This window comes from Kitasatospora albolonga (genome assembly GCA_002082585.1).
Taxonomy (GTDB): Bacteria; Actinomycetota; Actinomycetes; order Streptomycetales; family Streptomycetaceae; genus Streptomyces; species Streptomyces stephensoniae.
In genome coordinates, this window is sequence record CP020563.1 from 2,987,969 (window position 1) to 3,043,453 (window position 55,485).

Here is a 55,485-nt window from a genome sequence, read left to right on the forward strand (position 1 = left end):
TCGCGGGGTCCTGCTGCTGGGCAACAAGGGGGCGGGCAAGACCAGTGTGACCCTGGCCCTCGGCGAGCGCGGCTTCACTCACGCGGGTGATGACCTGAGCGTCCTGGCCGAGGACGGCTCGGGCGAACTGCTCCTTCTGCCGGGCAAGGCGACGGCCACTGTCCGTCCGAAGGACGCCCGGCGGTGGCAGGACCCCAAGCCCGTCATCGGCCTGGCCCCCTTCCTCCGCCGCCCCGTCTCCCTGGCGGCGGTTGTCCGGCTCACCGTCCACCCCGACGTTCCGTCCGCGGTGCTGGTCCCCGCCACACCGTTCTCGGCGAACGAGCAACTGCGCCTCCACGAAGCTCTCGCCCGGTGCATCAGCGGCATCCCCACCCCGCTGACCGGCCCCGGCGGAGCCCCCTACGGACCAGTGTGGCCGCTGGACACGCCCCGCCTCGCCCGCTGGCGGACCCACCTGGTCGCCCGACTCGAACAGCGCCCCTACACGTACGCGTACGCGCCCGACGCGGGCAGTGCCGCCGACCTCATCACCAGGGAGTACGCGTGACCCTGCCGTTCACCGCCGCGATCCTGCCCAGCCGCAACGAGCCGACCACCATCGCCGCAGTCACCACCGCGGCGGACCAGGCGATGGGGGAACAGTCGATCATCGTGCACGCCGACTCCTCCGACGCCCCCGACACCGCCGCCCGCTTCGCCTCCACCCCCACCCGGGCGAGGAAGGTCGCGCTGACCGGGCTGCGACGGGGCAAGGGTGCCCAGATCCTCGCCGCGCTCCGACACCCGGAACTGGCAGGCACCGAGGCGGTGCTGATCGCCGACACCGACACCCGCACCCCCGACCCGGCCCTCTACCGCGCGCTGCTGGACCAGGTACGCGGCCAGGCGGCGTTCGCCATCGCCGACTACCCACGCCACTGGGACGAAGCCAACCTCACCAACCACCTCGCCCGCCCCCTGATCGCCGCGACCACCGGCCATGACGTGCCCCAGCCCCTGGCCGGAGACCTCGCCCTCACCCGCCGAGCCCGGGACACGGTCACGCGCACCGCCGCCGCGCTGCCACCCGATCTGGCGCCATGCGTCGACGGGTACGGCATCGACGCCTTCCTGCTGCTGACCGCGGCCGGTCTGGGCCCCGTCGCCTCCGTACGGACCGACGAGCCGAAACGGCACGCCGCTTCCTTCCCGCACCTTGCGGTGATCTTCCGCCAGGCCGTCCCCGTCCTGCTGCACCTCACCGCCCGCCGAACCCCGACGCCCGCACCCACCCCCGACAGCCTCAGCGCGTACCGGACGGACGACCGCGTCCTCGCCCCGGACCGCCTCACCGGCATGCTCACCACGCTGGAGAACCTCACCCCCGGGCGTCACCGCTACGATGACGAGCGGCCCTGGCCGCTACCCGTCGTGGACGCCTGGCGTGCCGTCAACTCCGGTACACCGCCGACCGAAGCGGCCGCCGGGTTGTGGCCGCACTATCTGCGCCGCGTCCACGACTGGCTCACCTGCGCCCAGCACGCGACCGCCCAGCACCGGGCCGTTCAGCTCGCCGCCGCGCACGTCGGCCTGCACACCGATCTCACCTCAGCAGGAGCCTCGAAATGACCCCGCCGACCTCCGCCTTCTCCGCCTTCGCCCTGGAACCGTTTCCCACCCTCCAGCCCGGCGACGACCTCGCGGGCACCATCACCCAGGTCCTGGACCGGACCGGAACCACCCTTCAGGACCGGGACATCGTGGTGGTGGCCAGTAAAGCGGTGAGCATTGCGGAAAAGCGCTATGTGGACCTGACGACAGTCACCCCCTCCCGGGAGGCCGAACGCCTGTCCGACCGTACGGGCAAACCCGCCACGATCGTCCAACTCGTGCTGGACCACTCCACCGAGCACTTCCTGGCCACCGACCGCGGGCCGATCATCGCCCGTCATACCCTCGGCCTCCAGCTCACTTCCGCCGGGATCGACCGAGCCGGGACCAAGGGCGCATGGCTGCTGCCGGTGGACCCTGATGCCTCGGCCCGCGTACTGCGCGATGCACTCATCTCTTACACCGGCGCGAACGTCGCGGTCGTCATCGCCGATTCGGACGGACGTGCCGACCGGCGCGGTGCAGCCTGCATCTCCATCGGCGCCGCCGGAGTGGCGCCGCTGCGGATCACGGAGCATGACGGAAAGCGGCAGGAGGAGACCCTCACCGACATGATCACCGGCGCCGCCGGCATCATCCTCGGACAGCGAGGCCGAGGTGCCCCTGTCGTCGTGCTCCGGGGCATCGCTTACGAGCAAAGCGACGCCGGAGTCGCCACAGTGCTGCACCACGCTCCCCGCCCATGAACGGGCCGCTCCTGATCACCGGGTCCAGCGGCACCATCGGCACCCGCCTCGTCACCGACCTGGCTGCCCATGGCATACCGCTACGGCTCCTCGACCGACGACCACCCATCCGCCTCCCACCCACCGACGCCGAATTCGTCCAGGCAGACCTCCGGGAGGCGAGTGCCGTCGAGAGGGGCGTAGCAGGAGCGGGGGCGGTGATCCACCTCGCGGGCATCGCCGAAGAGGCCCCCTTCGCCGAGGTGGTCGAGCACAACATCACCGCCACCCACCTTCTCCTCGAAGCCGCCCGCCGCCACAACATCCCCCGCATCGTGCTCGCCAGCAGCCACCACGTCATCGGTATGAACCCCATCGGCGCGACGGCGGCTCCCATGGCCCCGGACAGCTTCTACGCCGTCAGCAAGATCGCCCTCGAAGCCCTCGGCCACCTCTACGCCCACAAGACCGGTATGGAGGTCGTCGCCGTACGAATCGGCAGCCACCGCACCCATCCCACCGAGCCCCGCCACCGCGCAACCTGGCTCAGCCCCCGCGACACCACCGCCCTGCTCTACGCCGCCGCCACCAGACCCCTGCCGACCCGCTTCCTCACCCTGTACGGCACCTCGGACAACTCCGAGAACTGGTGGCCACGCACCGGCTGGGACGCCCTCGGCTACCGACCCGCCGACAACGCCGCCCGCCACCCCCGAACCGGGCCGCTCACCGACCGCTGGACCGGCGGGGCCTTCGCCGACCAGGACCTCCCTACCTAACGCTTCGCCTTGTGCTCCCCCGGTACACCATGCATTCCCAGCCAGTCCGCCGTCACACAGCGGAGAGCGCTTTCCGGCCGAGCGTTCCGGTCCGGTAACAACGCCCTCACTGTTCACGGCAATCCCTTAGGGTTCCTCACAGTTGCCCCCTGAACGTGTTCAGGGGGCGCTCTTGGGGAGGGGGACTGCACAGATGCGCAGTGGAGCGAAGGTCGCCGTGGTCGGCGGAGTGTTCGTCCTCGTGGCCGGCGGAGTCGGCTACGGGGCGTACGGCATGCTCGGCGGCGACGGGGGTGGCGGGGGCGGCATCGCCTCACAGAACGCGACGCCCGAGGTGAGGACGGGGCCGCCGAGCGCGGAGGAGACGGCCGAGACGGCGCAGGGGTTCTTCGACGCCTGGGCGGCCGGGGACGCGGCGGGCGCGGCCCTGCTGACCAACAACGAGGCCGAGGCGGAGCCCGTACTCACCTCGTACGGCGAGGCCGCCCACATCGGCAAGGTGAAGATCACGCCGGGACCGGCGGTCGGTACGAAGGTGCCGTACACCGTCAGCGCCACCGTCGCGTTCGGGGGGAAGTCGAAGCCCCTGACGTACGCCTCGGAGCTCACCGTGGTGCGCGGGCTGACGACCGGGAAGGCGCTGGTGGACTGGGAACCCACCGTCGTACACCCGAAGTTGACCAAGGGCGCCACGCTGAGGACGGGTGAGTCGTCGGCCCCGCAGATCGAGGCGGTCGACCACAACGGCGCCGTGCTCACCAAGGAGAAGTACCCCTCGCTCGGGCCGATCCTGGAGACCCTGCGCCAGAAGTACGGTGCGGTGTCCGGCGGTTCGCCCGGTATCGAGACCTGGATCGAGGCTGCCGAGGACGGGCAGCCGGACACCACTCTGCTGACCCTCGCCAAGGGCACGCCCGGCAAGCTTCAGACGACGCTCGACGCGGGCGCCCAGGCGGCGGCCGAGCGGGCGGTGAAGAAGTACGCGCAGTCGTCGGTGGTCGCGGTGAAGCCGTCCACCGGGGCGATCCGCGCGGTGGCCAACAACCCGGTGACCGAGTTCAACGTGGCGTTGCAGGGCAAGCAGGCGCCCGGCTCGACGCTGAAGATCGTGACGGCGGCGCTGCTGCTGGAGAAGGGGCTCGTCACGGCGGACGGGGTGACGGAGTGTCCCAAGGAGGCGATGTACCAAGGGCGTTCGTTCCACAACCTGAAGCACTTCGCGCTGCCGGAAGGCTCCACGTTCACCCAGAGCTTCGCCCGGTCCTGCAACACCGCCCTCATCAAGCTCATCGACGACACGAAGGACGACGCCGCGCTCGCCAAGGAGGCCCGGGACGTCTTCGGGATCGGCCTGGACTGGAAGACCGGTGTCGTCACCACCGACGGCAGCGTCCCCGAGGAGGTGGGCGGCGAGGCAGCCGCCCAGTACATCGGGCAGGGCACCGTCCAGATGAACGTCCTCAACATGGCGTCCATCACCGCCACTGCCCGCACCGGCACCTTCCGGCAGCCGGTCATCGTCCCGCAGTCGCTGGACGACCGGCCGCTGGCCACGGCCGCGCGCTCGCTGTCGCCCGCCGTCACCCAGCAGCTGAACACCATGATGCGGGCCACGGCGGCCTGGGGCACCGGCGCCAGGTCCATGGCCACGGTGGGCGGCGACAAGGGCGCCAAGACCGGCTCGGCCGAGGTGGACGGACAGGAGACCTCGAACAGCTGGTTCACCGGCTTCAGCAACGACCTCGCCGCGGCGGCGGTCGTCCAGACCGGCGGCCACGGCGGCGACGCGGCGGGGCCGGTGGTGGCCGAGGTGCTGCGGGCGGGCGGCTGAGCGGTCCGCAGCCGGGGGTGTACGGGGCACGGCCCCGCGCCCCTGGGGCGGGGGTGGAAGTGCCCCCGCCCCAGATCGCAGGCCGCAGGCCGTAGGTCGCAGGCCGCAGGTTAAGGCGCGAGCCTGATCGAGTTGATCGGGGTCAGGTTCACGTCCCAGTACGTCCAGGTGGGCATCTTCTCGCCGCAGCCCACCCCGTCGTACCCCGTGCACAGCTGCACGGTCGCCCCGCCGGTCTGGTTGTTGAACACCCGGTGGGTGCCGATCTGGTTGTTGAGGTTGTAGACGCCGTACCGGTAGTACGTCGCCTCGGGGCGGTTGCCGTTCCAGGACGCGCCCGGGTAGATGCAGACGTACCCGGACCGGCATCCCGCGTAGGTGTCCTGGGCGTCCCGGGCGTCGGGGGCACCGGCCTGCGCCCCCGCCCCCGTCGCCAGCACGGCCCCCGCCGTGAACATGAGCGCCACTGCCGCTCGTACGAAACTGCGCATGTCGTTCCTCCCTGCCGCCGGGCCCCTGGACCCGGCGCTCCCCTGTGGGACAGGTGATCGCGGTCGTCCGTCCGGCCGCCCCACGGCGTTCCCTCCGCGGGACCGGCCGGCCGGATGGCAGAAGCGTGGCAGCGGGCAGGCCGCTCGCGCCGCACCCTTTCACCGTGCTGAAACCGTCGCGGGTTCAGCCGCCGCCCCCACTCCGGTCGGCCAGTACCCACCCGCCCCCGCCGTCTCCAGCAGCCGCCGCCCGAGCGGCGTCGGGAGGTGCAGCACGCACCGGCCCTCCTTGCGGCAGGCGGTGAGGCCCGCCTCGCGCAGGATCGCCAGCTGCTGGCTGATGTTGGGCAGCGAGCAGCCCACCGCGAGGGCCAGTTCGGACGTCGTGGCGCAGCCGCGCGAGGCGACCTCGTACAGGAGCGCGGCGCGCGTCGGCCCCAGCAGCCGGGCGAGCGGGGCACCGGAGACGACGGGCAGCCCGGGACCGGCAGGGGCGAGGGCAGACTCCACCGGCTTCTCCACCGGATAGACCAGCACCGGCAGCAGCGCCGCGTCGAACAACGTGATCGGCCTGCGCCAGCAGAAGTACGAGGGCACCAGGAGCAGTCCGCGCCCCGCCAGATGCAGATCGCGCTCGACCGGGTACGTCACCTCCAGCACGGGCGGGCTCCACCGGGCCATCGGGCGGAAGGTCTCCAGCAGGGCCCGCACCCCTCCCACGGCGAGTTCGCGGGAGCGCCAGGCGACGTCCGAGGCCACCGCCGCGTCGATCCAGGGCCGGTACGGGGCGACGAACCCCGCGTCGTACGCCGTGAGCAGCCCGCCCAGCGCCCGGAGCGCCCCCGCGTCGCCCCGCGCCAACGGCTCCCCCGCGAACGGCCGCACCCGCGCCCCCGGCACCGTCGCCCCCGGCCCCCGTACCCCCGTCCGTACCGACTCCGTCAGCAGGGTCAGCTCCCGGCGCAGGCGGCTCCGGGGCGTGGACAGCACCCGGTCCACGCCCTGCCGCAGATCGACGGTGCCGCCGTCCACGGCCGGGGTCAGGAAGTCGGGGATGTACGGCCCGCACGGCACCAGGCTCCGCAACGCGAGCGCGACCGCACGATCCGTCCCACCACCGCCACCACCTCCTCCTGCTCCCCCGGGGCCCCGCAGCCGGGCCGCCACCGCCCGCCGCCACGGCCCGAACGCGAGCGGGCCCTCATCGGTCTGGAGCCGGCAGAGGCTGCACACGATCTCCCAGAGCGGGTCGGGGCTCCGGGCGAGACGGACGTACGCCAGATCCTGGGCGGTGAAATGGATGCGCAACACTATTTCCCCCTTGTCGCACTTTCCTGTATATATCGCCCTATCACTGTGGCGTGGCCGACCGAAGTCACGGTCACCACCGACGACTTCCGGCCAAGCGCGAGGCAGGGATTGACCGGATGACCTGGCGAAAGGGCGCGAGGGCGCACACGGCGAACCGGCCGACCCGCCCCCCGTAACCCCCTCGCGTGCCCCCTACAACGACCGCTAGCGTGCGGCCATGAACACACCCGAGCCCACCGCGGCCACCCCCTCCGCACCCGTCTCCCCCGCCCACCCCCGTTTCGCCGAAGCCCTGGCCCGACTGGGCCTCCAGGTGGAGGTGCGCCGCTTCCCCGACGCGACCCGCACGGCGGCCGAGGCGGCGGCGGCGATCGGCTGCGAGCTGAGCGAGATCGTCAAGTCCTTGGTCTTCGCGGCGGACGGCGTCCCGGTGCTGGTCCTGATGGACGGTTCGTCCCGGGTGGATGTCGAGCTGGTACGCCGCGAACTCGGCGCGCAGAAGGTCGAGCGGGCGGACGCGGCCCTGGTCCGGGAGACGACCGGCTACGCGATCGGCGGCGTACCCCCCTTCGGCCACGCCACGAAGACCCGCGTCCTGGCGGACCGCCGCCTCCTGGACCACGCCGTGGTGTGGGCGGCGGCGGGCACCCCGCACACGGTGTTCCCGCTCGACCCGAAGACGCTGATCGCCCACGCGGGCGCGACGGTGGTGGATGTGCGCGAGCCCGCGAAGTGACCCCGCTGGTCGTGCTGGCGGTCCTCATAGCCGCCGTCACGCACGCCGCCTGGAACGCCATCGCCCACGCCATCAAGGACCAGCTGCTCTCCTTCACCCTGATCTCCGGCGGCGGCCTGCTCATCGGCGCGGCGATGGCCCTCTTCGTCCCGCTCCCGGCGGCCGGGGCATGGCCGTACCTCCTCGTCTCGGCCGCGCTGCACGTGGCGTACATGCTGCTGCTGATGCGGTCGTTCACGCTCGGCGACTTCGGCCAGATGTACCCGATCGCCCGGGGTACGGCCCCGCTGGTGGTGACGGTCCTCGCGGCGGTCTTCGTCGGCGAGCGCCCGGACGCCTGGGCGACGACGGGCGTCGCGGTCGCCTCGGCCGGACTGGTCGGGCTGGCGCTCTGGGGCATCCGAGGCTCCGGCACCCGCCCGCACTGGCCCGCGATCGCGGCGGCCCTCGGCACGGGCCTGGCCATCGCGGGATACACGACGGTGGACGGCGTCGGCGTACGGGCCTCCGGCACACCGCTCGGTTACGTGGCCTGGCTGATGATCCTGGAGGGCCTGGCGATCCCGGCGTACGCGTACTACCGCCGCCGCTCCGCACTGGCCGCCCAGCTCAAGCCGTTCGCGGTACGGGGCCTGCTCGGCGCGGCCCTCTCGGTGGTCGCGTACGGACTGGTCCTCTGGGCCCAGACGAGGGCCCCGCTCGCCCCGATCGCGGCGCTGCGGGAGTCGTCGATCATCGTGGGCGCGGCGATCGGCACGCTGTTCTTCAAGGAGCGCTTCGGGGGGCCGAGGATCGCGGCGGCGGGGCTGATGGTGGTGGGCATCGGCCTGATGCTGCATACGAGTTGACCCCGCCGCCTCACCCTGGGCCGGGTCAGGTCAGGCCACGTTCGGATTGACCGGCCGCTCATTGCCCGGGGCCACGCGCCTGCCCTGCCCGCGACTGCTGAGGACGACGGTCTTCATGGTGACGTGGGGGTAGTTCCGGCTGTAGTAGCCGTCCGTCCAGGTGTCGTGGAAACTCTCCGCCGTACTGATGGTGTACGTCCCCGAGTCCGGGGTCGTCTGGTTGCTGCCGGCGAAGGCTTCCAGGGTGATGGTGTCGGTTCCGTCGAGCCCGACGACCGCCGCCGCGTGGTACTGCGACATGACGGTGTCGCCGGGGTTCAGGGCCACCATCACGTACGCCTGCCCGACGGCGGGAGCGGCGTCCCTGTTCGCGTTCCCCTGGAAGGCGGCGGCCCGCTCGCGGTTCGACTCGTCCGAGACGCCGAACGCCTTGGTCCCGGTGTTGGTACGGATGCTGCTGTTCGCGCCGTCGCCCAGTTCGCCCACGGCGTTGTGCATGATCTCCTCGGCCGTGTGGAGGCAGTCGTCCAGGATCTGCCGGGCGAGCTCGTACTCCTGGTAGTCCCCGGTGCCGAAGAGGTTCTGCGGCGCGGTGGTGGTCGGCCGCAGGGCCGGGGAGAAACTGGCGTTCGGGGTGCCCACCCTGATCCAGACCGAGGTACCGCCATGGACGGTCGCGAACACCCCGCCGGCCGAGACCCGCATGCCCTGGCCGAGGGAGCTGGCCTGGTCCGCCCAGCGCTGCACGGCCGGTTCCCCGGACGGTCCGGCCTCCGACCGCTCGCCCTCCCGGTCCTTCGGCGCGGCCCCGCTCATGGCGCGGCGCGCGTTGCTCTCCGCCTCCCGTTCGAAGCGGTCGGAAGGGTCGGACACCCTCAGCCCCGCGCCGTTGTCGGTGCCCGCGACGGGTCCCTGGCGCTGCTGGATGACATGGGTGAGCTCGTGGGCGAGGGTGTGCCGGTCCGCCCCGCCCTCACCGATGACGACATGGTGCCCGGCGGTGTAGGCGCGGGCGCCCACTTCGGCGGCGGACGCCCTCGCCGTACTGTCGTCGTGGATGCGGACGTCGGAGAAGTCGGCACCGAGGCGGCTCTCCATGTCCGCCCGCGTACTCCCGTCCAGGGGCCTGCCGTTGGTCCGCAGGACGTCATGGACGGTGGACCGCTGGACCGGCACCTCATCGGCCGGATGACCGCACCCGGCCCCGTGCCGGTGCTCCTCCCGCGCCCGGAGCATCCGCTGCACGACGACGGCGTTGCCCACGGCGGGCTGGAGGGCGAGAAGTCCCGGGAGTGGTCCGCGTGTTGCGGTCGGAGGGACGGTGGCGGACCTGCGGGCCGCCGGACCGGAGTCGGCCTTGACGTTCGATCCGGCATGCGCGTGGTCCGGCACGGAGGCTTCTTTCGTCGCGGTGGGCACCCTCGTTCCTGCTTACGCGGACGGCGCGCGGAACACCAGGACCGCGAGGGCAGAGATACGGAACCCCGGGGGCAGCCGTCGGCCGTCCCCGGGGCATCGCCGTACATCTCCTACGACAACGGGCCTGCCTCTCCCCCGCCGGACCTCAACTTCGCTACCAGCAAGGCCCATTCGGCCTCGGCACGGTCGATCTCCCCCATCGCCTCCATGGGTTTCGGTACCGGCCCGCCGTCAGCTCCGATACGCCGCGAGGCGGCCCGGTAGAGCTCGTACCAGCACCCGTCGAGGGCATCGAGCGCGCGCCCGATCCGGCGGCGCGCGTACGCCTGGAGCTCATCCATGCCGCGCCTCCACGACGGGCTTCCGCCCCGGTTCGTCCACGGCCGGGCGCGGCGCGAGTTCCGCCCACACGTACTTCCCGGGGCCGTTCCGGTCGCCGCACCCCCAGTCGTCCGCGACGGCCGCCACGACGAGGAGCCCCCGACCGCCTTCGGCCTCCCACCGGGGCGCACCCGGCCGGGGCAGGCGGGACGACGCGTCGTGCACCTCCACCCGGAGTCCACCGTCCCGGAGCAGGAATCGCGTCTCGACCTCCCGCCAGGACGAACCCCCGGCATGGCGAACGGAGTTGGTGAGCAGCTCCGAGAGAACGAGCAGCGCGTCCCCCTCGATCGCCCCGAGACCCCAGCCCGCCAGGGCCGTACGCAGCCCGGCGCGCGCCAGGCGTACGACCTGCGGGTGCCGCTTCCAGCGCCGTACGACTTCGTCGCCCTGCGCGCCCTGTCCGCTCTGGTCTCCCTGCTCGACGTGAGCCATCAGCGGGTCACCTCCGGTCGCACGGAGCGGAGTTCACCGTCGACACCGTGCAGCGAAGGCCACCCTTCGCGCCGCCGCCCTCCCCGCAGACGCTGCTCGGCGCGCTCCCAACGGGCGTACGCGGCAGAGGAATACGGGCCATAAGGACGGCAGGGTGTCACCGCGCTCAGCAGGGCGGTGCAGCACACGACAAGCACCCGGACGCGCCGCACGGGCGGGGCGGAGTGCGGCTTCCCGGCCAGGCAAGGCGGTTGAGGCGAGTGCCTCAGGCTTAAGCGGCGGAAGAATGCCTCGAAGAGGCGGGCGATAAACTGGCGCATGTCAGCGCTCCTGTCAGCGTTGACCACACCCCGGGACGGCCACCACCGTTGCCGGGGTTCTCTCTGCGCGCTCCTCGAATGCGGGCGCACGTGTACCAAGACCCACGACTCAGCGTGATTCTTGCCACTCCAAGTGTGACGCCGCGCCAGACGAACGGCAAGCTTGACGAAGTAATTGGCAATTTTGCCACTCACAAGGGGCGTGCGCCCGAACGCGCGCTCGAGAACTGGAAGTTCACCAAGCGGGTGGGGGAAACTGATCAGCAGTAGATCTAGGGGGTAGTACGGCATGACCGCACCTACCGTGCGCCGTCGTCGGCTCGGCTCGGGCCTGCGACGCCTCCGCGAGGACGCCAAGCTCACACTCGAAGAGGTCGAGTCCAGGACGGGGTTGAGCGCTTCCAAGGTCTCGCGTCTCGAAAGCGCCACACGAGGGGCACGCCCGGTAGACGTCGAGGTGCTGATGAATGCCTACGGGCTCGTTGACTCCGAAGTCAGAGCGTTCCTGCTCACTCTGGCCCGCGATGGAGGAAAGCGCGGCTGGTGGCAGTCGTACGACCTGGTTCCGGTGTACGCCGATCTGATCGGCCTGGAATCAGACGCCTCGTCAGTCAACTCGTACGAGCCCCTGCTCATCCCCGGCCTGCTTCAGACAGCCGCCTACGCCCGCGCGGTCATCGGTGCCATCAGCATGACGGCACCGCCCGAGGAGATTGCACCACTCGTCGAAGTACGCATGGCCCGCCAGTCCGTACTCACCCGTCCGAAGCCTCTGAGGCTCCGGGCCATCATCCATGAGGCGGCCCTGACCGCCAGGGCGCCCGGGCACGGAGTCATGCGTGATCAGCTGCAACGCCTCCTGGACGTGGCGGAATATCCCCACGTGACCATCCAGGTGCTGCCCGCCGACGCGGAGCTGCATCCTGGCACGGCAGGCGGATTCACCATACTGAGCTTCGGCCAACCGGGCTTGGATGTCACTCTGCTCGAACACCTGGACAGCAGCCTCTATATCGAGGAGCCGGCAGACGTGGCACGGTATTCGGAGGCGTACGAACGACTCACCGCCACCGCGCTGCCGTTCGAAAAGTCGCTGTCCCTGATCGCCAGCAAGAAGGAAGCACATCAGTGAGCACGTTCAGCCCCGCTTCTCACAACGCCCCTGTCGACTGGTTCACGTCCAGCTACAGCGGCGCGAACAGCAATTGTGTGGAAGCCGGGTATCTCGGCGTTGCGATCGCCGTACGCGACACCAAGGACCGTGAAGCCGGAACCCAGTTCTTCGGCCCGGCCGCCTGGGGTCCTTTCGTCACAGCCGTGAAGAACTACGACCTCACCTGATTCCGGCACACCCGGTGTGGGACCCGCCCTGCGGGGCGGGCGGCCCTCAGTGGGCGATGCCGTCGATCAGTTCCCTGGCCCCCTGACGCAGCAGGCTGACCGCGACGGAGGTGCCCAGGGTGGCCGGGTCGAGCGCTCCGGCCCATTCATGGGCGTTGAGAACGGTCTTGCCGTCGGGGGTGAAGACCTTGGCCCGGAGCGACAGGTCGCCGTTCCGTTCGACCTGGGCGTATCCGGCGATGGGGCTGTTGCAGTGCCCTTGGAGCACGTGCAGGAACATCCGCTCGGCGGTCGTCTCGCGGTGTGCCGCCGGGTCACCGAGACCGCTGACGGCATCGATGAGTTCAGTGTCACCCTCACGGCACTGCAGGGCGAGGACGCCCGCACCGATCGGCGGGCACATCACCTCGGGCGACAGGATCTCGGTGATGACGTCGGGGCGGCCGATGCGCTCAAGCCCGGAAGCGGCCAGGAGCAGCGCATCGGCCTCGCCTGCGGCGAGCTTCTCCAGCCGCCGGTTGGCGTTGCCGCGCATCGGTACGCAGAGAAGGTGCGGGTGCGACGCGGCGAGCTGGGCGCTGCGGCGGACGGACGACGTTCCGATGCGCGTCCCGGCGGGAAGCTCGTCGAGGCGCAGGCCGCCGGGGTGGATCAGCGCGTCACGGATGTCGTCGCGCCGGAGGAAGGCGGCGAAGGCCGTGCCTGCGGGCAGGGGCCTGTCCGCCGGGATGTCCTTGACGCAGTGCACCGCGAGGTCGGCTTCCCCGGCCAGGAGAGCGGCGTCCACCTCCTTGGTGAACGCGCCCTTGCCCTCCACCGCGCTGAGGTCGCCCATCCACTTGTCGCCCGTCGTCCTGACCGGGACGACCTCCGTACGGGTGCCGGGGTGGAGCACGGCCAGTTCGGCGCGGACGCGCTCCACCTGGGCGAGCGCCATGGGCGAGTCGCGGGACACGATGCGGATCAGTTCAGCGGACATGCCGCTCACGATAGACCGTCAGATACGGGTTCCGACGAGAAGCCCCGATGCCCATGTTGCCAACGTTCCAAGCAAGTTGGACTGCTCGGGCAGGTGTGCGAGAAATCTGTCGACACGTGCTTGGTGGTCGCCGGGCCAGGTGGGCTGCGGCAGCAGATCATCGACAACGTAGAGGCCGCCCGGCTCCAGCAACCCGATCAGATCGTCCAGGCGGTGGAACTTTCCTGGTCTGCAGTCGACGTAAGCCAGGGCAAGAGGTGGCCCGGCGTAGTTGTCGAGCCAGGTATCGGCATCAGCCGTCACGAAGGACACCCGGGTGTCGTGGGCCAGGTGACGGGCGGCGACGGCCTGGTGCTCGGGATTCATCTCGACGCTGGTCAGGTGGGCGTCGGAGCGCATGCCGTGAAGCAGCCAGGATGCCCCGGCGCCGACCCCCGTCCCCAGTTCAACCATGCGCCCACCGGGCTTGGACGCGGCGAGCGTGGCGAGAAGGGAGCCGGTCCGGTCCTCGCACGACATGGCGAATCCGTGGCGGGTCGCGTCAGCGAGGACGGCGTCGAGGGCGGCCGGGCGCACGTACGGGCGGTCATCCACGGGTCTGCTCCAGGTACACGGCCACCTGTTCGGCGGCGAACGTCAGCACGTGGTCCGCGCCCGCGCGCCTGAGCATGGCGATGTACTCGGTCATGCCCTCGGGACCGAGCTCCCTCAGGGCGGGCCACTCACCGGAAGTGGAGTACGCGACGAGCGGTGCCTCATGGTCGGCTCGGAGTCGTACGAGGACATCGACTGCGGTCATCACCGGCTGAAGGGTGAGTGAGTCCGCCCCCTCGGCGATCCAGCGGCGGGCCTGGACCACGGTGTCGCGTTCGGCCCGGCCGGGTTCGAGCTGGAGGCCACGCCGGTGGCCCACAACCGGATCGGTGGCCATCAAGGCTTTGAAAGGCCCGTACAGCGTCGTGTGGATGGCCAGGTTGGGGTTCACCCCCACATCGCGGAGCCCCGCACCGTCCAGAGCCGCACGAACGGCACGCACTGATCCGTCGAGCATCGCGGTGGGCGATACGACGTCGGCCCCTGCCTCGGCGTGCTGAACCGCCATGGCGCCCATCAGCCGGTAGGTCGCGTCGAGGTCGATGTCCCCGGCAGAGGTCCGCAGTACGCACTCCCCGCCGCTGGTCCAGGAGCAGCCGCACACCTCTGTGGTCACGGCCAGGTCCGGTGCGGCGGCCTTGGCCGCTGAGACCGCCAGGACCATGAGGTTGCCTGCGGATACGGCAGCCGACCCGGCGCTGTCGCGATCGTGGCCGAGGGCGAATGCCTTGATGCCGCGGATGCCGAGTTCGTTCCAGCGGGTCGCGGTCCGCCGAACGTCCGAAAGCGCCACTGCCCCGGGAAGGCTCCCGACCCCGGGGTGCCCGTCGGGGAGGGCGAGGAGCGGAGCGCTGAGGTCTCCGGCGGTGAGCGCGGGGCGTGCGTAGAGGGCTCGCACGGCGGGCCGGGCGCGTGACGGGTTGACGCCATCGGGGCCGGCGGCCGGTAAAGGCCCTTCGGTGAGTGTGGTCATACGCCCAGTAGATACCGACACCACGTCGGCAACGTAGAGCGCACGGAATCAGAACAGGGAGCGCGCGCGGTGCGCGAGCACTCCCCGCGGGGCAGCCGAGCGGCCGGATGCCCAGAGCCCTCCGGCCGGGCCGTACTCATCCCGTCGGAAGCTCGGAAACTTCGAAGTAGCGGTCCGCCAGCGGGTGACCATGGCGGGCGGGCATCACCAGGTGGACGGGGACGTCGGGGGCGTTCTTGAGGCGGAGGCGGCGCAGGCCGGGGTGGTGGTGGCGGAGCATGACGGGTTCCGGGGCGATGCCCACGCCGTGTCCGGCCGCGACCGCCTCCAGCCATTCGTCGAAGTTGTCGGCGGTGCAGGCGAGTTCGGGACGCCGGTCGCGGGGCCACAGGTCGGGGCGGGTGGTCCCGGTGACCGTGTTCACCACCAGGGGTACGTCGGCGAGTTCGGCCCAGTCCACGACCCGGCGGCCGGGGAACAGCGCGCTGTCGCGGGCCACGACGGCCGTGCGCGGCTCATGCAGCAGCACCCGGCTGTGTACGGACGCCTCGGCGGGTATCTCACCGCGCACCACCGCGATGTCACAGGCGCCCGTGTCCAGCCCGGCCAGCGGGGCGTCCTTGCGCACCAGGCGGACGCCCGCCCCGGTGGACCGCTCGAAGGCCGTCGTCAGGGCGGCGCAGGCAGCCGGAAGCTGAGAGGTGAACCCGAGCCTCAGCAGGGCGTCCCGGCCCGTGCCGCACAGGGCGGACTCCAGCCGGGCGAGGAGCGGGGCGAGGTCGTCGTACAACTTCCTTCCGGCCACCGTCAGTTCCACGGTCCGGGTGGTCCGGGCCAGCAGCGGGGCGCCGAGGGTCTCCTCCAGGGTGCGCACCGTGCGGGTGAGCGCGGGCTGGCCGATCCGCAGACGGGCGGCGGCATGGGTGAAGTTCAGCTCTTCGGCGACGGCGAGGAAACCGCGCAGGTGGCGGAGTTCTACACGGGACAGATCCATGCCGCCCCAGCATAAATGCGCTGCCCACGGCATTTCCCCGGAAGAACGGAGCCTGCCTACGTTTCCTGCGTCCGCCCCTCCGGAGGGGCGGCAACCGGAAGACGTTCGCATCAAGGTCGCATCACGTTCGATCAAGGGAGTTGGCGCGCGTGCGCAGAATCTGGTTGCTGATGCTGGGGGCCTTCACCCTCGGGCTCGACGCCTATGTGATGGCCGGGCTGCTGCCCGCCGTGGCCGACGACCTCGCCACGACGGTGTCGCTCGCCGGGCAGATGGTCACCGTCTTCACCCTCGCGTACGCGGTGAGCGCGCCGCTCGTCGCGGGGCTGCTGTCCGGGGTCTCCCCGCGCCTCCTGCTCATCGCCTCGCTCGCCGTGTTCACCCTCGGCAACGCCCTGACCGCGCTCAGCCCCTCGATCGCCGTCCTGCTCGGCTCCCGGGCCGTGGCCGGCGTCGGTGCGGGCGTCTACTCCGCCCTGGCCACCGCCGCCGCGTCCGCCCTGGCACCCCAGGGGCGGCAGGGCCGGGCCCTCGCCCTGGTCATGGGCGGTATGAGCGCCGGAACGGCCCTCGGGGTCCCCCTCGGTGTGCTGGCGGCCGGGCACGCGGGGTGGCGGGCCACCATGTGGCTGGTGACCGGTCTCGGCGTGGTCGCCCTGGCGGGCCTCGCCGTACGGCTGCCGGGGATTCCGGCGGAGCCCCAGGTACCGCTGCGCGCCAGGTTCGGCGCGCTGACCGACCGCCGGGTGGCCCCGGTCGTCGGCGTCTCGTTCCTGGCGGCGGTGGCGAGCCTCGGGCTCTACACCTACCTCGCCCCCGTCCTGGCCGCCACGGGCGGTGTGCACGAGAACGCGACCGCCCCCTACCTCTGGGCCTGGGGCATCGGCGGTGTCCTGGGCAGCGTCGTCGCGGGGCCGCTGCTGGACCGTACAGGAAAGGCCGTGGCCCTCGTGACCGCCGTCCTGGCGGGCCTGGTCCTCGCCGAGGGGGCGCTGCCCCTGCTCGGCGCGGCGGCCTTCCCCGCCCTCGTCCTCTGGGGCGCCTCCGGCTGGGCCCTGCAAGTCCCCCAGCAGCAACGGCTCCTGGCCCTGGGCGACGGGACCGGTACCGGGACGGTCGCCCTGGCCCAGAACAACTCGGCCCTCTACCTGGGCAGCGCGGTCGGCTCGGCCCTCGGCGGCCTCGCCCTCGCCGGGGCCTTTCGGCCCGGACCCTGCCCTGGGCGGCGACGGGAGTGGCCGCGCTCGGGCTCGGGCTGCATCTGCTCACGGGGGGCCGTACGCGACGGACGGGGGCGGCCGATGCCCCTCAGAGCCGTACAGCCCGCTGCGGGGCGGAGAAGTGACCCCGGCCCGCACCCCGGCCTACAGCCTCCCCTCCCCGTCCCACTCCGCCACCACTTCCCCGTCCTCCTCCACCCCCGTCGGGCGGAAGCCGAGCGCGGTGTACAGGTGGGCGGCGGCCTCGTTGGCCGGGGCGTAGGAGAGGCGGACCGCCGTGCAGCCGGGGCGGGCCGACAGCCAGGTCGCCAGGGTGCGTACGGCGGCTCCGCCGATGCCCCGGCCCTGGTGGGCGGCGTCGATCAGCATGCCGCCGATCCAGTACGAACCGTCCTCGTCCCGCGCCCACATGATGTGGCCGGTCACCTCGTCGCCCGCGAGCACCGCCAGGGAGTTCCAGGTGTCCTCGCGGGCCGTCAGGACGAGGTAGCGGGCGGCCAGGGCCGGGACCCAGTCGCGCTGGTCGTCGCGCGGGGCGCTGTCCGCGACCGCCCGCCAGTTGTCCGCGTCGATGGCGTGGAGGGTGACGGGGCGGCCCGAGCGGTCCGTGTGGTCGTGCGTGATGATCATGCGGGGAGGGTAAGGGCGCGTTCCGGTTCCGGGCCAGGCAATTACTCCCCGGCCGCCATCGCCTGCCGGAAGCCCGTGTTCACCGCCAGGATGCCGCCGTCCACCCGCAGCGTCGTCCCCGTGATCCAGGACGCGTCGGAGGAGGCGAGGAAGGCGACGGCGGACGCGATGTCCTCGGGGGTGCCGACCCGGCCGAGCGGGTAGAGCGCGGCTGCTCGCTCCAACTCCGCGTCGCGGCCCGACCAGGCCGCCGTGCGGATCGTGCCGGGCGCCACCAGGTTGACCCGTACGCCGCGCGGCCCCGCGTGGCCCGCCAGCGTACGGGTCAGGCTCGCCAGGCCCGCCTTGGCCGCGCTGTACGCGTGGCCGCCGAAGTCCTGCTCGCCGTTGACCGAGCCGATGGTGACGATCGCGCCCCGGCCCGAGGCCACCAGGTGCGGCAGGGCGGCGCGGGCGCAGCGGAAGGGGCCGGAGAGGGTGATGTCCAGGTCGTGTTCCCAGGTCTCGTCCGGCTGGTCCTCGAAGAGCTCGGCGTCGTCGGTCGCCGCGTACGCGTTGTTGACCAGCACGTCCAGGCCGCCGAAGGTCCCGACCGCGTACGCCACGGCCGCCTCCACCGCCGTACGGTCCGCCACATCGCAGGCCAGGGAGTCGGCGGTGCCGCCCGCCTCGCGTATCGCCGCCGCCGTGCCGGAGGCGCGCCCGGCGTCCAGGTCGGTGACGAGGACCTTGGCGCCTTCCGCCGCCAGGCGGTGGGCCGTTGCCGCGCCGATGCCCTGGCCGGCGGCGGTGATCAGGACGCTGTAACCGTCGAAACGCGTGGATGTCATAGCGCCGACCGTACTGCCCTGACCAGTGCCTGGGCACGGGGGTCGGCGGTGACTCCCTTCTGGAGGCCGTTGGTCACATAGCCCAGGGCGATGCCCGACTCGGGGTCGGCGAAGCCGAGCGAGCCGCCCCGGCCCGGGTGGCCGAACGAGCCGGGGCCGAGCAGCGGGGCCGCCGGGCCGTGCAGCATGTAGCCGAGGCCGAAGCGGGTGTTGACGACCAGGACCCGGTCGGGCCCGGCCGACTCCTCCGTGCGGGCGAGGGTGAGCGTGGCGGGGGCGAACAGGCGGCGGTGGCCGTCGACCGGGCCGAGCATCGCGGCGTAGCAGCGGGCCAGGCCCCGGGCCGTCGCGATGCCGTTGGAGGCGGGGAGTTCGGCCGTACGGTAGGCGGCGTCGTTCTCGTCGGGGAGCGGGTCGATCGCGCCGAACGCCCGCCGGGTGAGCGACTCCGGGTCGCGGTACGCCTCGACCACCGAGCGCTTGGGGCGTACGCGCAGGGCGCCGGAGACCTCCCCCGGCGCCGGGGGCTCCACGGGGCCGATACGGCCGATGCGGTGGGCCTCGTCCGCCGGGAGCCCGAACCAGAAGTCCAGGCCCAGCGGGCGCGCGATCTCCTCCGCGATCCAGCGGCCGATGGTGCGGCCGGTGGCGCGGCGGACCAGTTCGCCGATGACCCAGCTGTACGTCTGGGCGTGGTAGCCGTGGTCCGTGCCCGGCTCCCACTCCGGGCGCTGCGCGGCGACGGCGGCGGGCCCGGACACACCGTCGGCGGCCTCGGCGGGGGTGAGGGGGCGGTCCAGGGCGGGAATCCCGGCGCGGTGGGCCAGGAGGTCGCGGACCAGGACGCGTTCCTTGCCGTTCGCCGTGAACTCCGGCCAGTACGTGGAGACCGGGGCGTCCAGGTCCACCTGGCCGCGCTGGTGGAGCAGGAGGGGGACGGCGGCGGCGATGCCCTTGCCCGCCGAGCGCACGATCTGGACGGTGTCGACGGCCCACGGTTCGGTGCCGTCCACGTCTCTCGTACCGGCCCAGAGGTCCACGACCTTGCGCCCGTCGCGGTAGACGGCGACGGCCGCGCCGCGCTCGCCCCGCTGCTCGAAGTTGCGGACGAAGGCGTCCGCGACCGGTTCGAACCCCGGCGCCACCGTGCCCCGTACGTCCACGCCCACGGCCGTGTCCGCTCCGGTGTCCGCTCCCGTACCCGCCGTGCTCACTCCCGCGCTCCCGCTCATCACCCCATGGTGCACGGCCGGGCGGGTCGGGCGGGGAGCGGGTCGGCGTCACCACCGCACTGTCACGATCTGTTTACGGGGACGGAACGGTGACCGAGCCCGGGTCGAAGCCGAACGGCAGCTCCAGCCGGTGCGCGCGCATCAACTCCTCGTCGCAGAGCAGCCCCTGCGTACGTCCGTCGGCGGCGATCACCCCCTCGCTGAGGATCACCGCGCGCGGGCAGAGCTCCAGCGCGTACGGCAGGTCGTGCGTGACCATCAGCACCGTGACGTCCAACGAGCGCAGGATGTCGGCCAGTTCGCGGCGGGAGGCCGGGTCCAGGTTGGAGGAGGGCTCGTCCAGGACGAGGATCTCCGGCTCCATCGCGAGGACCGTGGCCACGGCGACGCGGCGGCGCTGCCCGAAGGAGAGGTGGTGCGGCGGGCGGGCCGCGTACTCCGCCATGCCGACCTGTTCCAGCGCGCGCACCACCCGCTCCTCCAGCTCGGGGCCGCGCAGCCCCGACGCGGCCGGGCCGAAGGCGACGTCCTCGCGGACCGTGGGCATGAACAGCTGGTCGTCCGGGTCCTGGAAGACGATGCCCACCCGGCGCCGGATCTCCGGCAGGTTCCGCTTCGCCACCGGGAGCCCGGCGACGCGGACCGTGCCCGAGCCCGCCGCCAGGATGCCGTTGAGGTGCAGGACGAGCGTGGTCTTGCCCGCTCCGTTGGGGCCCAGCACCGCCACGCGTTCGCCGCGCCCCACGGTCAGGTTCACCCCGAAGAGGGCCTGGTGGCCGTCGGGGTAGGCGTAGGCGAGGCCGCTGACGTCGAGCGACGGGACGGGGGCCTGGGGCACGGCGTCCTTCGGGGAGAGGGTCACAGGGTCCATCCCAGCAGACAGACCGTGAGCGCGAGTACGGGAAGGGCCGCCGCGTACGCCCACTGGGCCCGGGTCGCCGTCACCTCGTCGATGACCGGCATCGTGCCCGCGTACCCCCGGCTGACCATGGCGAGATGGACGCGCTCGCCCCGTTCGTACGAGCGGATGAACAGGGCGCCCATCGAGGTGGCCAGGACGCGCCACTGCCGTACGCCGCGCGCCTCGAACCCCCGGGAGCGGCGGGCGATGGACATGCGCCGCATCTCGTCCGTGATGACGTCCCCGTACCGGATCATGAACGAGGCGATCTGCACCAGCAGCGGCGGCAGTCTCAGCCGCTGGAGGCCGAGGAGGACGGCCCGCAGTTCGGTGGTGGAGGCCAGGAGTACGGAGGCGGCGACGCCCAGGGTGGCCTTGGCCAGCACGTTCCAGGCGCCCCAGAGGCCGGGGACGCTGACGGAGACGCCGAGGACCTCCGTCTGCTCGCCCGGCACCACGAACGGCATGAGCAGCGCGAACGCCACGAACGGCACCTCGATGACCAGGCGTTTCAGCAGGAAGCCGGGCGGGATGCGGGCCACCGCCGCGACGGCGGCGAGGAGGGCCGCGTACAGCCCGAAGGCCCACATCGCCTCGCGCGGGGTGGAGACGACCACGAGCACGAAGCAGAAGACGGCGGCCAGCTTGCAGTGCGGGGGCAGCCGGTGGACCGGGCTGTGCCCGTGCCGGTAGAGCTTGTGGGCGTGGCCCGTCGCTCCCATGGGTCAGCCCCCTTTCCGGCTCCTCAGGCGTTCTCGTGGTCGGACCGCGCGGGACCGCCCCGGTCGTCCTCCCTGCGGCGGCGCACCACCCAGAAGACGCCCGTGCCCACGACCACCGTGGCGCTGACGCCGATCACCCCGGCGAGACCGCCGGAGAGCCGGGCGTTCGCGATGTCGCCCACGCCGTAGTCCGCGAGCGGGGAGTCGGCCGCGCCGTGCTCCTCCACCTTCTCGTCGATGCCCTGGTCGGCGGCGACCCGCTCCAGGCCGTCCGGGTTGGCGGAGGCGTAGAAGGAGACGACCCCGGCGAGGAGGAAGGCCGAGGCCAGGCCGGTGATCAGGAACCCCCTGTCGGAGCGGTGCGCGGTGACGGGCTCGGGCTCGCGGGCGGGGGCCGGGGCGTCGACCAGTTCGCCGTCGACCCGGAGCTTGAGGGGCGCTGCCAGGGTGCCCTGGACACCGTGGACGAGGTCGGGGCGTACGGCGAGGACCGCGCCCACCGTCAGCGCGGTGATGACCGCCTCACCGATGCCGATCAGGACGTGGACGCCGACCATGGCCGTGAAGACCTTGCCGATCGGGATGTCGGTGGTGCCGCCGATCCAGTAGAGCAGCGTGAACGCGGCGGCCGACGCCGGTACGGAGACGAGCGCGGCGACGAACGCCGACGCGGTCGCGGACCGGCGCGTGCGCGGCAGGAGGCCGGTGAGCAGCCGGAACACCCCGTACGCCACCACGACGGTGACCACGCCCATGACGGTGATGTTCACGCCGAGCGCGGTGAGTCCGCCGTCCGCGAAGAAGATGCCCTGCATCAGCAGCACCACGGAGAGACAGAGCACCGCCGTGTAGGGCCCGACCAGGATCGCGGCCAGTGCCCCTCCCATCAGATGGCCGCTGGTACCGGCGGCCACCGGGAAGTTCAGCATCTGTACGGCGAAGATGAAGGCGGCCACCAGACCGGCGAGCGGGGCGGTGCGCTCGTCGAGTTCGCGCCGGGCGCCGCGGAGGCTGACGGCGACCGCTCCGGCGGCGAACACCCCGGCGGCCACGGAGACAGGTGCATCGATGAATCCATCGGGTACATGCATGACAGAGGCTCCGCTTCCTGCGGTTCCGCACGGTGTCCGCGTCCGCGTGGACGCGGCTCTGCGGGCGGGGTCATGAACTCATCAATAATTGTGCTCTCTTGCGAACCATGCGCAAGAGCGGAGGCCCGGCAGCGGCGTCACGCTTCGGCTCGACGCCGCGTTCCGTCTCGGCCCGGCCCCCACTCTCCGTCACGTGAGCGCACGCTCACCGTGCCGATTCTATGAAATATGGGACATTAGAGGGCAGAGCGATACATATAGGAGGAGCCGGCCCATGTCCCCTGTGATCGAAGAACATGCACGCGCCCGGCTCATCACCGATGGCCCGCTGACCCGTCCGGTCCCCGTCGATCTGCGCTACGACGCGGCCGACGACCCCCGCACCGTCCATATCGGACTGCCCGACGGCACCGACTGGGCGTTCGGCCGCGATCTGCTGGAGCGCGGTCTGCGCACCCCGATCGAACGCGGGGCCGTCCGCGTCTGGCCCTGCGGCCGTACGCAGCTGATCGTGGAGCTGCACTCGACGGACGGGGTGGAGGTGTTCCAGTTCGAGATCAGGACGCTGATCCGCTTCCTGGCCCGCACCCGCGCGCAGGTCCCGGCAGCGGCCGCAGCGACCGCCGCCGCGCCGCCGTCCGACGGGGCGGCGGAGAAACGGCCGTCCCGCACCCGCCCGGAGCCGAAGGGCGCCCAGCAGCCGGCCCGCGGCTGAGGTCGGCGTACGGATACGCGGAGAAGGCCCCCGTTACGCGGAGAAGGCCCCCGTGCTCATCGCACGGGGGCCTTCTCGATGCCCCGGTCCCCCGTCCCCACAGGTAACCGGCGCTTCCGGGGCCGCGCTCCGCTCAGACGCGGCCCCGGGGTCCGGGAGGGGACTCGAACGGCTCACGGAGTCCCCGGTACAGCGGGCCGGACGGCTCAGACGCGTACGAGCTCGCGCTCGCCGCCGTGTCCGTCCCCGCCCTCGCCGCCTCCGGAGGAGACCGGCTCCTCCGTCAGCTGCTTCTGGAGCTTCTCGCCCTCCACGTCGACGTTCGGCAGCACCCGGTCCAGCCAGCGCGGCAGCCACCACGCCTTCCTGCCCAGCAGGGCCAGGACCGCCGGCACGATCGCCATGCGCACCACGAAGGCGTCGAAGAGGACCGCGACCGCGAGCGAGAAGCCGATCATCTTGACCATCTGCTCGCTGGAGCCGACGAAGCCCGCGAAGACCGCGATCATGATCACGGCCGCCGCCGTGACCACCCGTGCGCCGTGCTTGAACCCGGTCACGATGGCCTGGCCGGGGCTCTCGCCGTGGACGTACGCCTCGCGCATCCGGGTGACGAGGAAGACCTCGTAGTCCATGGCGAGACCGAAGACCACACCGATCATGAAGATCGGCATCATGCTCATGATCGGACCGGTCTGCTCGACCCCGAAGAGCGAGCCGAGCCAGCCCCACTGGAAGACCGCGACGACCGCGCCGAGGGCCGCGATCACCGAGAGCAGGAAGCCGAGGGCCGCCTTCAGCGGGACGAGGATCGAGCGGAAGACCAGCATCAGCAGCAGGAACGCGAGGCCGACGACGAGCGCCAGGTAGGGCAGCAGCGCGTCGTTCATCTTCTGCGAGAAGTCGATGTTCATCGCGGTGGCGCCGGTGACCAGGACCTCGGCCCCGGTGTCGGACTTGATGTCCTTGCCCGCGTCACGGATGTCGTGGACGACCTCCTCCGTGGCGTGGGACGACGGCCGGTCCTTCGGGATGACCGTGATCATCGCGGTGTCGCCGGCCTTGTTGAACTGGGCCGGGGTGACGGCGACGACGCCGATGGACTCGATCTCCTTGGAGACCCGCTCGGCCGCGGCCTTCGGGTCGGAGCTGCCCTTGCCGTCCATGACGACCATCAGCGGCCCGTTGAAGCCGGGGCCGAAACCGTCGGAGAGCATGTCGTACGCCTGGCGCTGCGTGGTCGACTTCGGCTGGGCGCCGTCGTCGGGCAGGCCCATCTCCAGGGACGCGGCGGGTACGGCGACGACGCCGAGGCCGAGGATGCCGACCACCATCACCCAGACCGGCCTGCGCAGCACGAACCGGGCCCAGCGGGTGCCCATGTTGGGCTTGGCGTCCTTGGCACCCGTGGAGTCCCCGGCCGCCTCGGTCTTCTCGAGGGTGGGCGTCTCCGCGCCCTTACGGGCCTTGCGGCCGATGATCCGCTTGCCCGCGAAGCCCAGCAGGGCCGGGACGAGGGTGAGGGCGATGACCACGGCGATCGCGACCGTACCGGCGGCGGCGAAGCCCATCTTCGTCAGCATCGGGATGTTGACGACGGCGAGGCCCACCAGCGCGATGACCACGGTCAGACCGGCGAAGACGACGGCCGATCCGGCGGTGCCGACGGCCCGCCCGGCCGCTTCCTCGCGCTCACGGCCGTCGGCCAGTTCGGCGCGGTAGCGGGAGACGATGAAGAGGGCGTAGTCGATGCCGACCGCGAGGCCGATCATCGAGGCGAGGATCGGGGTGGTGGAGCCCAGGTCCAGCACGTTGGCCAGGGCCGTGATGAGCGAGACCCCGATGCCGACGCCGATGACGGCGGTGACCAGCGGCAGCCCGGCGGCGATCAGCGAGCCGAAGGTGATGACCAGGACGACGGCCGCGATGGCGATACCGATGATCTCGGCGGTCCCGGTGTGCGGCATGACCTGGAGCGCGTCACCACCGATCTCCACCTTCATACCGCTGCTCTGCGCGTCCTTGCCCGCCCCCTCCAGGGCGTCCCGGGTCTGGTCGGTCAGCTCCATGGAGTTGACCTTGTAGCTCACCGAGATGTACGCGGTCGAACCGTCCTGGCTCACCGCCTGGGCCTCGAAGGGGTCGGCAACCTGGGCCACCTGGTCGGAGCCGGAGCGCAGCTCCTTCACGATGCCGGTGATCTCGCCCTTGTTGGCGGCATCGGTGACCTTCTCGCCCTCGGGTGCCTTGAAGACGACCCGGGCGGTGGCTCCGTCGGCGCTGGCACCGGGGAAGCGCTGTTCCAGCAGGTCGAAGGCGCGCTGCGCCTCCGTACCGGGGATGGAGAAGGAACTGGAGGTGGCGGTCGACGCGGAGGCCGCGCCGAATCCGGCGAGCGCCAGCAGCGCCACCCAGATCAGGGCGACGAAACGGCGGCGGCGGAAAGTGAGCCGTCCGAGTTTGTAGAGGAAAGTGGCCACGGGGGCGTACTCCCGGTCAGGTCGTATGAGTGGAAACTGGGCGTGAGGTGCCGGCCCGACGACGAGAGCGGCGTGTCAGGTGTCTGGTGGTGCGTCGGGGAGAGGGCCGTACGGGATCGAGGCGGGGACCTCGACGTGCGGGGACGTTCAGGGGCGGTCGGGGCGTCGGACTCCGGGGCCGGGGAGCGCCACGGAGACCGCGTGCGGTCAGACGCCGAGGGCGGGGAGCACCACGGAGTCCACGTAGTCCGTGAGGAACGCCTGGTCGACCGGGCGGTCCTCGATCAGCTGCCGGGCGGCCAGCGCGCCGATCAACATATGCGGGATGTACTTCAGCGCCGGATTGTCCGCGCGCAGTTCACCCCGGTCCACCGCCCGCTGGAGCATCTCGTCGAAACCGGTCATCTCCGGTTTGATCAAGAGCTCGCGCAGGGCCTGGAGCAGCTCGGGGTACTCGTGGACGGCATGGCTCAGACCCCGCATCAGCGCGGCGTCCTTCTCCATCTGGCAGTCGTCGGTCCGGCTCAGCACCACGTGGAAGTCCCCGCGCAGCGAACCGGTGTCGATGTCGGACAGGTCTCCCGGCTTGTTGTGCCGGAGCGCCTTGGCGACCAGCTCGGGCTTGGAGCCCCACTGGCGGTAGAGCGTGGCCTTGCTCGACCGGGTGCGGGCGGCGATGGCGTCCATGGTCAGGGTTTCATAGCCGACCTCACGGAGCAGATCGAGGACGGCCTCGTACAGCTCGCCCTCACGCTCGGGGGTCAGCCTCGTGCGTGCCATGGACCGACCTCCTTCGCTTCACTGTCCACCGGTCCGGTGTTCCGTTCATGTACTGCGTGTAGCTGTCCCGCTCGCCATCGAACGAAACTGTTTCGTACACCTGAAACCGTACCCCTCCCACCCAGCGAAACGAAATCGTTTCGCTTGTGGGCTGCACCACAAGTTGCCACGGGCCCTGCGCGCGGAAAGCATTGGGGGGTGAGTGACGACGTCGCGTATCTCCGTTTCCCGCACCTCCACCAGGACCTGCTCTGCTTCGCGGCCGAGGACGACCTGTGGGTCGCCCCCCTCGTCCCGGCGGGCCACCGGCCGGGACGGGCCTGGCGGGTGACCGTCGACCGGACCCGGGTCAGCCACCCCCGCTTCTCGCCCGACGGCACCTCCATCGCCTACACGACCTGGCGCACGCTGGACCCCGAGATCCACCTCGCCCCGGTCGACGGCGGCCCGGCCCGGCGGCTCACCCACTGGGGCTCGACCGACGCCCGGGTCTGCGGCTGGACCCCCGACCCGCCCGACTCCACCCACATCCTCGCCGTCTCCTCGCACAACCAGCCGTTCTCGTACTTCTCCTGGGCCTACAGCGTCCCCACCGACGGCAGCCCCGGCGGTCCGCTCCCCTGGGGCCCGGTCTCCGACATCGCGGTGGCCGACCTGGACGGCGAGCGCCGCACCCTGCTCCTCACCGGCACGCCCCCGCACGAACCGGCCGCCTGGAAGCGCTACCGGGGCGGGGCCATGGGCCGCCTCTGGCTGCACGGGGAACGCCTGCTGCCGGACATCGACGGCCACCTCGCCAACCCGATGTTCGTCGGCCGCCGCATCGCGTTCCTCTCCGACCACGAGGGCGTCGGCAACCTCTACTCCTGCCGGACCGACGGCACGGACCTGCGCCGCCACACCGACCACGACGCCTTCTACGCCCGCAACGCCGCGAGCGACGGCCACCGGGTCGTCTACCAGTGCGCGGGCGACCTCTGGCTGGTCGAGGACCTGGAGTCACCGGACGCCACCCCGCGCAGGCTGGAGGTCCGCCTCGGCGGCCCGCGCACCGGCCGCCGCCACTACCAGGTGCCCGCCGCCAGCAACGTCGACTCGCTCTCGGTCGACGAGACGGGCCGGGCCAGCGCCGTCACCGTACGCGGCAGCCTCTACTGGCTCACCCACCGCGACGGCCCCGCCCGCACCATCAGCGACACCCCGGGGGTACGGGTGCGGCTGCCGGAGATGCTCGGCAGCGGGGGCCGGGTCGCGTACGTCACCGACGCGGACGGCGAGGACGCGGTGGAGGTCGCCTACCTCCCGCGCGCCAGCGGCGACCGCGCCCCGCGCCGACTGGCCTCGGGGCAGCTGGGCCGGGTGCAGGAGATGGTCTCCGACCCGGAGGGCGAGCGCCTGGCCATCGCGTCGAACGACGGCAGGCTGCTGCTGCTGGACACGGGGGAGCCGGAGGAGCCGGGGACGGTGGGGGCTTCCGTCGCGGGGGAGGCACCCGACGCAACCGACGGGGCCGACGGGGCCGACGGGGCCGACAACGAATCCGAGGCGACCGAAACGGCCGAGGAGCCCCGGGAGCGCCCCCGTACCGGCTCCACCCGGGCCGACCTCTACGCGGCGACAGGCGCAGCGGTCCCTGAGAGCATCGCGGCATCCGTCGACGAACACCCCGGCCTCACCGAGCTGATCCGCTCGGTCAACGGCCCGGTCCGCGACCTCGCCTTCTCCCCCGACGGCGACTGGCTGACCTGGTCCCACCCGGGCATCGGCCGCTCGCTGCGCCAGATCAAGCTGGCCCGGATCTCCGGCCCCGGCGCCCCGGTGATCGTGGACGTCACCAACGGCCGGTTCGAGGACGAGAACCCGGTGTTCACGGAGGACGGCCGCTACCTCGCGTTCCTCTCCTGGCGGGGCTTCGACCCGGTGTACGACGTGCACACCGGGGACCTCTCCTTCCCGCTGGGCTGCCGCCCGTACCTGGTCCCGCTCTCCTCCGCGACCCCCTCCCCCTTCGCGCTCTCCCCGGACGGGCGCCCGGCGGCGGGCGGCCTGGACCCGATAGACGTTCCGGAGGCCGGGAGTACGTCGGAGGGCTCCACGGTCATGGTCGAGTTCGAGGGCCTGGAGAGCCGGGTGACGCCGTTCCCGGTCTCCGCCTCCAAGTACTCGGCGCTGCACCCGGTGAGCGGCGGCGGTCTGGTCTGGCTGCGGTGGCCGATCTCGGGGGCGCTGGGCGAGACGTTCGCCAACCCGGCCGACATGTCGGGGCGGCCGACGCTGGAGCACTTCAACATCGCGAAGGCGCGGAAGACCGAACTGGTCGACCACCTCGACTGGTTCGCGGTCAGCGGCGACTGCTCGCGCCTGGTCGTGATGGACGACGGCGAGCTGCGCGCCGTCCCCGCCACCGAGCCGGGCGACGGCGACTCCACGGTCTATCTGGACCTGCGCCGCATCCTGCACGAGGTGGACCCGGGGGCGGAGTGGCGGCAGGCGTACGGGGAGGCGGGCCGGATCATCCGCTCCTACTTCTGGGAGCCGGACATGTGCGGGATCGACTGGGACGGCGTACTGGAGCAGTACCGCCCGCTGGTCCAACGGGTGGCGTCCCCCGACGAGTTCGCGGACCTGCTGCGCGAAGTCCTGGGCGAGCTGGGCACCTCGCACGCGTACGTCTCCCCCGCCCGCCGCAACGAGGGCCCGCCGCACTACCAGCGGGCGATCGGCCTGCTGGGCGCCAACCTGGTCTGCCGGGACGGATCTTGGGTCGTCCAGCGCATCCTCCCCGGCGACTCGTCCGACTCCAAGGCCCGCTCCCCGCTGGCCGGTACGGGCATCCGCGAGGGCGCGGTCCTCACGCATGTGGACGGCCGCCCGGTGGACCCGGTGACGGGCCCGTACCCGCTGCTGACGGCGGCCGGGGGCACCACGGTGGAGCTGACGTTCACCCCCGCGGGCGGCGGCCCCTCGCGCCGGGTGGCGATCATGCCCTTGGTGGACGAACGCCCTCTCCGCTACCAGGACTGGGTGGCCAAACGGCGTGATGTCGTACGGGAGTTGAGCGGCGGCAAGTGCGGTTATCTGCACATCCCGGACATGGGCGGCTCGGGCTGGGCCCAGTTCAACCGGGACCTGCGGCTGGAGGTCTCGCGCCCGGCGCTGATCGTGGACGTACGGGGCAACGCGGGCGGCCACATCAGCGAGCTGGTGGTGGAGAAGCTCACCCGGAAGATCCTCGGCTGGGACCTGACCCGTAACGCGCAGGCGGTGAGCTACGCCTCCAACGCCCCGCGCGGCCCGGTCGTCGCCCTGGCCGACGAGGCGACCTCCTCCGACGGCGACATGATCACCGCCGCGTTCCGGCTGCTGAAGCTGGGCCCGGTGGTGGGCCAGCGGACGTGGGGCGGGGTGGTCGGCATGACGGGCCGCCACCGCCTGGGGGACGGCACGGTGATCACGGTCCCGATGAACGCGGCCTGGTTCGACACGTACGGCTGGTCGGTGGAGAACCACGGCGTGGAACCGGACGTGAAGGCGCTGCGCACCCCGCTGGACTGGGCGGAGGGCCGGTACGCGGTCCTGGACGACGCGGTGCGGGTGGCCCTGGACCTCCTGGCCGCGCACCCGGCGTCGACGCCACCGTCGTACGACACGGCCCCGAACCTGCGGAGGCCACCGCTGCCGCCGAGGTAGCGGAGGAGCGAGCGGCCCGCTCCGCCGACGCACGCCTCACCGCACCCGGCCCCCTGCCGTGCGCCGGGTGCGGCGTACCGCCGTACGAGCCCGGGAGGGCTTCGGCCTTCCGCGGCCGGTCGTGGTCAGGCCGCGCGGGCGCGGAGGCGGCGCAGCATGCGGGCGTCCTCGAAGCCGACCGAGCGGGCGGCGGTGTCGACCGTCGCGCCGTGGCTGATGAGGTGCTGGGCGCGTTCGAGGCGGAGGGTCTGCTGGTAGCGCAGGGGGGTGAGCCCGGTGGCGCGGCTGAAGAGGCGGGTGAGGGTGCGCTCGCTCACGCCGACGGCCGAGGCCAGGGCGGGCAGGGGCAGGGGCTGGTCGAAGCGGGCGTCGATGAGATTCTGGGCGCGGTGCACGGTGTCGTCCAGGTGGCAGCGGTGCCGGAGCATCGCACTGGCCTGCGGCTCGTGGCCGTTGCGGCGGGTGTGGACGACCATCTCCCGGGCCACCCGCGCGGCGACGGCCGGACCGTGCCGGGTCGCGACCAGGTGGAGGGCCAGATCGATGCCGCTGGCGATCCCGGCCGAGGTGATGACCCGGTCGTCGACGGTGAACAGGACGTCCGGGACGACCACCGCATCGGGGTAGCGCAGGGCCAGCTCGTCCTGCACGTCGTGGTGGGTGGTGCAGCGGCGGCCGTCGAGCAGACCGGCCCGCCCGAGCGCCTCGACCCCGGCGCAGACGCTGGCCACCGTCCCGCCCCTGGCGTGGTGGTCCCGGAGGGCCCGCAGCGAGGCGGGGCCGATGGCGGGCTCTCCGGCCGGGATACCGGTCCGCCAGCCCGGCACCACGATCAGGTCCTCGGGCCCGAGCCCGGGCCAGTCGGGACCGGCCACCAGGGGCAGCCCCTGGGCGGTGGGGACCTGGGGCCGCTCGGCGACGTAGGAGAGCGTGTAGGGGTGACCGAAGTCGGTGGCAGTGGAGAAGACCTGCGCGGGGCCGGCCAGATCCAGCAGATGGACTCCGGGTACCAGGAAGAAGACGATGTGGCTCACGATTCGGTCATCATCCCCGGAGTTCCGCCGCGGCCTCCAGCTCCTCGACGGTCGCAATGGTGGCGAAACGTCCGGCGAGGGCGTACTCGGTGCGCCTGATGGCCTCTTCGGCGGAGAGCGTACGGGGGTCGGCCAGCAGCTCGGCGGCGCTCAGGTCGGCGGGGGCGTCGCGGTGCGGGATGGGGTTGGTCGCGGTGGCGTCGATGGCGACGGTGACCCGGTAGCCGAAGTCGCTGCCGACCCGGGCGGTGGTCTCCACGCACTGCTCGGTGCGGATGCCGCAGAGGGTGAGGTCGCGGACACCGCGCTCGGTGAGGAGCTGCTGAAGGTTGGTAGTGGTGAAGGCGTTGTGCGAGGTCTTGTGGATCAGCGGCTCCCCCTCCGCCCGCTCCAGCTCATCCAGCAGCCGGACATGCCCGAGGGCCGGGTCGAAGACGTCGCCGGTACCGGGCTCGGAGTGCAGGACCCACACCACGTGGTCCCCCGCCTGCCGGAAGAGCCGGACCAGGCGGCCCACCGGTTCGGCGATCTTCGGGTCGGAGAGGGTCTCCCACAGCGGACCGGCGCGGAAGGACTCCTGGACATCGATGACGATCAGTGCTCGGGACATGCCCCCAGCCTGGGCCGCGCGACGGGCGGGCGACAGGCAGCATCGAGTCCGGAAGCGGACGGATTCGGCCATGGGGGCCGCGTGGCACACCTGGGCCCCGAGCTTCGGGGTCCGAGGCTTGAGCGCTTTCTGCAACCGGCAGGAAAAGCCGAGGCTCGCACCGGCACACTTCTGCACCCTATATGGATTTCCGTATAGTGGAGGGAGTGGAGAGTCCTCGGCAGGTCGAAATCGAGCCGGAGGTCCGGCAGTGGCTGGAGTTACTCACGGATGCCCACTACGACAGAACCGAGCGCGCTGTTGACATGCTCCTGGCTCAGCCGACAGCTCTGGGGGAGCCGTACGCCCGACACCTTGGCGGCAAGGTGCGGGAGCTGCGTTTCACCATGGACGGCAACGCGGTGCGCATCACGAACTGGCTCGCCCCCGACCGGCGCATCGTGCTGCTGACGGTGTTCCGCAAGACCAGGCAACGCGAGGACAGCGAAGTCGAACGAGCTCGGCAGGCCCAGAAGATGTGCGAAGCCGACCACGGCCCTGCCGAGCACAGCTACGACCGGAAAAGGGAGGAGACTCCATGAATCACTCCACGTGGAAGACCCGCAGGACCCGGAAGCTCCTGGGCGAAACGGTCGAGGAGTCCGCCGCTTACATCGAAGCAGGACACTCCTTCGCCCTCGGCCAGGCGGTCCACGACCGCCGTACCGCACTCCGGCTCTCCCAGACCGAGCTGGCGCGCCGGGCCGGGATGAGCCAGCCGCAGATCTCCAACATCGAAGGCGGCGACTCCGTACCGACCCTGGCACTGCTGACGCGTCTCGCCACAGCACTCGAAGCGTCACTGACCATCGATCTGGACGGCGACACGTCGGCTTTCGTCTTCACTCCGCGCGAACCCCGCCGACCGGACGAAGCACCGACGGGCGGACGGCGCTCCGCAGCTTGATCAGAGTGCGGGCGAACGGAGCGGCCGTGTCGGCTCACCAGTCGGTCGTGCCGTCATGGAGGTACATCGGCCGACCGTCCTCCAGAGCCTTCACCGCCGCGTCCAGCCGCCGCCGCATCCGTTCGCTGACCAGCTCGCGCGCCGTTTCCAGCGGAACGAAGCGGGCCTCGGACAGTTCCTGGTCATGAGGTCGCAGCGCCTCGTCATCGCGGAGAGTGCCGCCGTCGAAGACGAAGGCGATCTGGTCGTCCCACGGCCCATGGGGGGCGACCCAGTCCACGACCAGAAGTCCGAGCAGACCGATGTCGCGACCCAGCTCCTCCCGCAGCTCGCGCCGGACCGCTTCTTCGGGTGGCTCGTTCGCTTCGGCCATACCTCCCGGCAGGTCCCAGCCCGGCTTGTAGGTGGGTTTCACCAGCAGCACACGTCCGAGCGGATCTCGGACGAGCACGTCTGCTGCGACACGTTTACGGGCCTGCTTGGCGTTGCCCTCGGCGAGGTACGCGTTCCAGGCTTCAGGGTCGGCGGGCGTGGGGCTCACTTGAGGTGCCTCCTGGGGGGCTCTTCTGTCCCTGGTTGGGCATGGAGCAGGGCATGGGTGAATTGACAGCGGATCGGGCGAGGCGGGTGGCCGAGACGGAGCTCAGGGATGCGCTTCCCTGCTCACCCTGCGCACCACCGAATTCACGGAACGCGCCCACGTCGGCCAGTTGCACGACCACACCCACCGCATGGGCCTGCTGCTCGCGGCCCGGACGTCCGCCCTCACCGACCACTTCTGAGAGAAGGTCCCATGAAGCACGAGTACGAGGCGAAGTTCCTGGCCGTCGACGTCGTCGGCCTCCAGACCAAGCTGAGCGCACTCGGTGCCGTCCAGGCGTTCCCCCGAACTCTCCTCACCCGCAAGATCTTCGAGAACGACTGCCTCGACGGCGGGACCTGGATTCGGCTGCGGGACGAGGGCACCCGCTCGACGCTCACGCTCAAGCAGGTCACCGACGCCACAACGATCGACGGCACCAAGGAGATCGAGACCGAGGTCACCGACCTGCACGCCATGGCCGACATCCTGCGCCGGGTCGGCCTCACCGAGGTCCGTTACCAGGAGAACTACCGCGAGGAATGGCGCCTGGGCGAGGTCGCCTTCGACTTCGACACCTGGCCCGACCTCCCCACCTTCCTGGAGATCGAAGAACCCGACGAGGCATCGGTACGCCAGGCAGCCGCCCTGCTGGACCTCGACTACTCCGAGGCCCGGTTCGGCAGCGTCGACGAGATCTACAAGAGCGAAGCCGACCGCGACATCCTCGCCGAACCCACCCTCCTGTTCTCCGAAGCCGAAAAGCAGAAGGACGCTTCTCCCACGGCATAGGACCATTGATCACGGAGGGAGACGAGCGATGCTGACGGAAGTCGCCCTACAGCACAGGGCGATCCCCGAGATCTCCGGGATCGCCGAGTTCGCCTGCGTTAGACCGGATTCGCCCGAGGAGGACTGCCCCAGATGGGCACCGACAGCCGTCCGACGATGGACATGAAGCTGGCTGCGGCCGACGGGCCCGCGCGGATCACCTTCGAGCCCGGGGGAACCGCCTTCACGCTCGCCGCCGGGGAGTTCATCACGCTGCGGCTGGACCCGGGCCTGGCCCCTGCCGTCGAGATCGCCGTCTGGTCGAACGGGATCTCGGTCTGGCTGCCCTATCCCGGAGAGTCCGACTACATCGTCCTGGACTCCGAGGGGCGGGAGGTGGCCCGCCTGTGGTGACCCCCGGCCCGTTACGGGCCCGGCACCGGCCCCATACGCAGGAAGGAGGCGCACCCGGTCAACCCGGATGCGCCTCCTGACGCGACGCGTACGCACGCGCACAGCGCAGCGCGCACGCGTCACACCTCAGCGACCGTCAACGGTCAAAGCGCTCGCGCGCCTGGTCCTTCGCGTCCTGGGCCCGGTCCCGCAGGCCCGTCGACGCGTCGGAGCCGTGCTCCTGGTCCCGGTTCCGGTCCTGGGCCTGCGAGCCCCGCTCCGAAGCCTGGTCCTTGGCCTGGCCGACCTTCTCCTTGGCCTGGTCGGCGAGCTCCTGCGCCTTGTCCTTGAACTGGTCTGCGATACCCATGCTGTTCACTCCTGTGGGATGCGTGAGGTACGTGGGACGGCCCACCGCGGGGCCTCGCCCAGCGTTGCACGGCGCGACATCACACGCATTTCAGACAGCTACCCACCGTGACACCCGGCCCGGCCCACCCCGTCACGTACGGTCGGCACGCTCCGCACGCGCGTCCTGGTCCGCCTCTCCCCCGGCCCCCACGAGCCCCTTCGGCACGGTGTGGAGGCGGGGTTCGAAGCGCCGCATCTCGCGCTGTCCGCCGATCGCGATGACCGAGGGCAGATACCCCCGGACCGACTGCATCCCGCGCAGCCACCACTGGGCGTACACATGCGGGGAGCGGCGCGCGATGCCGTCCACGATCCGGTCGACGGCCGGGCCGAGCGGGTACGTACGGTTCATCGGCCACGGCAGCCGCTGGCGCAGCTCGCGCATCACCTCGTCCTGGTCCGCGCCGCGCACCATGTCGGTGTCGGTCCAGGAGAGGTAGCCGACCCCTACCTTGACGCCCTTGTAGCCGACCTCCGCGCGCAGGCTGTGCGCGAACGCCTCCACGCCCGACTTCGACGCGCAGTACGCCGTCATCATCGGCGCCGGGGTGATCGCGGCCAGCGAGGCTATCTGGAGGAAGTAGCCGCGGCTCTCCATCAGCACCGGCAGGAACGCCCGCCCGGTGACCGCGCCGCCGATCAGGTTCACCTCGATGACCCGCCGCCACGCGTCCGGGTCCGAGTCGACGAACGGGCCGCCCGAGGCGACGCCCGCGTTGGCGACGACCACGTCGACCTTGCCGAACCGCTCCTTGACCTCGAGCGCCACCCGGGCCATCGCCGCGTGGTCGGTGACATCGGCGAACCAGTGGTCGCTCTCGCCGTGCAGCCGCTCGGAGACCTTCTTCAGCTCGTCCGGCTCCAGACCGACCAGCGCCAGCGTCGCCCCGCGCGCCGACAGCTTGCGGGCGAGCAGTTCGCCCACGCCCCGGGCCGCGCCGGTCACGACGACGACCTGGCCCTCCAGACTCCGCCTGCTGCTCATGCGACATCCTCCTTCTCGGACGGGGCGGCCGGGGTGGCCGTCGAGGCTCCGACGTACCGGGTGGTCAGTTCCCTGAGCTTCGCCGTGACCGCCTCCGGGGCCTCGACCGGCGTCATGTGCCCCATGCCCGCCAGCTCGGTCAGCCCGAGGCCGACCGGGAGCGCCGCCGCGATGGCCCGTGCGTGGACCGGCGGGGTGAGCCGGTCGTCCGTACCGGCGACGACCGCCGTCGGCACCCGCAGCTCGCGGACCTCGGCCGTCACGTCCAGCCCGGCCAGCACCTGACCCCATCCCACCCTCGCGCGGCGCGGGCAGGCGTGCACGATGCGGGCGCAGGTGTCGACCCGCGCGGGGGCCGAACCGGCGCCCATCGTCGCGTACTTGAGGATACGTTTCGACACCGGATTGACCGGGCCGAGCGGCGCCTTCGCCCCCAGGACCGCGGTCGTCAGCCGGGTCCGGAACGCGCTCGCCCGCAGCGGTACGACGAGGGCTTCGGCGGGCAGCCGGCCGCTGCCGGTGGAGCAGAGGAGGACCGCTGCGGCGTGCTCGCGCAGTCCGGGGCGGCGGGCGGCGGCCATCAGCGTCATCCCGCCCATGGAGTGCCCGGCCAGCACCGCCTTCCGCCCGGGGGCGAGGGTGGCGGCGAGCACCGCTTCGAGGTCGTCGGCCAGCGCGTTCACGCTGTAGCCGCCGGGGCCGGGTTCGGGGGTGAGGCCGTGGCCGCGCTGGTCGTAGGCGATGACGCGGTGGTCGGCGGCGAGGTCCCGGATCTGCGCAGCCCAGAAGTGGGTGTTGCAGGTCCAGCCGTGGGCGAGGACCACCGCCGGGGCGTCCTCGGGGCCGTACAGCTCGACGTGGATGCGCGAGCCGTCGGCCGACCGTACGAACAGGTCGCTCGCGGGGACGGGCGGGGCGGCGTCGCGGTGCAGGAGACGGCTCATCGCGCGGCCTCCTCGACGACTGTGTCGGGCGCGCGGTAGGGGTCGGGGCTCATCGCGCGGCCTCCTCGGTCACCGTGTCCCCGGCGGCGACCGTCTCGCGCTCGCTCCGGCCCGGCTGCTCCGGTACGCGCCCGCTCCCGGCGAGCCGTCCGGCCTCGCCCCCGCGTACGCCTCCGGCCGCGCCCGGAGCGGCGACGCCCGGCGTCCCGGTCGCCCGGATGACGTCGTACTCCGCGAGGTCCACCGACCGCGTCTGCCGCCGGAACTCGCCCGTCGTGCCCGGCCAGACCGTCGTGTTGCGGCCCTCCGCGTCCAGGTACCAGCTGGTGCAGCCGCCGGTGTTCCACACCGTGCGCTTCATCCGCTCCTGGACCTTGTCGTTCCAGGCGGTGACGGCGGTGGGGCGGGCGCCGAGGGCGGCCCGGCCGCCCAGCACGTTCAACTGCCGCAGATAGTCGGCCATGTAGTTCAGCTGGGACTCGATCATCAGGATCATCGAGGAGTTCCCGAGGCCCGTGTTGGGGCCGATGATCGTCATCCAGTTGGGGAACCCGGCGGCGGTCGCGCCGCGCAGCGAGTTCATCCCGTCCTTCCAGGTCTCCGCGAGGGTGATCCCCTCCTCGCCGACGACCCGTTCCGCGATCGGCATGTCCGTCACATGGAAGCCGGTGCCGAAGATGATCGCGTCGACCTCGGCCTCGCTGCCGTCGGCGGCGACGACGGTCGAGCCGCGTATCTCGCTGAGCCCGGAGGCGACCACGTCCACATTGGGCTGGGCGAGGGCCGGGTAGTAGGTGCTGGAGAGCAGGATGCGCTTGCAGCCGATGCGGTAGTCCGGGGTCAGCTTGGCCCGCAGTGCCGGGTCCTTGATGGCCCGCGCCATGTTGGCCTTGGCCAGCTTCTCCACCAGGCCCAGCTGGTCGGGGTGCTTGGTGAAGGCGCCCACCTGCAGCTCCCGTATGCCCCAGAGCAGTCCGCGGCGGGCGGTGCCGGTCGCGGGTATCGCCCGGTGGAGCGCGCGCTCTGCCTTGCTGATGGTGCGGTCCATACGCGGCATGACCCACGGGGGCGTGCGCTGGAAGAGCGTGAGCTTCGCGGTCTTCGGCTGAATGGCCGGGACGATCTGGATGGCGGAGGCGCCCGTTCCGACCATCGCGACCCGCTTGCCCGCCAGGTCGTAGTCGTGGTCCCAGCGCGCGGAGTGGAAGACCTTGCCGGGGAAGGAGTCGAGCCCGGGTATGTCGGGCATCTTGGGGTCGGAGAGCGGCCCGGTGGCGGAGATGACGACATCCGCGCGCAGGGTGGTGCCGTCCGCGGACTCGATCACCCAGTACAGGTTCTCCCGGTCCCAGCTCATCAGCTTCACCTCGTGGTTCAGCCGGATGTGCGGGCGGAGCCCGAAGGTGTCCGCGACCCGCTCCAGATAGGCCCGGATGTGCTCCTGGCCGGAGAAGGTGCGCGGCCAGTCGGGGTTGGGGGCGAAGGAGAAGGAGTAGAGGTGGGACGGTACGTCACAGGCGCAGCCGGGGTAGCTGTTGTCGCGCCAGGTGCCGCCCACCGAGTCGGCCCGCTCCAGGACCACGAAATCGGTGATGCCTTCGCGGCGCAGCCGGACGGCGGCCCCCAGGCCCCCGAATCCGGTACCGATCACCGCCACACGTACGTGCTCCTGCTGGGCCATGCTGCCGCCTCCCGCGGTACGTCACGCGACTGTGCCAGCAATCACTGGCATGGTTCGGAGAGTAGAGCAGGGTCGTACTGATGGGTAGGGGTCGGACCGAGGAAAGTTACTGGCGGTACAACATAGGGTGCCCCTGTGGCTGAAGGACGCGAGCACCGCGAATACCGCATGGAGGAGCTGGCCAAGGAGGCCGGCATCACCGTGCGGACCCTGCGCTTCTACCGGGAGCGCGGACTGCTCCCGCCACCCCGGCGCGAGGGCCGGATCGCCTGGTACGACGACCACCACCTGGCCCGGCTGCGGACGATCACGGGGCTGCTGGAGCGCGGCCACACCCTCAACGGCATCGCGGACCTGGCCGCCACCTTCGAGAGCGGGCGCGATGTGGCCGAGGTGCTGGGGCTCGGCGAGCCGACCGAGGAGACCCCGGTCCGGCTCACCCCGGAACAGCTCGCCGACTACTTCGAGGGCGAGGTCACCCCGGAGAACCTGGCCACCGCGCTGGACCTCGGCTATCTCGCCACCGACGGCGACGAGATCGTGCACATCAGCCGCCGTCTGCTGGAGGTGTCGGCGGAGCTCGTACGGGAAGGGGTGCCGCTCGCCACGGTGCTCTCCTCGGGCCGCCGCGTCCGTGAGCACGCGGACGCTCTCGCCGAAATCTTCGTACGCGTACTGCATGCCCACGCGGCGGAGACCGAACCGGCCCAACTGCGCCCGCTGGCCCGCGCGGTGGTGGACGCGGAGCTGTCGATGGCGCTGGACCGGAGGCTGCGCCGCGAGGACGGCACGCAGCCTCCCAAGTCCGGCTGACCGGAGCTACCGCTCGTAGACGACCGTCACCGGTGCGTGGTCGCTCCAGCGCTCGCCGTGCGTGGCGGCCCGCTCGACCCACGCCTTCACGGCGCGCGCGGCGAGGCCCGGCGTGGCGATCTGGTAGTCGATGCGCCAGCCGGAGTCGTTGTCGAAGGCCCGGCCCCGGTAGGACCACCAGCTGTACGGCCCCGCCACATCCGGGTGCAGCTGCCGTACGACATCGACGTACGCGGCCTCCTCCAGGACCTTCGTCAGCCAGGCCCGCTCCTCGGGGAGGAAGCCCGAACTCTTCTGGTTGGCCTTCCAGTTCTTCAGGTCGGCCTCCTGGTGGGCGATGTTCCAGTCGCCGCAGACCACGACCTCGCGGCCGTCCGCCGCCGCCCGCTCCTTCAGCCCCTGGAGGTAGGGCAGGAAGGCGGCCATGAAGCGCTCCTTCTCGTCCTGCCGCTCGGTGCCGACCTCGCCGGAGGGCAGATACAGGCTCGCGACGGTCACCCCGGGGAGGTCGATCTCGACATACCGGCCGCTCGCGTCGAACTCCTCGGCCCCCGGAACCCCGAACCCGCCGAAGCCGATCTGGGTCCGCTCCGGCGCCTGGCGGGAGTAGAGCGAGACCCCGGCACGCCCCTTGGCGGCGGCGGGGGCGTGCACGGTGTGCCAGCCCTCGGGGTCACGGACCTCGGCGGCCAGCTGGCCGGGCTCGGCGCGGACCTCCTGGAGGCAGACCACATCGGCTTCGGTGCCCGCCAGCCACTCCACGAAGCCCTTCTTCGCGGCGGCGCGGAGCCCATTAACATTCACAGATGTAACAGTCAGCATCAGGAAACAGTACCTACCCCGCCCCTACTCATAGATTTACGATACTTCGCATGAACATCCGCCCATGCCGCTTCGACCACCCCGACGCCGTCAAACTCAACGACCAGGTGCAGCTGGAGTACGCCGAGCGCTACGGCGACGGGGGCGATGTCACACCCCTCGACCCCACCATGTTCGACCCGCCGCACGGTCTGTATCTGCTCGCCTACGACGAGCTGGAGCGCCCGGTGGCCACGGGGGGCTGGCGGACCCAGGACCGTAACGCCCACGGCTACGCCGACGGCGACGCCGAGATCAAGCGGATGTTCGTGATCCCCGAGGGCCGGGGCCGGGGTCTGGCCCGCCGGATGCTCGCCGCCCTGGAGGACGACGCCCGCGCGGCCGGGCGCGTCCGGATGGTCCTGGAGACCGGCGACCGGCAGCCCGAGGCGGTGGCGCTGTACACGTCGAGCGGCTATGCGGTGTGCGAGAAGTTCGGCCACTACCGGGAGTACGAGAGCAGCATCTGCATGGCCAAGCCGCTGCGGCAGCCGTGATGCGCTGAGGCGCGCGGCCCGCCCCGGGCCCAGGGGCGCCGCTCAGGCCGTCGCGCCGAGGGCGTTGTTACGCGGCTGGGCCGAGGGCGCTGCTCAGGCCGTCGCGCCGAGCACCAGGACCACGTGTTCGTCCTCCCCGTGCCGGACCGTCCCGGTGGCCTCGAACCCGCACTTCTCCAGCAGCCGGATCGAGCCGGTGTTCCCGGCGACCGGGTCCGCGTGGAGCGGGCGGACCTTCTCCCGCTCCAGGAACACGGTCAGCGCTTCGGTGCCTATGCCCCGGCCCCAGTAGGGACGGCCGAACCAGTAGCCGATGAAGCGCCGGTCGCCGTCCCACCAGGCCACGATGTTCCCGGCCGGATCACCGTCCACGACGACCGTCTGCACGAAGACCGTCGGGTCCCCCAGCACCTTCGCGGCCCAGTGCGCCATGAACGCCTCCCGCTCCCGGGGCGCGAACCCGGACCTGCGGACCGCCTCCGGGTCGTGCTCGTACGCGAGGAAGACCTCCAGGTCGGCCTGGACGACATCTCTGAGTTCCACCGTTGTCTCCATGCCTGCCGAGTCTGGCACGCGGCACTGACAACCGGCCCGGCCGCTCAGCGCGAGGTGCCCCTCAGCGCGGAGTGCCCAGGACCTGGGTCCAGTAGGGGCCGCGCGGGGAGTCGGCGATGCCCACGCCCACGTGGACGAAGTCGCAGTTGAGGATGTCGTCGCCGCGGCCGGGACTGCGGCGCCACTGCTCCGCCACCGCGGCCGGATCGGAGGGGCCGGTGGCGATGGTCTCGCCGACGGCGGACCAGAGGTAGCCGGAGTCGGTCACCCGCTCGCCCATGTCCCGGCCCGTGGAGTCGGTATGGCCGAAATAGCCCTGTGCCGCCATGTCCTCGGAGTGCCGTTGGGCGACCTCGGTGAGCCGGGGGTCGGTGCGCAGTCCCGGGCAGCCGTTCTCGGCGCGCAGGGTGTTGACCCGGGTGACCAGACGGGCGTCCGGGCCGGGCGGCGGGGCCGCGGGCGCGGTCTCGGGCGGGGCGGAGGAGGGCGCGGGGGCGGGGGTGGAGGGCGGCCGTACGGCGGGGGCGGAGGGGCTCGGCGTGGGCGGGGCCGTGGAGGGGGAGGGCGTGGGGAGCGGCTCGGCCGGGGCGGCGGCGGGCGGCGGGGGCGCGGGGCTGTACGTCGCTCCCCCGCCCCGGGCCTCGGGCGGGGTGGGGGCGGAGGGCCAGAACAGCACGGCGAGGGTGGTCACGGCGGCCGCGCCGGCTATGAGCCCCGCCGCCTTCCCGGCCGAGAACACGGCCGGAGCCACGGCCGGGGCGGCGGAGGCCGAAGCGGCGGCAGGAGCGGCGGCGGCGGCCGGGGCCGAGGAGGCGAGGGCGGCCACCGTCGTGGCGTGCTGGCCGGTCTCGTACAACGGCACCACCAGAGCGAGCCCGGAGAGCAGCCCTTCCGGCGGGACCAGGCCCGTACTGCCTGCGGAGCAGGAGGCGCAGACCCGTACATGCCGGGCGATCCGCTTGCGCCACAGGGGCGTCGGCGTGCCGTCCCAGTCGCCGCTGCCCAGCAGATCCTCCAGCGCCGGGCAGCGGGGGTCGGACGCCAGGGCCCGGACGACCGCGCGGCCCACGTCGAGCTGGTTCTTCACCCGCTGTACGCGTACGGCGGCGTGCTGCGGGGAGAGCCCGAGCGCCTCCGCCAGCTCGGCACGGGTGAGCTCACCGGTGGTTTCCAGCCACCACAGGGAGAGCACATCGCGTTCCGCGTCGTCCAGCCAGCGGGTCGCCTCGGCCGTCTCGCGCCGCTGGCCGGAGAGTTCGAGGCGCAGGATCGTCAGGTCGACGAAGTCGGCGGCGGGGTCGGCGGGGTCCTCGGTCTCCTCCAGCGGGGCGGGCCGGTGACCCAGACCGGCCCAGCGGGTGCGGACCTGGTTCATGGCGATGGCGACGAGCCAGGAGCGGAACCGGGCCGGATCGCGCAGGGAGGGCAGTCCGGAGAGCGCCCGGAGCATGGTCTCCTGCACCACGTCGTCCACGTCCGGGTGGCCGTTGAGGGCGCGTCCGACGATGTTGTAGACGAGCGGCAGGTACTGGGCGGCCAGCCGTTCCCCGGCGGCCCGGTCGCCGTTCCTCGCCGCGACGACCAGAGCGGTGCTGTCCACGCCGTTCACGTCCTTCGTTCCGTTCACCACGTGCCCACGTGCCCACATCCCGGACCGGCCGGGACGCGCCCGCGGGGGTGTGGGACACGTCACCCCCGGGGGTTTTGTTATCCGCCACCCGTCCAGTGGTCAACCAGTATGCGGGCGCCTGTCGACCGGCCCGCGGGGAGAGCCGGGAAAACCGGAACAACCGGAACAACCCGGAAAGCGCCGGGAGATCGCCGGGAACGGGGAGGGACATGTCGAGCAGGACGGATACGGACACGGGCACCGATACCGGCTTCGGACCGGCGGAGGCCGGGGGCCGCCATGCCACAACCGGGGCCCGCCGGACCGAAGCCGGGACCCACCCCGCACAAGCACGCCCCACCGGTCCCCACCCCACGGACCCGCTCCCCACCGGAGCCCACGCCACCGCCGCCCGCACGGGCGAGGCCATCACCACCTCGGCCCTGCACGCGGCGGCCACCGGCGCCGACACCTTCCCCGGGGTCCTGCGGGAGGCGCTGAACCGGCGCGGGCTCTCGCTGGAGCGGGTGAGCGAACGCCTCCGGGGGCGCGGCATCGCCATCAGCCAGGCCACCCTCAGCAGCTGGCAGCGCGGGCGCAGCCAGCCCGAACGGGCCCGGTCCCTGCGGGCGGTGGAGGTGCTGGAGGAGATCCTGGAGCTGCCCGCCGGAGCCCTGCGCTCGCTGCTCGGCCCGCGCCGCCCCCGGGGCCGGACCACACCGGCCGGTGACGAGGGGGCGGCGCTCCAGATCCTCGGCGAGGACTCGGTGGTGGAGAAGGCGCTCGGCGCGCGGTTCCGCCACTTCAACCAGGAGACCAGTTCGCTCGTCGTCCACGACGTGGTGACGATCGGCGAGAGCGGGACGCTGAGCGGGATCTCCACCACGAACGTGCTGCGGGCCGGACAGGCGGGCGCGGACCGGGTGATCTTCGTGCTCAGCTTCGACGACGAGGCGGCCGAACCCGTCGACATCCGGGTCACCTGCGGCCGGCTCGTCGAGGCCACGTACCTCAAGAGGCTCAAGTCCCTGGTGCTGGAGATCCACTTCGGCCGCGAGCTGGCCAAGCTGGACACCACGGTGGTGAGTTACGCGGTCGACGTGAGCCCGTCCGAGACCCCGGCCACGCACTACGAGCGCTGGTCGCGGACGAACCTCCACGAGTACCTCCAGCAGGTCTTCTTCCACCCCGGCGCGCTGCCGTCGGACTGCCACCGCTACGTCCGGGAGAAGGTCGGCGCCCCGCCCCGCGCCCAGCGGCGCATCCCGCTGAGCGATACGCACAACGTCCATGTGCTCACCTCCCGGTGCAAGCCCGGTGTCCACGGGGTGGCCTGGGAGTACGGCCAGGGAACGGGCGGACCGGCGAGGGCGGACGGAACGGGCGGGACAGACGGGACAGGCGGGACAGGCGGGACAGGCGGGACAGATGGAACGGGAGACCGCCCAGGATGAGTGGACGGTCTCCCGTGCTTGCGGCACCTTCACCCGGTGGGGCTACTTGGTGTTCAGCGTCAGCCCGTAGTACTTGAGGGCGTCGTCGAGCGGCTGGAAGTACGACGAACCGGGCGAGTTCACCTGGCCGTTGCACCGCTGGCCGATCGGCCCGCCGGAGGTCAGCCCCTGGGCCTGGTTGCCGGAGACGTACGCGCCTCCGCTGTCCCCGCCCTGGGTGCAGACGCTGGAGCTGGCGAGACCGGTCACGACGGTGTCGGGCCCGCCGTTCTCGTCGGTGTAGGTGACGCTGACGTTGTACGAGCCGACCTTGCCGCAGGTCCAGCCGGTGGTCTGGCCGGACTTGCAGAGCGCCGAACCCTGCGGGGCCCGCTGGCTGCCCCGGACGGCGACGGTGCCCGCCTTGCCGTACGTGGTGATGTCCAGGCCGATGGAGTGGCCGGAGTCCACGGTGGCGATGCCCATGTCCACGCTGCGGGTGCCGAGCGCGAACCGGGTGTGGGTGCCCTTGGCGAACCGGGTTCCGTTGTAGGCCAGTGCGGGCAGGTCCTCGATGCAGTGCCCGGCGGTCACGAGCACCTGCTTGCCGTTGCGGTCCTTCGCCCCGTATCCGACCGAGCAGAGGTAGCCGTTGAACGTCATGCGGCTGCCCGGCGGCACGACGGCCTGGGTCTCCAGCTTCTCCTGGCCCCGGACGACCCGTACCGCGTCGCCGTTGCTCTTCGCGGCCTTGAGGAAGGTACGGGTGGCGGCGTCGGACGCCCCGTTGACCTCGACGGTCACGGTGTCGGAGGCGAGGTCGACGGACCACGCCGACACCCCGGCCGGGGCGCTCTTGAGGGCCTTGGCGTCGAGCTGGGCCTTGATCCGGTTCAGCTCGCTCTCGCCGCGCTCGGGGACCCGTGCTGCGAGCCCCGCCGCCTTGACCTCCTTCGCGGCCTCGGCGTCGGCGGCGTTGACGACGAGCGTCCCGTCCCCGGCGAAGAATGCTCCGAGAGTCGATACGCGGTCCGCCTTCAACTCCGCGAAGCGGTCCTGCTGCCGGGCTTCCTTGTCCAGCCTCTCGACAGCCTCCTTCTCGCTCACGCCCAGGGTGGTGGCGAGAGCACTGACCATCTCCGACTGGTACCCGGGCGCGGATTCCTCCGTACCGGCATAGGCCCCTGTGGCGACTCCGGCCGACAGGAGGGCGCCGATGGAGGCCGCCACGATGTATCTGCGCGCGTTCTTCTTTCCGTGCTTCACGCGATTCCTTCCGCTACACGGGCGGGCGTCCAGACAATGGGGGGGTGGCCACACCACGCTTGGGGACGCGCGATGTGTTCCGTGGACACTGCCCGGCGGCGATGACATGTTCCTGTCGCCGCGTCCCGAACTCTCGCGTAAGCGGAACTGCCGCGACAAGGACCGGAGATGGTGCTCTTTTCTACAGAACTGGCCGAGAACTGTAGTGAAACCCGGAAGAAACACGGGGGCCGCCTCCCGGGGCGGCCGGAGATCACCGGACGGGCGGGCGGGCCCCCGGGGGCGGGGGCAGCGGGCCGCGTGCCGTCACGGCCGAGGCCGTCACCCGCGGGGAACCGCCCTCGGACGCGGCTTCCGGGACCGCGCATGCCGGGACCACGAGAGCGGTGACGAAGGCTTCGTCACCGCTCTCGTGGTCCGGGTCGCACCGCCCCCCGCCCACGCCTCGCGGACCGTGCGCGGGCGTGGGCGGGGCCGGTGGACGGATTGCCGGGCCGGGCTACCGATCGTCCTCGCGGGCCCGCAGCAACGTCGTGATCTGCTGGACGAGTTCCTTGTCGCTGGAGGCCCGCTTGCCGGTGACGAGGGCGCCCAGGCGCTCGGCGGTCCGGAAGTCGTACGCCCGCTCCTCGTCCTCCCCCGGGACGGTGCCGTACCGCTCCGTGGCGCGGAAGCCGACGGTCAGGTCGACAGCCTTGGCGATGAGCCAGGTGAGGGTGAAGGAGAAGGCGATCACCGCGACGATCGCGACGAGCTGCTTGCCGAGCAGCCCCCAGCCGCCGCCGTAGAACAGGCCCTCCTGACCGCTGATCCGCGCGGTCGCGAACAGCCCCACCATGATCAGCCCGATCAGCCCGCCGACACCGTGCACCCCCACCACGTCGAGGGTGTCGTCCACGTTGAACCGGAACTTCAGGGTGATCGCGAAGGCGCACACCGCGCCCACGACGAGCCCGGTGATGACGGCACCGAGCGTGTCGATCTCACCGCAGGCCGGAGTGATCGCCACCATGCCCGCGACGGCGGACGAGACGACGCCCATGGTGGTGACCCTGCCGGTGCGCCACTTCTCCACCAGGGGCCAGGTGACCATCGCGCCCGCCGCGCCCAGCTGGGTGTTGATGAAGGCCGCGGCGGCGGTGCCCTGGTCGGTCAGCGCCGAGCCGGAGTTGAAGCCGAACCAGCCGAACCAGAGGAGCCCCACACCGATGACCACGAGCGGGATGTTGTTGGGACGCTCCTCGCTGCGGGCGAAGTCGCGCGGGGTGCGCAGCACGAGGGCGACGGCGAGCCCGGCGACGCCCGAGTTGAGCTCCACGGGGAGACCACCGGCGAAGTCGAGTGCGCCGAGGTGTTTCACGATCCAGCCGTCGCTGTCGAACACCCAGTGGGCGATGGGGATGTAGACGATGAGCAGCCACAGCACGACGAAGACCAGCCACCCCTTCATCGTGGCGCGGTCGGCGATCGATCCGCTGATCAGCGCCACGGTGATGATGGCGAAGCCCATCTGGAAGGTGCTGTACACATAGGTGGGAATGGCCCCGGTCAGCGTGTTCAGCTCGATGCCGCGCATGAAGACGTGGTCGAGGTTGCCGATGAGCCCGGCGCCGCCCACATCGGGCCCGAAGGCCAGGGTGTATCCGACGGTCCACCAGACGAGGGTGCCGAAGGCCAGGGCGGCGAAGCTCATTTTGATCATCATGAGCACATGCCGGGTGCGCACCATGCCGCCGTAGAAGAAGGCGAGACCGGGCGTCATCAGCAGCACCATGGCGGTGGCGGCGAGCAGCCAGGCGGTGTCTCCGGAGTCGTACGCGGGGGGCATCGGCGCGGGAGCGGTGATCATCGGTGGATACCTCGTCCGGTTGGCGGCGGAGCGTGGGAAGGGACCGGCCCCGGGCCGACAGAGGCCCGGGAGGGGGGCGCTACGGCTACGGTTTGCGCAGGTCGGGCGCCGGGTGGCCGGTGAGCAGACGGCGTACGGCCTGGCGTACGGCCTCGTGCGCGGCGGCGACCCGGATCGGGCTGTCGTCCAGGAGCCGCACCCACGCTCCGCACTCCCGGGGCAGGACGCTCACCCCGTACAGGAGGCCGAGTCCGGCGAGCGCGTCGTGCAGGGTGTCGGCGAGCGCGGTGGCCGGGACGCGGTCGGTCACGGCGAAGAGCGAGGCGACGTGGTCGTGGCCGGCGAACACCCCCGGCCCCAGGACGGCCCCGCCCCGGGGCCCGGGGGCCAGCCGCAGGGTGTCGACGGCGAGCGGCGTGCCGTCGGGACGGCTGATGCGCAGATCGGTGGCGAGCACCCGGTAGGCGTGCCGTTCGCCGCGGGCGAGGCGGCCCGCGGTCAGCGTGTCGCCGAGGACGACGGTGGCCCCGGGGGCGACCGTGACCTCGGTGCGCTGGTAGAAGCGGGCGCCCGCGAAGGGGATCAGCGGGTCCGGCAGGTACTCGACATAGCTTCCGGCCTCCGCGCTCAGGTGCACCCGCTGGCTCGCGTAGTCGTGCTCCATCCGGAAGATCTTGGTGGCGGCCTGGGTGGTCAGGTGGACCTGGGTGTCCGGTCCGCAGCGGACGTCCATCCGGTAGCGGTCCGCCTGGGCGACCCCGGCGCCGGTCGCCATGATGTAGACGTAGCTCATACCGGGCAGTCCGGGGTCGATCCACAGGGGCCGCATGATCTGGAGCGGTGTCTTCTGGTAGCGCTCGACGAGTTCGGTGCGCTCGCCCCGTACCGCGAAGGCCAGGTCGAGAATGCCCACCTTGGCCGGTGAGCCGGGGGCGAGGGTGTCCGGGACCGAGGCCAGCGCCGCCACGTCCGGGGGGACGCGGACCGGGGTGTAGTAGTCGGCGGCGAGCCGGTCGGCCCGGGGCCGGTGGGGGGCGAGCGGCATGTCAGATCAGCGCCTTGCGGCGCGATTCGAGGTAGACCGCGATCTCGTCGATCCCCACGCCGGTCAGGCAGTCGGTGAGGACGACGGGCCGGTCGTCCCGGACCCGGCGGGCGTCGGACTCCATGATGCCGATGTCCGTGCGTACGTACTGCGCGATGTCGATCTTGTTGATGACCAGCAGGTCGGAGTCGGTGATGCCGGGGCCGCGCTTACGGGGCATCTTCTCGCCCTCCGCCGTGTCCAGCACGAAGAGGAAGAGGTCCACCAGGGCGGGGCTGAACGTCAGGGTGAGGTTGTCGCCCCCGGACTCGTACAGCAGCGTGTCGGTGTCCGGGAAGCGCTCCAGCATCTCCGCACCGGCCGCCAGGTTCATCGTCGGGTCGTCGCGCACGGCGGTGTGCGGGCAGGCACCCGTCTCGACGCCGACGACCCGCTCGGGCTCCAGGACCCCGGCCAGCGTGCGGCGGACGTGCTGGGCGTCCTCCTGCGTGTAGATGTCGTTGGTGATGACGGCGGGGCGGCGGCCGCGCTCGATGAGGACGGGGACCAGCGCCTCGATGAGCGCGGTCTTGCCGGAACCGACCGGTCCGCCGATGCCGACCCTCAGTACGTTGTCGTCCATGGTGCTCCCTGGGTGATGCGGGCGGGTGGATGTCAGCTGGCGAAGAGCCGTGCCTCGGCGCGTTCATGGCGGCCCGACATGATGTCCGAGGCGAAGACGGTGGCGCCGACGTCGTCGAGTTCGCGCCGCAGGGCGGCCTCGACGGTCCTCTCGATGAGGGGGGCGGCGCCCCGGATCAGCGTCTGCGTCGTACGGTGATCGGTCAGCCGCAGCCGCAGGGCGGCGCCCGCGAAGCTGACGCAGAACGCGAACAGGTCCGCGGCGACGGCCTGGCGGACCGGGACCCCGGTCGCCGCGTAGATCACCCCGGCGGCGACCGCCTGGGTTCCGGGCGCCTCGCGCCGCACGACCCGGTCGAGGTAGTCGCCGATCTCCGGGCGGCCGAAGACCTCCCGGCCGAGGTCCAGGAGCTGGCGGCCGGTCCGGACCGATGCCTGGCGCATCTCCCGGCCCAGCTTCGTGGCCAGGAGATGTTCGTCGATCCGGACGGTGGCCGCCGGGTCACCGGCCGCCGTGGCGCGGTGGGCGAGGGCGAGGGCGGTGGCGTCCGCGGGCCCGACGCCGTACAGCAGGAGGTCCTCCAGGAGCAGCGGCAGGCTGTCGGGGTCGACGGCTCCGGCCTGGGCGAAGCCCTCCAGGCTGTGCGAGAGCGTGTAGAAGCCGCTCGGGAACGCCGAGTCGGTCAGCTGGAGACTGACCAGCAGCGGCCCGAGCCCCGTGCCGCCCGTGCCGCCCGCGTCGGCCCCGGTTGCCCCGGTCGCCGCGGTCTCCCCGGTCGCCGCGGGCGGGAGGTCCGGCGGGGTGTCGTTCTCGTCGCGGTACATCGGCCCTAGACCAGGAAGTAGAGGTGGTTGAGGGGCAGCGTCTCGGCCGGGTCGATGGTGGCGACCCGGCCGTTCAGCGTGACCTTGAACGTCTCCGGGTCGACCTTGATGTCCGGGAGGGCGTCGTTGCGGATCATGTTGTGCTTGCCGATGGTGCGGGTGCGGCGCACGGGCAGGACCCTGCGCTCCAGGCCGAGTTCGGCCGGGACCCCGGCGGCGATGCCTGCCTGGGACATGAAGGTCGCGTGGGTCGCCTGCAGGGCCTTGCCGTACTGGCCGAACATCGGCCGGTAGGTGACGGGCTGCGGGGTCGGCAGCGAGGCGTTGGGGTCGCCCATCTGCGCCCAGGAGACGATGCCGCCCTTGATCACCATCTTCGGCTTGGCCCCGAAGGAGTGGATGGGCCACAGCACGATGTCGGCGAGCTTGCCCTTCTCGATCGAGCCCACGTGGTCGGAGATGCCCGAGGCGATGGCCGGGTTGATGGTGACCTTGGCCAGATAGCGCAGCACGCGCTGGTTGTCGTTGCGCGCCGAGTCGCCCTCCAGCACGCCCAGCTTGTCCTTGCAGTGGTGCGCGGTCTGGAAGGCCCGGGTGACGGACTCCCCGATCCGCCCCATGGCCTGCGAGTCCGAGGAGAACATGCTGATCACACCGAGGTCGTGGAGCACCGACTCGGCCGCGATCGTCTCGGCCCGGACCCGGCTGTCGGCGAAGGACACGTCCTCGGGGATGTCGTGGCTGAGGTGGTGGCAGACCATGACCATGTCGAGCAGCTCGTCCACGGAGTTCTTGGTGTACGGCAGCGTCGGGTTGGTCGAGGACGGCAGGACGTTCGGTTCTCCGGCGATCCGCAGGATGTCGGGGGCGTGACCGCCGCCCGCGCCCTCGCTGTGGAAGGTGTGGATGGCCCGGCCGTCGATCGCGGAGCGGGTGTCCTCGAAGAAGCCGCCCTCGTTCAGGCTGTCGGTGTGGATGGCCACCTGGACGTCGTGCTGGTCCGCGACGGTCAGCGCGTTGTCGATCACGGCCGGGGTGGAGCCCCAGTCCTCGTGCACCTTGAGCGCGCAGGCACCGGCGACGACCTGCTCCTGGAGCGCCTCCGGCAGGCTGCCGTTGCCCTTGGCCATGATGCCGAGGTTGACCGGCAGGTTCTCGGCGGCCTGGAGCAGCCGGGCGATGTTGTACGGGCCCGGGGTGCAGGTCGTGCCGTTGGAGCCGTCCGTCGGACCGGTGCCGCCGCCGATCAGGGTGGTGATGCCGTTGGTCAGCGCCTGCTCGGCCTGTTGCGGGGCGATCAGATGGACATGGCTGTCGATGGCGCCCGCGGTGGCGATCAGGTGCTCCCCCGCGATGGCCTCCGTACCGGGTCCGATGACCAGGTTCGGGTCGACGTTGTTCTGGGTCTGCGGGTTGCCCGACTTGCCGATGCCGACGATGAAGCCGTCCTTGATGCCGATGTCGCACTTGACGACCCCCACCATCGGGTCGATGACGACCACGTTGGTGATGACGGTGTCGAGGGCGCCCTGGGCGGAGGTGGCCTGCGGGTCGGAGGCCATGCCGTCGCGCATGGTCTTGCCGCCGCCGTAGACGACTTCGTCGCCGTACAGGCCCTCGCTGTAGTCCTTCTCGACCTCGACGACGAGGTTGGTGTCGGCGAGGTGGAAGCGGTCGCCGACGGTCGGGCCGAACATGTCCGTGTACTGCTTGCGGGGCAGGATGGGCATCAGCGCGAACCCTTCTTGTCTTTCCTCGTGGCCTTGGAACCCTTGGTGTCCTTCGCGGCCTTGGAAGCTTCGGTGGCCTTGGTGTTCTTGGCGGCCTTGGCAGCTTCGGTGGCCTTGGCGTTCTTGGCCGACGGCTTGGCCGCGTTCCTGGTGGTCGCCGGAGTGGAGCGCTCGGCCCGCGGGGCACCCTCCGCGCCCTGGAAGCCCTGCTCGATGGCCTTGCGGACGGCTTCGACCCGTGCGGGGCGGGAGGAGAGGCTGCCGTTGAGCAGGCCGCTGAAGCCGGTGAGACGGCCGGTACCGGCGTACGCGCACAGCTCGACCTCGCGCGAACCGCCGGGCTCGAACCGCACGGAGGTACCGGCGGCGATGTTGAGGTGCATGCCGAGCGTCTCCTGGCGGTCGAAGGAGAGCGCCGAGTTGACCTCGAAGAAGTGGTAGTGGGACCCGACCTGCACAGCGCGGTCACCGGTGTTGCTGACGGTGACCTTCAGGGTGCGGCGGCCCGCGTTGAGCTCGATGGGGCCCTTGCCGTACAGGTACTGCTGACGGAACGTCATGCGATGCTCCTGGTGGCTCGGTCCGCCTCGTCGGCGGACGGGTGGTGGTGCCGGTGCGCCGTGCCGGGGGCGTGCTCGTGGGGGTGGGCGTGCTCGTGGCTGTGGGCGTGCTCGTGCGTATGGCCGTGGCTGTGGCTGTGGCTGTGGCCCTCGCCCGGTGGGTGGGTGTGGGAGTGGCCGTGGTTGTCGGCCGCGGTGAGCCCGGCCCCGATGCCGTCGTCGCCGTGCTCGCGCAGGCGCCGCCGGGCGTCGGTCACCCGCTCCGTGAGCACGCGTCGCAGCGCCGACGCCGACAGGAGCGGCCCGGCCCGGTCGACCGGAATCCGGTCCACGCCGGCCGGAATCCGGTCCACGTCGGCCGGCCCGGGAACGTCCGGCAGCACGAACGCGGCCGGGAGCAGCGCCACCCGCCGGGCGCCGAGCAGCCGGCACCTCCGGACGCCCTCGGCCAGGTCCGGATCACCGCCGGAGAACGCGACCTCGACGAACGGGTGGGGACCGTGGCGGCGGACGAGAGCGGCGATCCGGTAGAGCTCGGCGTCCTCGAACGGGTCGCCGGACGGGGCGGTGACCAGCAGCGCGGACCCCTCGGGCACCCGGCCCGCGGCGGCCCGCAGCCAGCCGGTCAGATGCTGGGCGGTGCCGAAGGGTTCGGCGAGCACGACCGTGCCCCGCTCGGCGGCGGGTACGGCGCGCAGCGTCCGGGCGGTGTCGGCCACGAGTTCGGGGTCACGGCCGAGCGTCATGGGGACGACGACGGCTTCCTCGCCCCGGCGCGCGTGCTCGGTGATGCTCCGGAACAGCGCGCGCCCGTTCGGTACGACGCTCACTCCGGCGTCCACGAGGGGGGCGAGGGCCTGGCCGTGGGCGGCTTCGTGGCCGCACACGGCGATGACGGCGACGGATTCGGCCACAGCTCAGCCGCCGATGGGGTCGTGGCAGGAGACCAGCTTGGTCCCGTCCACGAAGGACGCCTCGACCTGGAGCAGCCCCAGCATCTCCCGTACGCCGTCCATGGTCTCCGCCTCGCCCACGACATGGCGGCCGAGTTCCATGCAGTCCGCGACACTCCTGCCGTCCCGGGCCGCTTCGAGGATCGCCTCGGTGATCAGGGCGACCGACTCGCTGTAGTTGAGCTTGAGACCGCGGTCCCGGCGCTTGCGCGCCAGGTCGGCCACCACGTAGACGAGCAGTTTGTCGATCTCGCGGGGGGCGAGGTTCATCGTCAGTGCCTTCCTCGGTGATGTACGGGCTGAGGGCGGAGGTCCGTACCGGGCGGGAGCGGTCACTCGCTCCGGCGCAGGCGCGGCAGCAGGGGGACGGCAGCCATCAGCACCCAGGTGGTGAGGATGAACGGCCAGGTGAAGGTGTGGCCGCCGAACGGTTTGAAGAAGGAGGTCAGCGAGGCGGTGAGACAGGTGGTCACCGCGGCGCCGAACAGGGCGTACGCCCCCGTCCAGACCGAGTGGGACAGGAAGACGGCACCGACGGCGATGGCCACGAGCACGGCGTTGTATCCGTAGATACCGGCGGCGATCAGCTCCGTCGGGGCGCCCATCAGCCAGGCGGCGGCGATCCCGACCACGCTGCCGGCCGCGGCGTAGAGCACCACGCGCAGCCCGGCCAGCGCGAGGCCGACGAGCATGATCAGGCCGACGTACCAGCTCTCGACCAGGAAGACCTGCGACACGTTGTTGAAGAACGCGTGCCACAGGTCGTTCCACGAGATGCCGGTGTCACCGCTCGTCGTGCTGGAGACGGGGTTCGGCGCTCCGTGCCAGACCCGGTCGAACGACGGGGCGCCCACCACGACCACTCCCGAGACCACGCAGAAGGGCGCGGTCAGGGGGGTGAGCCCGAAGGGGGCGAGAAGAGTGCCCAGGGCGGCCATCAGGATCGTGCACATCATGGCACCGGCGACGGCCAGTACGTAGGTGGCCGGATGGTTCCCCAGCGAGGAGACGAGAGCGATGCCCGTCAGGCAGCCCGCGTATCCCTGAAGCCCGAGCGCGATACCCGCCCGGTCCACGGCGAGGGCGTAGGCGGTCGCCGTGGCGACCAGGGTGCCGAGCGTGGCGAACAGGCCGGTCTCCCAGCCCGCCACCCAGAGCGCGACGAGGATCGTCGCGCCGGTCAGCAGCCCGGGCTGGAGATCGACCTGCCCGACCCCCCGTACGGAGGCGAGAAGGTAGGCGAACGGCTGACGTTTCTCCAGCCGCCGAACGAGTTCGGGCTCGGCGATGGGCAAGGCGGGGCTCCAGCGGCTCGGCAGGGCAGGGTGCTTCCCACGCGCAGGCGACGGAAGGCAGGTCCAGGTATCCCTACCGAAACGCAGAGAGGGAAATTTGTCGCGCTAAGCGGCATTTGGGCTAGTTGAGCCAGATGCGGAAGCGTACGCGCGGGAGGACAGGCGGCGGCGCACGAGGTCGACCTCGACGATCCGTACGGTGATCTCGTCGCCCTCGCTCACTCCCCGCTGACCTGCTGTGACGGCGTCGGTGGGATGGTCGGTCCACCGCTGGCTCAGTCCGGGGATCCGGCTGGACCCGGTGCCCTGATCGGGCTCGCCGTCGAGGTCCAACTACTGACGGCACCCCGGCACCTCCACCGCAGAGGTGACACAACACCTCGTCCCTGCCGCCGGAACACCGGCCCTCCTGCCTGACCGGTGCAAACCCACCCGTCACCCTCTGAGGGACAGCGGCTTCCGACTGGCCCGGGCGGGAATCGTGTCAGAAGTCTGGTCTAGGTTTGGCCTGTGAACCGCAGCAGCTCCGAGGCAGGGGCGCCCCGCGAGCCTGACGTGCCGCCCTGCCAGGCAGTCCTGGCGGAGACTGATTGGGGTTCGCTCCAGACGGCTTTCGGGAGCGGTGAGTGCCTTCCCGAAGTCCTGGCACGGTTGCTGGAGCCTGATCCCAAGGTGCAGGTCACCGCTTTGTCGGAACTGAGTGAGCTGGTCGGCCACCAGAACAGCGTCTACGAAGCCACTGCCCCCGTCGCCCTGTATGTCGCCGGTGCCCTCGCCCACCCGGCGGCCATGACCCTTCGGCCGTATCGCGGCGTCCCCATCCGCGCGGCACTGTTGAACTGGTTGGCTTTCACGGCCTACGACGCCTCCGACGAGATGGTCGACCGCACCGAGCAGTACTTCCCTGGCTTCCTCACCCCGGGCACCGTCGTGGCAGCCTTCCGGGACCTGCGCCCGATGCTCTATCGGGCCGTCGTGCCCTTCCTGCGGGACAGTCACGAGGACGTGCGCGAAGCCGCCGTCACCGCCGCGCTCATCCTCGCCGAGCACCCCGCGCTCGCCGTGCACCGCGATCACCTCGCCGTGCACGCGCGGGCCGTCCTGGACACCAGCAGCGACGGCCCCAACCGGCGCGTTGCCTGGAAGGCCCTCGGAGCATGGGGCCACGACGTCACCG

Annotated in this window: 55 protein-coding genes and 3 pseudogenes (2 of these 58 only partly in view); 21 read left to right on the forward strand and 37 right to left on the reverse strand. The window is 71.6% G+C overall.

Features of this window, described 5'->3' with window-relative positions:
- The 5 genes from B7C62_12840 to B7C62_12860 form a co-directional block, all read left to right on the forward strand.
- A protein-coding gene (locus B7C62_12840) for a hypothetical protein (GenBank protein ID ARF73053.1) crosses the window boundary here: on the forward strand, positions 1–550 show its 3' portion. It extends 341 nt beyond the left edge of the window; only the last 550 of its 891 coding nucleotides appear in the window; the start codon falls outside the window, past its left edge; it ends in the stop codon at positions 548–550.
- The gene (locus B7C62_12845) at positions 547–1,611 is read left to right on the forward strand and encodes a hypothetical protein (GenBank protein ID ARF73054.1); all 1,065 of its coding nucleotides are present in this window, start codon (positions 547–549) and stop codon (positions 1,609–1,611) included. Before B7C62_12840 ends, B7C62_12845 begins: the two co-directional genes overlap by 4 nt.
- Entirely contained in the window at positions 1,608–2,339 is a 732-nt protein-coding gene (locus B7C62_12850; protein ARF73055.1) for a hypothetical protein, read from the forward strand. Before B7C62_12845 ends, B7C62_12850 begins: the two co-directional genes overlap by 4 nt.
- Positions 2,336–3,097, forward strand: coding sequence for an SDR family oxidoreductase (locus B7C62_12855; GenBank protein ARF73056.1), 762 nt, complete (start codon positions 2,336–2,338; stop codon positions 3,095–3,097). Before B7C62_12850 ends, B7C62_12855 begins: the two co-directional genes overlap by 4 nt.
- A gap of 193 nt (positions 3,098–3,290) precedes the next feature.
- On the forward strand, positions 3,291–4,928 hold the full coding sequence (locus tag B7C62_12860; GenBank protein ARF73057.1) for a penicillin-binding protein: 1,638 nt from the start codon (positions 3,291–3,293) through the stop codon (positions 4,926–4,928).
- A gap of 110 nt (positions 4,929–5,038) precedes the next feature.
- Here the strand turns inward: B7C62_12860 and B7C62_12865 are convergent, their stop codons facing one another.
- Together B7C62_12865 and B7C62_12870 are read right to left on the reverse strand one after the other, a co-directional pair.
- Complete coding sequence (locus B7C62_12865) at positions 5,039–5,419, reverse strand: hypothetical protein (GenBank protein ARF73058.1); 381 nt, start codon at positions 5,417–5,419, stop codon at positions 5,039–5,041.
- Between the two features lie 159 nt (positions 5,420–5,578).
- The gene (locus tag B7C62_12870) at positions 5,579–6,730 is read right to left on the reverse strand and encodes a transcriptional regulator (GenBank protein ID ARF73059.1); all 1,152 of its coding nucleotides are present in this window, start codon (positions 6,728–6,730) and stop codon (positions 5,579–5,581) included.
- Positions 6,731–6,947: 217 nt separating this feature from the next.
- Here B7C62_12870 and B7C62_12875 point away from each other — a divergent pair, with 217 nt between their 5' ends.
- Both B7C62_12875 and B7C62_12880 read left to right on the forward strand, forming a co-directional pair.
- The gene (locus B7C62_12875; GenBank protein ARF73060.1) at positions 6,948–7,466 is read left to right on the forward strand and encodes an aminoacyl-tRNA deacylase; all 519 of its coding nucleotides are present in this window, start codon (positions 6,948–6,950) and stop codon (positions 7,464–7,466) included.
- Entirely contained in the window at positions 7,463–8,314 is an 852-nt protein-coding gene (locus B7C62_12880; protein ID ARF73061.1) for an EamA family transporter, read from the forward strand. The genes B7C62_12875 and B7C62_12880 overlap by 4 nt, the downstream gene beginning before the upstream one ends.
- Positions 8,315–8,344: 30 nt before the next feature.
- Here B7C62_12880 and B7C62_12885 read toward each other — a convergent pair whose 3' ends face one another.
- The 3 genes from B7C62_12885 to B7C62_12895 all read right to left on the reverse strand — a co-directional run bounded on the left by B7C62_12885 (position 8,345) and on the right by B7C62_12895 (position 10,549).
- Entirely contained in the window at positions 8,345–9,550 is a 1,206-nt protein-coding gene (locus tag B7C62_12885; protein ID ARF77136.1) for a hypothetical protein, read from the reverse strand.
- A 293-nt stretch (positions 9,551–9,843) separates the two neighbouring features.
- Positions 9,844–10,074 carry a hypothetical protein gene (locus tag B7C62_12890; protein ID ARF73062.1) on the reverse strand — a complete coding sequence of 77 codons (231 nt, stop codon included), beginning with the start codon at positions 10,072–10,074 and terminating at the stop codon, positions 9,844–9,846.
- Positions 10,067–10,549, reverse strand: coding sequence for a hypothetical protein (locus tag B7C62_12895; protein ID ARF73063.1), 483 nt, complete (start codon positions 10,547–10,549; stop codon positions 10,067–10,069). The genes B7C62_12890 and B7C62_12895 overlap by 8 nt, the downstream gene beginning before the upstream one ends.
- Before the next feature lie 609 nt (positions 10,550–11,158).
- Here B7C62_12895 and B7C62_12900 point away from each other — a divergent pair.
- Both B7C62_12900 and B7C62_12905 read left to right on the forward strand, forming a co-directional pair.
- Positions 11,159–12,001, forward strand: coding sequence for a hypothetical protein (locus B7C62_12900; protein ARF73064.1), 843 nt, complete (start codon positions 11,159–11,161; stop codon positions 11,999–12,001).
- Positions 11,998–12,210 (forward strand): hypothetical protein, encoded by a 213-nt coding sequence (locus tag B7C62_12905; protein ID ARF73065.1) that lies wholly within the window; start codon positions 11,998–12,000, stop codon positions 12,208–12,210. The genes B7C62_12900 and B7C62_12905 overlap by 4 nt, the downstream gene beginning before the upstream one ends.
- A 46-nt stretch (positions 12,211–12,256) precedes the next feature.
- Here the strand turns inward: B7C62_12905 and B7C62_12910 are convergent, their stop codons facing one another.
- The 4 genes from B7C62_12910 to B7C62_12925 all read right to left on the reverse strand — a co-directional run bounded on the left by B7C62_12910 (position 12,257) and on the right by B7C62_12925 (position 15,783).
- Positions 12,257–13,189 carry a hydroxymethylbilane synthase gene (locus B7C62_12910; protein ARF73066.1) on the reverse strand — a complete coding sequence of 311 codons (933 nt, stop codon included), beginning with the start codon at positions 13,187–13,189 and terminating at the stop codon, positions 12,257–12,259.
- An 18-nt stretch (positions 13,190–13,207) separates the two neighbouring features.
- Positions 13,208–13,783 (reverse strand): hypothetical protein, encoded by a 576-nt coding sequence (locus B7C62_12915; GenBank protein ID ARF73067.1) that lies wholly within the window; start codon positions 13,781–13,783, stop codon positions 13,208–13,210.
- Positions 13,776–14,756 carry a hypothetical protein gene (locus B7C62_12920; GenBank protein ARF73068.1) on the reverse strand — a complete coding sequence of 327 codons (981 nt, stop codon included), beginning with the start codon at positions 14,754–14,756 and terminating at the stop codon, positions 13,776–13,778. Before B7C62_12920 ends, B7C62_12915 begins: the two co-directional genes overlap by 8 nt.
- 136 nt (positions 14,757–14,892) lie before the next feature.
- Positions 14,893–15,783: a transcriptional regulator gene (locus tag B7C62_12925; GenBank protein ID ARF73069.1), complete on the reverse strand. Its 891-nt coding sequence runs from the start codon at positions 15,781–15,783 to the stop codon at positions 14,893–14,895.
- A 116-nt stretch (positions 15,784–15,899) separates the two neighbouring features.
- On the opposite strand from B7C62_12925, the pseudogene B7C62_12930 reads away from it, so the two are divergent.
- Positions 15,900–17,095: pseudogene (locus B7C62_12930) on the forward strand (MFS transporter).
- A 19-nt stretch (positions 17,096–17,114) separates the two neighbouring features.
- On the opposite strand, the gene B7C62_12935 reads toward B7C62_12930, so the two are convergent.
- From B7C62_12935 to B7C62_12960, 6 genes are all read right to left on the reverse strand, one after another.
- Complete coding sequence (locus B7C62_12935) at positions 17,115–17,600, reverse strand: GNAT family N-acetyltransferase (GenBank protein ARF73070.1); 486 nt, start codon at positions 17,598–17,600, stop codon at positions 17,115–17,117.
- 41 nt (positions 17,601–17,641) lie between these two features.
- Positions 17,642–18,430, reverse strand: a complete 789-nt coding sequence (locus B7C62_12940) for an oxidoreductase (protein ID ARF73071.1) — start codon at positions 18,428–18,430, stop codon at positions 17,642–17,644.
- Positions 18,427–19,593, reverse strand: a complete 1,167-nt coding sequence (locus B7C62_12945) for an esterase (protein ARF77137.1) — start codon at positions 19,591–19,593, stop codon at positions 18,427–18,429. Before B7C62_12945 ends, B7C62_12940 begins: the two co-directional genes overlap by 4 nt.
- Before the next feature lie 142 nt (positions 19,594–19,735).
- On the reverse strand, positions 19,736–20,533 hold the full coding sequence (locus B7C62_12950; GenBank protein ARF73072.1) for a cobalt ABC transporter ATP-binding protein: 798 nt from the start codon (positions 20,531–20,533) through the stop codon (positions 19,736–19,738).
- Positions 20,521–21,285 carry a cobalt ECF transporter T component CbiQ gene (locus B7C62_12955; GenBank protein ARF73073.1) on the reverse strand — a complete coding sequence of 255 codons (765 nt, stop codon included), beginning with the start codon at positions 21,283–21,285 and terminating at the stop codon, positions 20,521–20,523. Before B7C62_12955 ends, B7C62_12950 begins: the two co-directional genes overlap by 13 nt.
- Before the next feature lie 23 nt (positions 21,286–21,308).
- A complete protein-coding gene (locus B7C62_12960; GenBank protein ID ARF73074.1) occupies positions 21,309–22,376 on the reverse strand; it encodes a cobalt ABC transporter permease in 1,068 nt (355 codons plus the stop codon).
- A gap of 274 nt (positions 22,377–22,650) precedes the next feature.
- On the opposite strand from B7C62_12960, the gene B7C62_12965 reads away from it, so the two are divergent.
- Entirely contained in the window at positions 22,651–23,091 is a 441-nt protein-coding gene (locus B7C62_12965) for an SsgE protein (protein ARF73075.1), read from the forward strand.
- A 206-nt stretch (positions 23,092–23,297) separates the two neighbouring features.
- On the opposite strand, the gene B7C62_12970 is transcribed toward B7C62_12965, so the two are convergent.
- Together B7C62_12970 and B7C62_12975 are read right to left on the reverse strand one after the other, a co-directional pair.
- The gene (locus B7C62_12970; GenBank protein ID ARF73076.1) at positions 23,298–25,571 is read right to left on the reverse strand and encodes a hypothetical protein; all 2,274 of its coding nucleotides are present in this window, start codon (positions 25,569–25,571) and stop codon (positions 23,298–23,300) included.
- A 207-nt stretch (positions 25,572–25,778) separates the two neighbouring features.
- On the reverse strand, positions 25,779–26,351 hold the full coding sequence (locus B7C62_12975) for a TetR family transcriptional regulator (GenBank protein ARF73077.1): 573 nt from the start codon (positions 26,349–26,351) through the stop codon (positions 25,779–25,781).
- 198 nt (positions 26,352–26,549) lie between these two features.
- On the opposite strand from B7C62_12975, the gene B7C62_12980 reads away from it, so the two are divergent.
- A complete protein-coding gene (locus B7C62_12980; GenBank protein ID ARF73078.1) occupies positions 26,550–30,041 on the forward strand; it encodes a peptidase S41 in 3,492 nt (1,163 codons plus the stop codon).
- A 125-nt stretch (positions 30,042–30,166) separates the two neighbouring features.
- Here B7C62_12980 and B7C62_12985 read toward each other — a convergent pair whose 3' ends face one another.
- Positions 30,167–31,075, reverse strand: coding sequence for an AraC family transcriptional regulator (locus B7C62_12985; GenBank protein ID ARF73079.1), 909 nt, complete (start codon positions 31,073–31,075; stop codon positions 30,167–30,169).
- 10 nt (positions 31,076–31,085) lie between these two features.
- Positions 31,086–31,685: a cysteine hydrolase gene (locus B7C62_12990; GenBank protein ARF73080.1), complete on the reverse strand. Its 600-nt coding sequence runs from the start codon at positions 31,683–31,685 to the stop codon at positions 31,086–31,088.
- 182 nt (positions 31,686–31,867) lie between these two features.
- Between B7C62_12990 and B7C62_12995 the strand changes: the two genes are divergently transcribed.
- Positions 31,868–32,266 (forward strand): addiction module toxin RelE, encoded by a 399-nt coding sequence (locus tag B7C62_12995; protein ID ARF73081.1) that lies wholly within the window; start codon positions 31,868–31,870, stop codon positions 32,264–32,266.
- Entirely contained in the window at positions 32,263–32,631 is a 369-nt protein-coding gene (locus B7C62_13000; protein ARF73082.1) for a transcriptional regulator, read from the forward strand. The genes B7C62_12995 and B7C62_13000 overlap by 4 nt, the downstream gene beginning before the upstream one ends.
- A gap of 34 nt (positions 32,632–32,665) precedes the next feature.
- On the opposite strand, the gene B7C62_13005 is transcribed toward B7C62_13000, so the two are convergent.
- Complete coding sequence (locus B7C62_13005) at positions 32,666–33,172, reverse strand: NUDIX hydrolase (GenBank protein ID ARF73083.1); 507 nt, start codon at positions 33,170–33,172, stop codon at positions 32,666–32,668.
- Between the two features lie 118 nt (positions 33,173–33,290).
- Here B7C62_13005 and B7C62_13010 point away from each other — a divergent pair.
- The 3 genes and pseudogenes from B7C62_13010 (at position 33,291) to B7C62_13020 (ending at position 34,396) form a co-directional block, all read left to right on the forward strand.
- Positions 33,291–33,413: pseudogene (locus B7C62_13010) on the forward strand (SAM-dependent methyltransferase).
- Positions 33,414–33,424: 11 nt separating this feature from the next.
- Positions 33,425–34,003 carry an adenylyl cyclase gene (locus B7C62_13015; protein ARF73084.1) on the forward strand — a complete coding sequence of 193 codons (579 nt, stop codon included), beginning with the start codon at positions 33,425–33,427 and terminating at the stop codon, positions 34,001–34,003.
- A gap of 156 nt (positions 34,004–34,159) precedes the next feature.
- Positions 34,160–34,396: a hypothetical protein gene (locus tag B7C62_13020; protein ID ARF77138.1), complete on the forward strand. Its 237-nt coding sequence runs from the start codon at positions 34,160–34,162 to the stop codon at positions 34,394–34,396.
- Between the two features lie 136 nt (positions 34,397–34,532).
- Here B7C62_13020 and B7C62_13025 read toward each other — a convergent pair whose 3' ends face one another.
- From B7C62_13025 to B7C62_13040, 4 genes are all read right to left on the reverse strand, one after another.
- Positions 34,533–34,745 carry a hypothetical protein gene (locus B7C62_13025; protein ARF73085.1) on the reverse strand — a complete coding sequence of 71 codons (213 nt, stop codon included), beginning with the start codon at positions 34,743–34,745 and terminating at the stop codon, positions 34,533–34,535.
- A gap of 132 nt (positions 34,746–34,877) precedes the next feature.
- On the reverse strand, positions 34,878–35,771 hold the full coding sequence (locus B7C62_13030; protein ID ARF73086.1) for a short-chain dehydrogenase: 894 nt from the start codon (positions 35,769–35,771) through the stop codon (positions 34,878–34,880).
- Positions 35,768–36,715: an alpha/beta hydrolase gene (locus B7C62_13035; GenBank protein ID ARF73087.1), complete on the reverse strand. Its 948-nt coding sequence runs from the start codon at positions 36,713–36,715 to the stop codon at positions 35,768–35,770. Before B7C62_13035 ends, B7C62_13030 begins: the two co-directional genes overlap by 4 nt.
- A gap of 49 nt (positions 36,716–36,764) precedes the next feature.
- On the reverse strand, positions 36,765–38,396 hold the full coding sequence (locus B7C62_13040; protein ID ARF73088.1) for a cyclohexanone monooxygenase: 1,632 nt from the start codon (positions 38,394–38,396) through the stop codon (positions 36,765–36,767).
- A gap of 168 nt (positions 38,397–38,564) precedes the next feature.
- Between B7C62_13040 and B7C62_13045 the strand changes: the two genes are divergently transcribed.
- Complete coding sequence (locus tag B7C62_13045; protein ID ARF73089.1) at positions 38,565–39,209, forward strand: MerR family transcriptional regulator; 645 nt, start codon at positions 38,565–38,567, stop codon at positions 39,207–39,209.
- Positions 39,210–39,215: 6 nt separating this feature from the next.
- On the opposite strand, the gene B7C62_13050 is transcribed toward B7C62_13045, so the two are convergent.
- Positions 39,216–40,031 carry an exodeoxyribonuclease III gene (locus B7C62_13050; GenBank protein ARF73090.1) on the reverse strand — a complete coding sequence of 272 codons (816 nt, stop codon included), beginning with the start codon at positions 40,029–40,031 and terminating at the stop codon, positions 39,216–39,218.
- A 50-nt stretch (positions 40,032–40,081) separates the two neighbouring features.
- Between B7C62_13050 and B7C62_13055 the strand changes: the two genes are divergently transcribed.
- Complete coding sequence (locus B7C62_13055) at positions 40,082–40,567, forward strand: GNAT family N-acetyltransferase (GenBank protein ID ARF73091.1); 486 nt, start codon at positions 40,082–40,084, stop codon at positions 40,565–40,567.
- Between the two features lie 93 nt (positions 40,568–40,660).
- Here B7C62_13055 and B7C62_13060 read toward each other — a convergent pair whose 3' ends face one another.
- Positions 40,661–41,110 carry a GNAT family N-acetyltransferase gene (locus B7C62_13060; GenBank protein ID ARF73092.1) on the reverse strand — a complete coding sequence of 150 codons (450 nt, stop codon included), beginning with the start codon at positions 41,108–41,110 and terminating at the stop codon, positions 40,661–40,663.
- 73 nt (positions 41,111–41,183) lie between these two features.
- A complete protein-coding gene (locus B7C62_13065) occupies positions 41,184–42,752 on the reverse strand; it encodes an RNA polymerase (protein ID ARF73093.1) in 1,569 nt (522 codons plus the stop codon).
- A 209-nt stretch (positions 42,753–42,961) separates the two neighbouring features.
- On the opposite strand from B7C62_13065, the gene B7C62_13070 reads away from it, so the two are divergent.
- The gene (locus B7C62_13070; protein ARF73094.1) at positions 42,962–44,185 is read left to right on the forward strand and encodes a transcriptional regulator; all 1,224 of its coding nucleotides are present in this window, start codon (positions 42,962–42,964) and stop codon (positions 44,183–44,185) included.
- A 42-nt stretch (positions 44,186–44,227) separates the two neighbouring features.
- Here B7C62_13070 and B7C62_13075 read toward each other — a convergent pair whose 3' ends face one another.
- The 10 genes and pseudogenes from B7C62_13075 to B7C62_13120 form a co-directional block, all read right to left on the reverse strand.
- Positions 44,228–45,430 (reverse strand): serine protease, encoded by a 1,203-nt coding sequence (locus B7C62_13075; protein ID ARF73095.1) that lies wholly within the window; start codon positions 45,428–45,430, stop codon positions 44,228–44,230.
- Between the two features lie 499 nt (positions 45,431–45,929).
- On the reverse strand, positions 45,930–47,279 hold the full coding sequence (locus B7C62_13080) for an ammonia channel protein (GenBank protein ARF73096.1): 1,350 nt from the start codon (positions 47,277–47,279) through the stop codon (positions 45,930–45,932).
- 85 nt (positions 47,280–47,364) lie between these two features.
- Positions 47,365–48,324: an urease accessory protein gene (locus B7C62_13085; protein ID ARF73097.1), complete on the reverse strand. Its 960-nt coding sequence runs from the start codon at positions 48,322–48,324 to the stop codon at positions 47,365–47,367.
- Position 48,325: 1 nt separating this feature from the next.
- Complete coding sequence (locus B7C62_13090; GenBank protein ID ARF73098.1) at positions 48,326–48,946, reverse strand: urease accessory protein UreG; 621 nt, start codon at positions 48,944–48,946, stop codon at positions 48,326–48,328.
- A 32-nt stretch (positions 48,947–48,978) separates the two neighbouring features.
- A pseudogene (locus B7C62_13095) lies at positions 48,979–49,650 on the reverse strand (urease accessory protein).
- Positions 49,651–49,775: 125 nt separating this feature from the next.
- Complete coding sequence (locus tag B7C62_13100) at positions 49,776–51,500, reverse strand: urease subunit alpha (protein ID ARF73099.1); 1,725 nt, start codon at positions 51,498–51,500, stop codon at positions 49,776–49,778.
- Positions 51,500–52,060, reverse strand: coding sequence for an urease subunit beta (locus B7C62_13105; GenBank protein ID ARF73100.1), 561 nt, complete (start codon positions 52,058–52,060; stop codon positions 51,500–51,502). The genes B7C62_13100 and B7C62_13105 overlap by 1 nt, the downstream gene beginning before the upstream one ends.
- Entirely contained in the window at positions 52,057–52,974 is a 918-nt protein-coding gene (locus B7C62_13110) for a cobalamin biosynthesis protein CbiX (GenBank protein ARF73101.1), read from the reverse strand. The genes B7C62_13105 and B7C62_13110 overlap by 4 nt, the downstream gene beginning before the upstream one ends.
- A gap of 3 nt (positions 52,975–52,977) precedes the next feature.
- Positions 52,978–53,283 carry an urease subunit gamma gene (locus B7C62_13115; protein ARF73102.1) on the reverse strand — a complete coding sequence of 102 codons (306 nt, stop codon included), beginning with the start codon at positions 53,281–53,283 and terminating at the stop codon, positions 52,978–52,980.
- A gap of 62 nt (positions 53,284–53,345) precedes the next feature.
- The gene (locus B7C62_13120) at positions 53,346–54,308 is read right to left on the reverse strand and encodes an urea transporter (GenBank protein ID ARF73103.1); all 963 of its coding nucleotides are present in this window, start codon (positions 54,306–54,308) and stop codon (positions 53,346–53,348) included.
- A 510-nt stretch (positions 54,309–54,818) separates the two neighbouring features.
- On the opposite strand from B7C62_13120, the gene B7C62_13125 reads away from it, so the two are divergent.
- Positions 54,819–55,485 carry the 5' portion of a hypothetical protein gene (locus B7C62_13125; protein ID ARF73104.1) on the forward strand. The gene runs 80 nt beyond the window's last position, so the window shows 667 of its 747 coding nt (coding positions 1–667); its start codon is at positions 54,819–54,821; its stop codon lies off the right edge, out of view.

Excerpts from the sequence above, each read along its gene's own strand:
- B7C62_12940 (ARF73071.1), bottom strand. The coding sequence starts at position 18,430 with ATGACATCCACGCGTTTCGACGGTTACAGCGTCCTGATCACCGCCGCC.
- B7C62_12925 (ARF73069.1), bottom strand. The coding sequence starts at position 15,783 with ATGCCGTGGGCAGCGCATTTATGCTGGGGCGGCATGGATCTGTCCCGT.
- B7C62_12995 (ARF73081.1), top strand. The coding sequence starts at position 31,868 with ATGGATTTCCGTATAGTGGAGGGAGTGGAGAGTCCTCGGCAGGTCGAA.
- B7C62_13070 (ARF73094.1), top strand. The coding sequence starts at position 42,962 with ATGTCGAGCAGGACGGATACGGACACGGGCACCGATACCGGCTTCGGA.
- B7C62_13000 (ARF73082.1), top strand. The coding sequence starts at position 32,263 with ATGAATCACTCCACGTGGAAGACCCGCAGGACCCGGAAGCTCCTGGGC.
- B7C62_12875 (ARF73060.1), top strand. The coding sequence starts at position 6,948 with ATGAACACACCCGAGCCCACCGCGGCCACCCCCTCCGCACCCGTCTCC.
- B7C62_12960 (ARF73074.1), bottom strand. The coding sequence starts at position 22,376 with ATGCATGTACCCGATGGATTCATCGATGCACCTGTCTCCGTGGCCGCC.
- B7C62_13115 (ARF73102.1), bottom strand. The coding sequence starts at position 53,283 with ATGAACCTCGCCCCCCGCGAGATCGACAAACTGCTCGTCTACGTGGTG.
- B7C62_13045 (ARF73089.1), top strand. The coding sequence starts at position 38,565 with ATGGAGGAGCTGGCCAAGGAGGCCGGCATCACCGTGCGGACCCTGCGC.
- B7C62_12965 (ARF73075.1), top strand. The coding sequence starts at position 22,651 with ATGTCCCCTGTGATCGAAGAACATGCACGCGCCCGGCTCATCACCGAT.
- B7C62_13015 (ARF73084.1), top strand. The coding sequence starts at position 33,425 with ATGAAGCACGAGTACGAGGCGAAGTTCCTGGCCGTCGACGTCGTCGGC.
- B7C62_13100 (ARF73099.1), bottom strand. The coding sequence starts at position 51,500 with ATGCCCATCCTGCCCCGCAAGCAGTACACGGACATGTTCGGCCCGACC.
- B7C62_12895 (ARF73063.1), bottom strand. The coding sequence starts at position 10,549 with ATGGCTCACGTCGAGCAGGGAGACCAGAGCGGACAGGGCGCGCAGGGC.
- B7C62_12860 (ARF73057.1), top strand. The coding sequence starts at position 3,291 with ATGCGCAGTGGAGCGAAGGTCGCCGTGGTCGGCGGAGTGTTCGTCCTC.
- B7C62_13020 (ARF77138.1), top strand. The coding sequence starts at position 34,160 with ATGGACATGAAGCTGGCTGCGGCCGACGGGCCCGCGCGGATCACCTTC.
- B7C62_12950 (ARF73072.1), bottom strand. The coding sequence starts at position 20,533 with ATGGACCCTGTGACCCTCTCCCCGAAGGACGCCGTGCCCCAGGCCCCC.
- B7C62_13055 (ARF73091.1), top strand. The coding sequence starts at position 40,082 with ATGAACATCCGCCCATGCCGCTTCGACCACCCCGACGCCGTCAAACTC.
- B7C62_12910 (ARF73066.1), bottom strand. The coding sequence starts at position 13,189 with ATGTCCGCTGAACTGATCCGCATCGTGTCCCGCGACTCGCCCATGGCG.
- B7C62_13090 (ARF73098.1), bottom strand. The coding sequence starts at position 48,946 with ATGGACGACAACGTACTGAGGGTCGGCATCGGCGGACCGGTCGGTTCC.
- B7C62_13105 (ARF73100.1), bottom strand. The coding sequence starts at position 52,060 with ATGACGTTCCGTCAGCAGTACCTGTACGGCAAGGGCCCCATCGAGCTC.
- B7C62_12890 (ARF73062.1), bottom strand. The coding sequence starts at position 10,074 with ATGGATGAGCTCCAGGCGTACGCGCGCCGCCGGATCGGGCGCGCGCTC.
- B7C62_12850 (ARF73055.1), top strand. The coding sequence starts at position 1,608 with ATGACCCCGCCGACCTCCGCCTTCTCCGCCTTCGCCCTGGAACCGTTT.
- B7C62_12955 (ARF73073.1), bottom strand. The coding sequence starts at position 21,285 with ATGGGAGCGACGGGCCACGCCCACAAGCTCTACCGGCACGGGCACAGC.
- B7C62_12935 (ARF73070.1), bottom strand. The coding sequence starts at position 17,600 with ATGATCATCACGCACGACCACACGGACCGCTCGGGCCGCCCCGTCACC.
- B7C62_13030 (ARF73086.1), bottom strand. The coding sequence starts at position 35,771 with ATGAGCAGCAGGCGGAGTCTGGAGGGCCAGGTCGTCGTCGTGACCGGC.
- B7C62_12865 (ARF73058.1), bottom strand. The coding sequence starts at position 5,419 with ATGCGCAGTTTCGTACGAGCGGCAGTGGCGCTCATGTTCACGGCGGGG.
- B7C62_12990 (ARF73080.1), bottom strand. The coding sequence starts at position 31,685 with ATGTCCCGAGCACTGATCGTCATCGATGTCCAGGAGTCCTTCCGCGCC.
- B7C62_12855 (ARF73056.1), top strand. The coding sequence starts at position 2,336 with ATGAACGGGCCGCTCCTGATCACCGGGTCCAGCGGCACCATCGGCACC.
- B7C62_13040 (ARF73088.1), bottom strand. The coding sequence starts at position 38,396 with ATGGCCCAGCAGGAGCACGTACGTGTGGCGGTGATCGGTACCGGATTC.
- B7C62_13025 (ARF73085.1), bottom strand. The coding sequence starts at position 34,745 with ATGGGTATCGCAGACCAGTTCAAGGACAAGGCGCAGGAGCTCGCCGAC.
- B7C62_12920 (ARF73068.1), bottom strand. The coding sequence starts at position 14,756 with ATGACCACACTCACCGAAGGGCCTTTACCGGCCGCCGGCCCCGATGGC.
- B7C62_12885 (ARF77136.1), bottom strand. The coding sequence starts at position 9,550 with ATGCTCCGGGCGCGGGAGGAGCACCGGCACGGGGCCGGGTGCGGTCAT.
- B7C62_13035 (ARF73087.1), bottom strand. The coding sequence starts at position 36,715 with ATGAGCCGTCTCCTGCACCGCGACGCCGCCCCGCCCGTCCCCGCGAGC.
- B7C62_13085 (ARF73097.1), bottom strand. The coding sequence starts at position 48,324 with ATGCCGCTCGCCCCCCACCGGCCCCGGGCCGACCGGCTCGCCGCCGAC.
- B7C62_13080 (ARF73096.1), bottom strand. The coding sequence starts at position 47,279 with ATGATCACCGCTCCCGCGCCGATGCCCCCCGCGTACGACTCCGGAGAC.
- B7C62_12975 (ARF73077.1), bottom strand. The coding sequence starts at position 26,351 with ATGGCACGCACGAGGCTGACCCCCGAGCGTGAGGGCGAGCTGTACGAG.
- B7C62_12900 (ARF73064.1), top strand. The coding sequence starts at position 11,159 with ATGACCGCACCTACCGTGCGCCGTCGTCGGCTCGGCTCGGGCCTGCGA.
- B7C62_13050 (ARF73090.1), bottom strand. The coding sequence starts at position 40,031 with ATGCTGACTGTTACATCTGTGAATGTTAATGGGCTCCGCGCCGCCGCG.